Source organism: Segatella hominis, from assembly GCF_004535825.1.
GTDB classification, from domain to species: domain Bacteria; phylum Bacteroidota; class Bacteroidia; order Bacteroidales; family Bacteroidaceae; genus Prevotella; species Prevotella hominis.
Genome location: NZ_SGVY01000015.1, coordinates 1 through 57,671, shown reverse-complemented (window position 1 = coordinate 57,671; position 57,671 = coordinate 1). Strand labels below are relative to the sequence as shown.

The window sequence follows — 57,671 nt, the reverse complement described above, 5'->3', positions numbered from 1 at the left end:
GCACCAAGGCTACCGCCAAAATTCATATCAAACTCATGAAGAAGTTGCTGCATCTTACTTGTTATCGTAAAATGAAATTGCAACTTTCCAAACTTGAGATTTATAACATTCAACCGCCTCTTAAACTTTACAGCCTGCCAAAGCACTTCGGGCAGAATGCCCGAAGGAACCATATACTTCACCTTGTCCCAATAGTAGTAACCATCATCTATTTTTGCTAAAAGGTCACCATATATAGGATTAACCAACAGCTTAATGGACTCTTGTTCATTAGCTTCAGAGAATTTTGGAGGAGATTCTATCATTTTACATTATTATTTACGGATAGCATATAAATCATATCTATTTTGCCTGCAAATATAATAATAAAAAATGAAATTAGGGGAAATTTTCCTCTAATTTCCCCTAATTTCCTCTATTTTCAATCGTTTTCCTCTATTTTTCACTTCTTTTGCATACAAAACTCTCTTCATATTGTTTCTAAAATAGTCATCTGAAGGGTTTTCCGCATTATTTTCCGTAGTCACACCTTACTATATTAAGAAAAGCATCGAAAAACTTCCCAGTTTCCAACTATTTTTTGTAATTTTGCACCCAAAATAACAAAAAAATGTATATTAGCTAATATGGAACAGAAAAATTTCAAACGTACCACTGTGACGGCAGCTTTGCCATACGCCAATGGTGGTGTACATATCGGACACCTGGCAGGTGTATATGTGCCAGCCGATATCTACGTGCGCTATCTCCGACTCAAAAAACAAGACGTTGTTTTCATCGGCGGTAGTGATGAGCACGGTGTACCTGTAACCATCCGTGCCAAGAAAGAGGGCATCACCGTACAGGAGGTGGTGGACCGCTATCACAATCTGATCAAGAAAAGTTTTGAGGACTTCGGCATTTCCTTTGATATCTATAGCCGTACGACCTCAAAAGTTCACAATAAGTTTGCTTCTGATTTCTTCCGCACTCTCTATGATAAGGGCGTGCTCGAAGAGAAGGTAGAGGAGCAGTTCTGCGATGAGGTAACAGGAGAATTCCTCACAGACCGTAACATCGTGGGTACTTGTCCTCGCTGTGGTGCTGAAGGTGCCTATGGTGACCAGTGCGAGAAATGTGGTGCTACACTTTCGCCTGAGGAGTTGATCAACCCAACCAACAAGAACAATCCTGGACATGGTCTCGTGAAGAAGCCTACCAAGAACTGGTATCTGCCTTTAGGAAAGTATCAGGACTGGCTGAAGCAATGGATTCTGGAAGGTCACAAGGAGTGGAGAACTAATGTTTATGGTCAGTGCAAAAGCTGGCTTGACATGGATTTGCAGCCTCGTGCGATGACCCGCGACCTGGATTGGGGTATTCCTGTTCCTGTGGAGGGTGCTGAGGGTAAGGTGCTCTACGTATGGTTTGATGCACCTATCGGTTACATCTCAAATACCAAGGAACTCTGCGATGCACAGCCTGAGAAATGGGGCACATGGCAGAAATGGTGGCAGGATCCTGAGACTCGTCTCGTTCACTTCATCGGTAAGGACAACATCGTGTTCCACTGCATCATCTTCCCTACTATGCTGAAGGCACACGGCGACTATATCCTGCCAGACAACGTGCCTGCCAACGAATTCCTGAATCTTGAGGATGATAAGATTTCTACCTCTCGTAACTGGGCAGTCTGGTTGCACGAGTATCTCGTAGATCTCCCTGGCAAGCAGGATGTTTTGCGCTATGTATTGACAGCCAATGCTCCTGAGACCAAGGACAACAACTTCACATGGAAGGATTTCCAGGAGCGCAACAACTCTGAATTGGTTGCTGTTTATGGTAACTTCGTAAACCGTGCTCTCCAACTCACTAAGAAATATTGGGGCGGTGTAGTTCCTGCTTGCGGCGAACTGCAGGAGGTAGATGAGAAGGCTATCGCTGAGTTCAAAGACGTGAAGGAGAAGGTAGAGCAGTATCTCAACGTATTCAAATTCCGTGAGGCTCAGAAAGAGGCTATGAACCTCGCCCGCATCGGTAATAAATACATCACAGAATGTGAGCCTTGGAAGGTTTGGAAGACCGATCCTAAGCGTGTGGAGACTATCCTGAATATCTCCCTCCAGTTGGTTGCCAACCTCGCCATCGCTTTCGAACCATTCTTGCCTTTCTCTTCTGAGAAACTGCGCAAGATGATCAACATGCCAACTTTCGAATGGACCCAGTTGGGCAGCACAGACTTGCTCAAGGCGGGTACTCAGCTCGGTGAGCCAGAGTTGCTCTTCGAGAAGATTGAGGATGAGGTCATCGAGAAACAGTTGCAGAAACTCGCTGACACCAAGAAGGCTAACGAGGAGGCTGAATACAAGGCTGTACCTATCAAGCCAGAGGTTAGCTTTGATGATTTCGAGAAGCTCGACATTCGCGTGGGCCATATTCTGAACTGCGAGAAGGTAAAAAAATCCAAGAAGCTCCTAAAGTTCACCATCGATGATGGTACTGGTACTGAGCGTACTATCTGCTCAGGTATCGCAGCCTACTACGAGCCAGAGCAGCTGATCGGCAAGGACGTATTGTTCGTAGCCAACTTTGCTCCTCGCAAGATGATGGGTATCGAGAGCCAGGGTATGATTCTGAGTGCTGTCAACTTCGACGGAAGCCTCAACGTGACCTCTCTCCTTGGCAAGGTAAAGCCAGGAAGTCAGGTAGGATAAAGAATCATAGAATCATCTGATTATCAGATAAGGCAAAAGCCTCAAATCCTTTGCGGATTTGAGGCTTTTCTTATTTCTATCCAAATTATTCTTTTATAACGTAAAGCGATAACCTACGGTAAAGGTCAGCACCATCATTATTTACCCTTCTACTATCTTCCATTCACCAATGGTTCTCTTCTGGCTGTCATAGTTGATTCCTACTTTTACCAGTCGTTTGCCATCAGCAGAATAAGGAATAAGATAGCCTTTATCATCTATCTGTTGCAAAGCTTCCTCAGCCGTCTTATCAAACTTCAGTTCCATCACATAAATGGTATCTGGCATGTGAAGAACGGCATCTGCTCTGCCTATTGCACTATCCTCCTCCACCAAGATGTAAGCACCCATCAAATTAAAGATGAGATAAAAGACCGTTTGGAAATCCTTCTCGTTCTTGTTGGCAAGTCGATTGGAGATACTGGCAAGATAAGCCTGCATTTTCTGCAACGCACCGTCCATGTTATTGTCATATAGTTGCTCCAAAAAATCGAAGATGAAACTATTATTGTTCAACGATATTGGAGAGAGATAGTTAGGAGCCAAGGAGCGAATCATCCCCACACACACTTCCTTGTTTGGATAATCCAGCTGATAGCTCTGCAAGATAGGGTTATACTTCTTGATGGTGAGATACCCACTCTGATAAAGCAATGGTAAAGCTGAAGTCATCTGCTCAGGAGAGACATCGAAATCATCCACTCCTACAGATTTCTGTTCAATATCCATCACACCCACATGATGTTTGCGTAAAGTGTTGATAATGTAAGATGGAGTACCTGAACTAAACCAATAAGCAGCTATTTCCTGACTTCTCAAAGCTTTAACCAGGCTAAACGGATTGAACACATCTTCTGATTTTTTACTGAAATGATAACCATCATAATATGAACTCAACTCGGCAACCGTTTCATCAAAAGTTTTTCCCAAAGACTTGGCTAACAACTCAACATCAGGCTTCATCGCTGTCAGAAGTTCTGTCTTGCTGATACCACAGATAGCAGAATACTGGTCGAACATGCTGATATTATCCAAATTGTTGATCTCGCTAAAGATACTCAACTGAGAGAACTTGGTAATACCCGTGATAAAGATAAATTCCAGCCAAGGGTCTAAATATTTCAATGGGCTATAAAACTTCCTCATAACCAAGCGCAATGACATCAAACTTTCCTTTTCATGCACGACATCCAAGAGAGGAGCATCGTATTCATCTATCAAAACGACCACCTTTTGCCCCGTCTGCTTATAGGCACGCTTAACCAAAGACTGCAAACGCTGGCTCGGTTGCACCGCCAATTCGTCACGTCCATAGACCTGCTCGTATTCAGAAAGCATGTAGCCCAGCATCTCTTCTAACCCCTCGGGTGTCTGATTTTTGGCAGTACTCATGTCGAAGTGAAGAACAGGATGTCTCACCCATTCTTTCTCATATTCGCCAAGTGCCAAACCATCAAACAGATCCTTCCTGCCCTCATAATATGCCTGGAGCGTAGAGACAAAAAGCGACTTACCGAATCGTCTAGGACGACTCAGAAACACATATTTAGAACCATTACGCAAGAAATCGACAATATACCTTGTCTTATCAACGTACACATAATTACCCTTTCGTATATCAGAGAAGGTTTGCATTCCTACTGGGTATTTTCTTATCTCTTCCATAGCTATATTTCTTTAGACAATGCGAAGTTACGAATAAAATATTAGATACGCAAATAAAAAGACAAAAAAAGAGAGGCGAGCTTCACTGCCAGCCTCAACGTGACCTCTCTCCTTGGCAAGGTAAAGCCAGGAAGTCAGGTAGGATAAAAAGACAAGATCATCAAATAGGATAAAAAATAAGATCATCGATAAGATCTTAGATTATAATAAAAGCCCTATACCGGGATATTACTGGTATAGGACTTTTTTATGTTTATTTGAACCGGATATAAGACCGGTCGTCAAAACTGTGATTGCCCTCCAGCAGTCCCTTAGTGGCAAGGAAAGAGGAAATGTTTTGAGGATCGGCTGCGAGTTGAGCCTGTAGGGCAGCCTCGCTTTCGGCAAGAGTTGGTTTCAGGAACGGATATCCATCGCTTGCCAGAACGATTTCTCCTATGGCTGGAGAAATGACCTTTACACCCTCACGGTAGATAGGAAATCCATCGATTACCGCATAATGAATGTTCTGTCCATTGAGCATCGCCTGAATGAGCAACGGTTCGATAGCCTTGCGTGCATCTGCAGGAGGCATTCCCTGTCGAATGAGGCTTGCACGTCTGGCGGCAATCTCTTCTTCAAAAGGTTTGTTGTTTTCGTAAAGTTTGCCACCGATGAGTGCCTGACAGTCACCCACCATCCACACTTCTCTCCTGACACAGGAATAGACGATGGCAGAAGCAGTGAGTCGTTCTTCAGGATGCAGTTTCATCCGCTCTTCCATGCCTAAAGTCTTATACACCTTATTATATATATAGGAAGAAATGCCCTGGCAGAAGTCATCAACAGAAGCCTCAGCCTTGAGTCTCTCTCTGATAAATTCAGAAATGAGCACCATTGCATAGCGTCCGTTCTTCATGTCGGGAGAAAGATGCGTAGGAGTCTTGCTCGTACTTCCATCAATCACTGCGATGAAATCATCAGTCACGACGACACCATCCTCACAAGCCTCTTGGCTCTTCTTTCCTACCATATTTCTTTCTACTATTTCCATCTCTTTATGTTTTTACATGCAAAATTACAAAGAATTGCTTGAATAAGTCTAATAATTCGCAAGAAAAAGTATATAAAGCCCCATGAAAAAGTCACTAAACCCGCATGAAGTCTATGTTCAATGTCGTTGAACATACATTCAGCGACACCAAACTAAGCTTTCATGCCCGAAGAAAATTTACTTACTGGGGGCAGTATGGCATACACTCGACCTGATGAATTCAAGATTATTCTATTAGCTTGCTTAAAAGACTAATAGTGTTTTACCTTTAACAATATATGAAAAAGGAGAGGCGAGCTTCACAGCCAGCCTCTCCAGAGAGATTTATAGAAAATGCCACTCATGGCATTCCTATATCGTTGATTAAAAATATTTGTCTAAATCTATGAAACTTAGCTTGTTCCTCTGAGATTTTAATACTCAGGATTCTGCTGCAGTTCCTTATTGTAGTCGCGCTCAGCCTGAGGAATAGGCAAGATAGTACGATAATCGTTATACTTGATTTCTTCCTCATCGCCACTTATTACACTCTGGTGATTACGCCAATATGCATAAGTTATCTGGTTCTCGCAGAACAACTCAATCTCATATTGATGAAGAATATCCTGAAGAGTTACAGATGTAACATCCTCATATCCTTCAATACGTTTTTTCTGAATAGCATTGATGTATTCAGCTGCTGCAGCACTTGTTGCAGTCAAAGAGTATGAACCAGGATTGTCAATGTGCCACTGAGCCTCTGCTGCAATCAGATAAACCTCAGAAAGACGGATAATCTTTGGATTATTTACGTAGATATTAGCATTCTGACCAGGATACTTTGCTGGATAATAACCTGCTGCAGCCTCATACTCATCAGCATCTGTCTGATCTTTAATCAGACCAGAACGAACGTCCTTTGGATGAGAAGAAAGATACTTGTACAAATAGCCGTTAGTATTGAAAGCGCACTCAGGATAACCTGTTGCATCTGTATAATAGCCAGGACCATAACGTTGAGCATTATACTCAGAAGAAAGTTTCATCTCAAAAAGAGACTCTGTGGTTCCTGCACTTGCCCAAGCAGAAACATAATTGCTACGAGTATAAAGTTCATAACCTGCTTCACCAGCATGATCTATGACATCCTTAGCATCAGCAAGAGCCTTGGTGTATTCACCAGCATAAAGGTAAGCACGAGCACGAAGAGCCAAAGCTGCATAATAGTTAAAGTAACCTACATCAGAAGTTTTGCTCAGCAAAGGAAGTGCATCGGTAAACTGCTGAATAATGTAGTCGTAAGTTGTTTTCAAATCTGTACGAGTACCCTTATAATCCTGTGGGAAAGTTTTGTCTGCCAAAACCAAGCCCAAAGAGTTTGAAGGATTATCCACTGTTGTTGGAATGTAACAGAACATACGAGCCAAGTCGAAATGCAGCAAACCACGCCAAGCTATCAACTGACCTTTGAGATTGTCAATTGTAGCCTGCTTACCTTCCACATTAGGAACAGCTTCCAAAGCACTGTTTACATTTGACAATGCCTTATAGAAAATCTGATAACCTGCATCAGGATATGTTCCGTTTGGAGAATAAGCATATTGACGGATTTCATCTGTCTGTCCCTGTGAAGAAGGAGCCATGAAATCGTTGGTACGCAAATCACCAAAAAGAGTAAACTCAGAGGCGTATGACATTCTAGAACCAGAGAGGACATAGCCAATACCATTGACGGCATTCTGCAAATCAGAAGTACTCTTAATAGCAGAGTTGGTAGGTAGTTCTGTAGAAGGTTCTCTATCGAGGAAGTCGCTGCATGAAGAGAACATCATGCTTGCAGCAATACCCAATACTAAATATATCTTTTTCATATTTATAATCTTCTATTATTGTTTAAAAACTGAAGTTGAGACCGAACAGGAACTGACGTGTTGTTGGAGTATCAGTCTGACGATAACCATTGACATCTACATCTGGATCCAAATCCTTGGCTGCATTGTAAATCAAGAAAGGATTGGTTGCACGGAAATAAATGCGCAAATTGCTGATACTCTTCTTGAAATATGGCACAGTCCAACCAATTGTAATATCGCGCATACGAATATTATCTGTAGAGATAATTTCACGTGAAGAGAACTTATCAGAACGATAAGGATTACCCATAATTGGCTTAGGGAACTCTGTTACATCGCCAGGCTTTTTCCAATAATTACCTGCTACACGTTTAGACATATTGAATGTGCCCATACGAACACCATCGCTATAAGTCAAGAAGTAACCTGGATAATCGAACAAATCACCACCAAACTGATAAGAAATCATGAATGAAAGATCAAAGTCCTTGTAACGGAAAGTATTGGTCATACCACCAATCCAATCAGGAACACCCTTACCGACAATTGTCTTGCCTGCCTTTGAATAAACAGGTGTTACACCCTTAGACTCATCCTCTGGGTCAATCCAGAATTCCATCAAACCAGTTTCAGAGTTTACACCCTTAGCTTTTGGCAAATAGAATGTATGCATAGACTCACCCTCACGGAGCAAGTACATATTACCATCACCATACTGAACATCGTCACCATTAGGCAACTTGTTGACCTTGATGCTCTGCTTGGTCAAATTGAAATCTGTGGTCCAAGAGAAATCACTTGTACGAATATTCTGAGAGCTTACAGAGAATTCAAGACCCTGATTCTTCAACTCACCGATATTATTCCAATAACTGTTGAAACCAGTTGCGTATGATACTGGCATCTGGAAAAGAAGGTCTTTTGTCAACTTGTTGTAATAATCGAAAGTCAATGTCACACGATTATACAAAGTCCAATCCAAACCGATATTGAAGTTGTGAGATTTTTCCCAGCTCAACTTTTCATTAGCCATCTGACCCCAGAAAATTGCAGGTTGTGAGCCATAACCACCAGAAGTAGAATATGTACCCATATAGCCATAATAATCTGTAGGCAGGTTACCATTAGTACCATAAGAAAGACGAAGTTTCAAATCGCTGAACAAATCATTGTCCTTCAAGAATTCCTCACTGCTGATACGCCAAGCACCAGATACAGAGAAGAAATCAGACCAACGGTTGTCTGCTGCCAAACGTGAAGAACCATCACGACGATAACTTGCTGAGAAATAGTACTTATTATCATAGTTGTAGTTTAAGCTACCCAACCATGACATCATTGCAGCAGTATAACTTATGCTGGAATTGCTATTAGACTGGCCATTAGACAACTCTGGCAATGCTGCTGCATAATTCTGAGCAGAAGCATACAATATCAACAGGTCGCGCTTCTCTGTCTCAAAACCAGCCATTGCAGCAAGATTATGCTTACCAAATGAATGATTATAATTCAATGTTGTAGAAGAAGTAAGAGTCTTACTTGTATAAACGCTACGAGAACCTATACCATTCTGAGCCTTACCATTTACACTCTTTGGAGCCCAGAACTCGCGGATACTGTTGCTCATATAGTCGAAACCAAAGACTGAACGTAAAGTCAAATCGTATGGCAACTTCAATTCACCTTCAACATTAGTCAAACTACGCATCAATTCTGCATCCAATGTCTCTGAACGATCGCCCTGATCTTTTACATCACCAAACATCAAGTTTGGATTAGAGATTTGAGATGAGAAAGAAGCGCTTGCATTATATGAACCATCATCATTCTTTACCTTGGCAGTAGGGTCCATTGAGAAAAGAACAGACATTGGTGAACTTGTACCAAATCCCTGTGCCTGGTCACCCTGATCACGGAAACCAGAAGTATTGGTAAATGAAAGCATTTCCTTTGCAGAAACCTTGAACCAGTCTGTTACTTTATGATCCAAATTCAAACGACCACTATAACGGTCAAAAGAACTACCCTTTACAGTACCATTCACCTTATTATAGCCAAAGCTGGTGAAGAATTTCGTACGGTCATTACCACCATCAATAGAAATCTGATGGTCTGTGGTGAAACCTGTGCGGTAAATTTCCTTAAACCAGTCTGTTGTCTCATTAGAGTCATAATTACTAAAATAGCCAGATTGGATTTCAGCTAAAGCTGCAGCAGAAGCATCCATACCAGGATAATATGCATTCAATGCATTTGGATACATTTCAAAATAGTTCTTGACTGCATCAGTCCAATACTCCTTCAACTCTGCACTATTCATGGTCTCGAATGCACTCTTTTTGGCAATATTGCTCCAACCGATCTGCATATCATAGTTGACATGTGTCTTACCTTCCTTACCTTTCTTTGTAGTAATGATAATGACACCATTGGCTGCACGAGAACCATAGAGTGAAGATGCAGCAGCATCCTTCAATACGGTCATGCTTTCAATATCATTTGGATTGATAGAAGACAAGATAGACTGAGAACGGGTATGACCACCAGCATTTTCCATATCACTATTTGATACAGGAACACCATCAATGACAAACAAAGGCTGAGTAGAGCCACTGATAGAACCAATACCACGAATCAAAATACTCTGGTCTGAACCAGGGTCACCTGTAGAAGCACCAAGATTGACACCAGCCATTTTACCTTCGAGTGACTTAACAAGTGAAGACTTTGCTGCAGACATGTCCTTATCCTTCATTACTGCAGCAGAACCAGTAAAGGATGCCTTAGTTGTCGTACCATAAGCAACAACTACGACTTCATCAAGTGATTTGTTATCAGAAGTCAAAACAATCTTCATATTAGAACTTGCTTTGACAGTTTGTGGATTCATACCGATGTATGAAATCTCCAACTTAGCATCAGCAGGAACATTCAAAGAGAAGTTTCCATCGATGTCGGTTACTGTACCAGTCTTAGAACCTATTATCCTGACTGATGCGCCAACTACAGGCTCACCATCATCTGAAGAGGTAACTTTACCAGTAACGGATGTTTGAGCAAAGGCTACTCCACAACTGAGAATTGCCCCCCCCATCAACATTGCGATTCTTTTCATCATAATCTCTCTCGTTTTGATAAAATTTATAAATTTACTATAATCGGCTGCAAAATTACAATTTATTTCGGATATTTGCAAATATTTTGTTATAAAAATGCAATTACTTGGCAAAAATATATGTTTTTAGTAAGGAATAGCACATTTCTGCTTACTATTTGTTACGTTTTTCTCCTTATACATACCAAAGTTGTATAAGGAGAAAATGAATCTCATTCGAACAAATCATCCAGCAAAACTTCATCATTTACAATGCCTGAATGTTTGTTCTGCAATACTCCATAGGTGGTAACCATGGTGATGCGGGTGCTGCATCTGGTCATGGTTTCTGCCAGGAAAATAGACATGCGTTCTCTCAATTTCTGTTCATAACCTTTATCAATAGCATACATGCCTGAAGAAAACTTCATTTCACAAAGGTTGATATTATGGTCGGCACGCTCTATCACCAAGTCGATTTGCGTATTCTGTTCGGGTTGCCTGCTACGCCAAGCACTTGCATCATTGAGAATTCTATCTATCCCTAAAGCCTTCTTGATTTCATCCAAATGCAGTAGGCAGAGAAGTTCAAAACTGAAGCCTTGCCAACTTGACACCTGAGGCGTAGATGAAAGATGAGTCCAACGAAGACTGTCTTTCGTATCTATTCCATTCACATATTTATAATAAAATAAGGTATAAAAATCCTTGATGCGATAGATTGCATTGTTCTTGGCATTGCCGTAACGGGCATAAGAAAAGATGAAATCACACTGTTCCAAATCAGACAGAATCTTAGAAAGTGCAGCTCCACCCAATTTAGTTTTCTCGCTGATTTCCTTTCTGGTAAATCCCTCTTTCCGTTCGGTCAGCATCCTGATGACTGCAAGATAGTTGTCTGGACGTTTAAACAAGGTGGAATACAATTCATTATATTCGGTTCGCAGCATGGCATGAGCATCTGCAAAGAAAAGTTCGTCAATATTGCTCAATAGGGAGAGTTTGGGATTGAGCAATGTCAGATAAAAGGGAATACCGCCCAATATCATGTAGCATTGGGCTATCTGATAACGGTTCCATCCAAAATGCTTTTCATCCAGATATTGCTCCATCTCACTCAGTTTAAAAGGACGAAGATAAATTTTTTGGGTAATGCGGTTGAAAAGTCCACCCTGATTATGCAGGAGTTTGTCCACCATCCATGATGTGGCAGATCCGCAAGCCACCAATACAATATCATCACGCATGTTGGCCCATCCATTCCAGAAGTTTTCCAATGCCGATACGAAATCTGATTTAGGTGTATCCATCCAAGGCATTTCGTCAAAAAAAACAACTTTTTTTCCTGGAATGTTGTAAGTTTCTAATAATCTTTGCAAAGCATCAAACGCTTCTGTCCAGTTTTTCAGCTGTGGAACAAAAGTTGAATGAGAATAGCACATCAGTTCTTTAGCAAACTCGGCCAATTGTTGTTCACGTCTCATTTCATGTTTTCCTACAAATGAGAAAGCATAGTTGTCCTTGAAAAAACGTCTTACCAAAAACGTTTTTCCTATACGCCTACGACCATAGACGACTACAAATTCAGAGCGTTCAGACTCCATACAAGCCTGAAGTTTAGCCTGTTCAAGCTTTCTTCCTATCAGTTTATCCATAAGCTAAAAATCTAATAACTTGCCAAAATTACAAAAAATAATCGATTTTGGCAAGTTATCCAATCTAACAACTTGCCAAAATTGAGTTTTTTTAAAGGTTTTGGCAAATTATCGGAGAAAAAGAAAACGTTTACATCACTTTTTATCGAAAAAGCTTGCTTATATTGCACATTTTTCGTAATTTTGCGCACGATTTCAACGGCAAGGTAAGACAGACGGTCTTATACCTTATTATATATAAGAAGGAAAGCCGTTATTATTAAACAAAAGTATTAAGATAACAATGACTCACAATTTGTTAAAAGGCAAGCGTGGCATCATCTTTGGTGCACTCAATGAGGAATCTATCGCTTGGAAAGTAGCCGAAAAGGCTGCTGAGGAAGGTGCAACTATCGCACTCAGTAACACAGCTATGGCCCTTCGCATGGGTACTCTCGACAAGCTCGCTGAACAAATCAACGCCCCTATCATCGCAGCTGATGCGACCAGCGTTGAAGATTTGGAAAAGGTATTCATTGAGGCTCAGGAGAAACTCGGTGGCAAAATCGACTTCGTGCTCCACTCTGTTGCTATGAGCCCTAACGTACGCAAGCACCGTACTTACGATGATCTCGATTACAATTTCCTGAATAAGACTCTGGATATTTCTGCTATCTCTTTCCACAAGATGTTGCAGGTAGCCAAGAAGCTCGACGCCATCAACGAGTGGGGTTCTGTAGTAGCCCTTACCTACGTGGCTTCTCAGCGTACCTTCTTCGGTTACAACGATATGGCTGACGCTAAGAGCATGCTCGAAAGCATCGCCCGCAGTTTCGGTTACATCTACGGACGCGAGAAGCACGTACGTATCAATACCATCTCTCAGAGCCCTACTGCTACTACAGCTGGTAAGGGAATCAAGGACATCGAGAACATGATGGACTTCGCTGATAAGATGTCTCCTCTCGGAAACGCCGTAGCTGAGGATTGCGCTAACTACTGCGTGATGATGTTCTCTGACTTCACCCGCAAGGTAACCATGCAGAACCTCTTCCACGATGGTGGTTTCTCATCAATGGGTATGAGCCTCCGTGCCATGAACCAGTATGCCAAGGATCTGGCTCCTTATGAGGACGAGAACGGTAAGGTTATCTACGGATAATCCAGACCTTTCAGACCCAAGACTCATCCTGCACGATAGACATTAGTATATGAATATCAAGGAAAAATATAACCAGATAGACCTCGCCAAGCGTCAGAAACTTGGCGAGGTCGTCCGTTTTGCAATCGTGGGCGGTATTGCTACCGTCCTGCAATACGTCATTTATCTTGCAGCCATGCCGCTGCTGGCAAACCTTATCCCTGCATTGGGAAACAGCGACCACACACTGGCTACTGTTGCCAACACACTGGCTTATATTCTCAGTTTCATCTTCAACTTCATTGCAAGCACCCGCTACACCTTCAAAGTGAAAGCCAATGCCAAGCGAGGGGCTGGTTTCACTTTCTCACATATCGTGAACTACAGTATGCAGACACTCTTCCTCAACCTCTTTGTTGGTTTGGGATTAGCCAAACAGATGGCCATGATTCCTACGCTCTGCATCTGCATACCGGTAAACTTCCTACTGGTAAGATTCTTTCTCAAGAAATAATAGCTATTCATGAAAAAAGTATTCGATATTTTCCGCATCAAGGGAGAGGAAAAATGGTCGGCCATTATAGCGCTGTTCGTTTCCATCGTCCTCAATGCGCTGACCATCATCAAGTACAACAACCAGTTTTCCCAACTCTCGGAAAACTACCATAAGCTCTTTGTCAAGGCCTTCCATGTAGCTGGTTTTGACCCACTTACCTATGCGGCTGTTTCGCAGTGGAACACGGAATATAATGTCTATCGCCATCCACTGCTGGCATTTTACATGTACATTCCCAACCAGATCAACCAGGGACTGATGATGCTGACGGGCTATAACTGCGTGCAATACATCGTGGGAGCTATTCTCGTATTCTGCGCTTTCTACTCCTTCATCTTCCTCTACAGAATATTCAGGGAAGTGATTGGTACAGAGCGCTGGGATGCCAATCTGCTTTCAGCATTCTACTTCTCGTTTGCATACGTCATGGTGTCGGCGATGGTGCCCGACCATTTCATCATGTCGATGATGATATTGCTCACCACGCTCTACATCACGGGTGTCTGCATCAAAAAGGGAAGAAAGCTCACCATTTGGCAAACGGTTCTCCTCTTCCTCTTTACGGCAGGAGTTTCGCTCAACAACGGACTGAAGACATACCTCGCCGCCCTCTTTACCAATGGCAAGCACTTCTTCCGCATCAAATACTTCCTCTTAGGAGTCATTCTGCCTTCGGCTGTCATCTGGGGATTTGCACGTTGGGAATACCGCACCTTCGTATGGCCTAAGGAAATGGCACGCAAGGAAATCAAGATGAAGAAAGACAAGGAAGCCCGAGAAAAGCTCATGCAGCAATACAAGGATACTGCCCAGGTAAAAGATTCAGCTGACGTGGCTATTGCCGTGAAGAAAATCGTGAAACAGAAAGCACGCGACAAATATGTAAGAGACCATAAGCAGATATGGAACAAGAACAAGGGAAAACCGATTGCCAAGGGAGAATTCAGCAGTTGGACAGACATCTCGACTTCAAGGAGTGAGACCATGGTGGAAAACTTCTTCGGAGAAGCCATCATGCTGCATCCGGATCATCTGCTGGGCGATGTTCTCCGTGACCGACCAGTCATCGTAAAATACAAATCGCCAGTCAACTACGTCGTGGAAGGAATCATCGTTATTCTGTTCATCCTCGGACTCATTGCTGGCAGGAAGTCACGTTTTCTGTGGCTCACGATGATGTTCTTCCTCTTCGATTTTGCTCTACACATCGGTTTGGGATTCGGCATCAATGAGGTTTACATCATGACAGCCCATTATATGTATGCTCTCCCTATCGCCATCGGCTTCCTGGTGGAAAAAGCAGGAACCCGATATCAGGCAGAAGTGGAAAAAGATGGAAACCTGTCTGGAAAAAGGCGTTCCGGGAATTGGCAAACATGGGGACTCCGAGGATTGCTCCTCGCCCTCACACTCTATCTATGGATAAGCAACGGCTATCTGCTGGTTAATTATATGATAGGTTAAGGCTGGGAAACGAAAAATAAAGGGGCAAATAAGAATCGCTCCAAGAATGCCCTAAGAAAAAAGGAAAGAATAAGAAGAAAAAGGAAAACGGGACGAGGAATCCCCAAAAAGAAAATAAAGATGGGTAAAGGAAACTCTCAACTGAAAGTTTCCTTTACCCATTTTATGATTTCCCGATCTTTCAAGTCAAACTTGCGGGCGAAAAGGCGATTGGAATGCAGAAGTTCTTCTTTATCTGCCGATGTCCAGACATAAGGATTGCCCCGTTTCCAGTCTATCAGTCGCATACACCCCTCATATTCATCTGTTTCAGAATACAATGCCTGTCGGAATTCCGGATGATTCCATACTAAGGTCTGCAGGAAGAACTCATCGGGACAGAAAGTGAAATTGAATCGGCTGAGTACAAACGCCTTCTGGCTGACCACATACTCAGCACACTTCTGTGTGATACTTACCCAGTTGGCTCCCTTGGCAAAATCCATTTTCGAGCGGTGAACAAAAGGCATCAGGCAGAGCGAAAGATACTTATTGATGCGCCTGATAATTCCATTGAACCAGCCCCATCTGGTGCGTGTATAGCGAGTAAGAAACCAGCATCTCATCATCTTGCGGCGGCAATCCCACTCAAATTCTTCACCACGATTGATGCCCACAAACTCCTTGCCTCTGTGTTCATGGAAGAACTGGTGGATTTCATCCTGCGTCTTGATAGGCAAATCCTGTCCGCTAAGAATATGATAATACTCGTATGATCCATGCTTCAAAGCCTCTTCAAGCAAAGCATATTCAGTTCGAATTTGACTGAGATTACCCCAACGCACATCCACCCGATGTTCCAAAACAAAAAGGCGAGCCTTGGAGGTGGACATAGGATGGTTTGCGAGCATATTCGACTTGAGATCAATATGCAGGAAAATATCGTTGCGCTCATCATCCAACATGGAAACTAACGTCTGCAGAATTTCCAGGTTATTGTGAGCCATTATCAAAAAAGCATGTTTCATCATATTCTATATTATTATTCAGAAATATATTCAATATTATTCAGAAAAACACACGGTATCAACCAGAAATAAATTCTAACTATACGGTTAAAAATGTTCCCATATGCTACTGCATCAGCAAAGTAAGTACTACTGCATCGGCAAAGTAAGTACTACTATCCGCGATGACATAACAACCAGTCTTGACAGTGCGCCTGATACCAATACAATCGCAAAGATACATTAAATCAGAGAGAACACAAAACAAAAACATGTTTTTTACATAAAATCACACAAAATAAAACCTATCATTTTGAATATTCAAAAAAAACAATTACTTTTGCAAGATAAAGAAATCGTTTCAACAAAAAACATATTCAAGAATAAACAATAATATTCAAGGATGAACAATATATTCAAGATTAAGAAAGAAGAAAGGCTCTTTGCGCTCGTAGCCTTCCTGCTCATTGTTGCCTTCAACGTGCTGATGGTAACCTACCACTATGCAGATTTCAGCAAGAATGGAAATGTAGGTTACTGGACCATCTTTACCAAAAATTTCCAGGTATCGGGGTTCGACCCATATACTTATCTCACACTCTCCAAATGGAAAGTGTATTATACGGAATACAGGCATCCGATGCTTCCCTTCTTTCTCTATCCTTTGACGATGCTCAATGAATGGCTGATGGAACTGACTTCCAGGAATTGCGCCACTACCATCGTGGCTGTGATGATGACTTTCCTGGGCACCTATTCCACGATTTTCATACGAAGGATTTTCAGGGAGATCATGCAACTGAAGGCTGCCGACAGTAATCTACTCACATTCCTGCTCTTTTCCTTCGCCTACGTTCTGCTGGTTACTTTCGTAGATGATCACTTCGGAATGTCACTCTTTTTCCTGTCGATGACGCTTTATCTGGCAGGTCGCCAGCAACAGCAGCACCGAGGAATGCCCTGGTGGCAATGCGCCCTTCTTTTCTTCTTTACGGCAGGAATCACACTCAGCAATGGAGCCAAAACCTTCCTTGCCGCCCTTTTCACCAACGGCAAGAAACTCTTCCGTCCGAAATATCTGGCGTTAGGAATTATCCTGCCTACACTGCTGATAGGAGCTGCAGGAATTTATCAGAACCGCGCCTTCATTATTCCCAACCGTCAGGAAGGTTTGCGCCTGGTACAGAAAAAGGCTGCCAAGGACAGTACTTTCAGAGCAAAAATGGCACAGAAAGAGGCTCATGATAAGGAAATTGCCGGCAAGAACATTCAGCAGAAAGGCATGCTGAAATGGGCAGACATGTCGGTTTCCCGCTCTGAATCACTGATAGAAAATGTATTCGGCGAATCGCTGATGCTGCACAAGGAACATCTGCTGGAGGATATTCATAGTCATAGACCGATATTCGTTAAATACCAGACTCCTATACCTTATATAATAGAACTGGTAATCGTAGCCCTACTGATTACGGGGCTATGGTTGGGCAGACGTTCCCCATTCCTGTGGCTCACTGGTTCTTGGGTGCTCTGCGATGCTTTCATCCATCTGGTAATGGGATTCGGACTGAATGAAGTTTACATCATGGCAGCCCACTGGGCTTTCATCATCCCTATTGCCATCGGATATATTCTCAAGCAAGGCAAGGAGAAATATACCAAGTTCTTGCGCCCGGCATTGGCAATCTTAGCCATCTTCCTATTCTTCTACAACAGTACACTGATTTTCGACTATCTTACAAGATAGAAAGTAGAAGTGAATCAGGAAAAAAAGAAGATAATATCAATATTCAAAAAGAAGAAAAGCGTATGCTAACGGTCAGTATCCTGACTCCTGTCTATGGAGTAGAAAAATATATCGAACAATGTGCCCGCTCATTGTTCGGGCAGTCGTATGCACAAATCGAATACATATTTGTGGACGACTGTACGCCCGACCGCAGTATCTCCATTCTGGAATCTCTCATCCAGGAATATCCGGAAAGGGCTTCGCAGATACGCATCATCCATCATGAGAAAAATAGGGGCGTGGGAGCGGCAAGACAAAACGCACTCATGGCTGCACACGGCGACTACATCATGTTTGTAGATAGTGACGACTTCCTGCCTGAAAATGCAGTGGAAAAACTGATAGAAAATACAAAGGGACAGACAGGGCTGACGGAAAATACGCAAGGACAGGCTGACCTGATAGACGGAAGCTACTGTGAATGGAACAGCGGAAAGGCCTCAGAACCTCAAAGACCCTTCACTGAAAATGGAGAGGTGTTCCTCAAAATGCTCATCTGCCAGAACATCATCACAAACCGGTTATGGGGAAGACTCTACAGACGACAGATGATTATGGAACATGAAATCTTCTTTGAAGAAGGAATCAACTATGCTGAAGATCTCTTCTGGAATGCCCAATTTCTCTATCATTCCATTCAGGACAAGAGGACTGCAAACAACGCAAGCCCACAGACAAGAGAAGTTAGAAATCATAAAGTTGGAAGCAAAAGAAATGGAAATCACAAGGTCTGCATCAATGATGTAGTCTATTATTATCGTACAGATAATATCAATTCCTACAATCACAACATATCCGAGAAGAATCTTCTTTCGTATTTCAAATCCACCAGACATCTGATAGATTTCTTTGAGAAATATGACACGGCAAACACTTACCGGAGAGCCATTGACATCGGTGTAGTAAATGCTTACCGCTGGGCAAGAAATGCCAAGATCAGTCTGGCTCAAGTAGATAAAAGCTTGAACTATATCCCCCACAGTCACATTATCCGGCTCGTCATCCAACTCATCAAATGGGGTATTCCGGCAAACTGCGTCAATCTCCTCTATCTCTCATACAGAAGATTGTTGGGAACGAAATAGGATTTACAGAAATACCAGACAATCAGGAAATAGATTCCGCAGGAAATTCAAATTACGATTTCTTGCGGAATTTACCTTTCGCAAATGCCAGACATTCTTCTAAAATCTGCACTTTCAGCAACTTCATGATGCAGAAATAGATGGCAGCAGAAATTACCAGACGAACCAGAAGCAGGAGATAGATGTTCTCCAGCCAACGAGTAAGCAGGTAGGTTACTCCCATAGTGAATGCCGCACAAAGCATAAAAGGTAAAATATCCTTGGCAACATCCAGAAATCTCAAACCCGTAATGCGCTTAATCATTGCCTGCCACACTACTAGCCAGCCTATAATAAATAAGGTATAGGCAACAACCATCATCTGAATGCCATACTGATGGCAGAAAAGCACCAAAGCTAACAAACCGATGACCTGCCCCAGATTGCACCACATATAGACATCCGACCTGCCACGGCTGATGGCAAGATTCTGGTAAAGCGTATAAACAGGCATAAAAGCTCCGCTTATGCAGAGAATCTGCAGCAGAGGCACGCTGGCTACCCATTTCTCATGAATCGTGATGAGGATGAATTCCCGAGAAACCAAAGTAAGACCAAACATCAACGGGAAAGAAAGGAATGCAGTAAAACGTAGCATCTTGCGAAACACCATCATTTCTCTGTTCTGATCATCACGAATAGAAGAAAGTACAGGTTGTGCAATCTGTCCCACCGTATTGGCCACAAACGAGTTGGCCTTCGTATCCCAATTGTAGGCCTGAGAATAGTTGCCTACATCATTGATAGGATAAAAACGGCCGAAGACAAAAGTAAGCACATTGGTACTCACCGTATTGATGATATTGGTAACCAGAAGTTTGATACTGAATCCGAACATCTTCCTGACAGGTCCGAAATCTATCTGGAAATTAGGTCGCCAGCCCGTATAATAATATCTTCCGATATTCAGCACAAGGATAAAAATTACCTGTTGCCAGGCAAGACTCCAATAAGCCATTTGATTGAAAGCCAGCACCAGACCTACAATATTAGAACAGATCAGTGCCATGAAATTCACAATGGTAATTTCCTTGTTCATCATGTTTTTCATCATATAACCATTCTGGGCAATACCGAAGGAGGAGATGAAGAAACTTAAAAAGACAAAACGGGACAGGGAGGTAAGACAAGGCTGATGAAAGAAATCAGCAATCAATGGCGCACAGAAAAACAACACCACATACATGGTGAGACTTACGAGCACATTAAACCAGAATACAGAATTGTAGTCATTGTGGGTAGGTTGCTTGATATTGACAAGGGCTTGCGTAAAGCCACTGCTCTGCAAATTACCTGCAATGAGAGTAAAGATAGTAAGAATGCCGATGATTCCATAATCAGCAGGAGTGAGCAATCGGGCCAGGAATATTCCGAAAAGAATATTCAGTATCTGCGTGGAACCACTGTTCATAGCTCCCCAAAACAATCCCTTGGCTGTCTTTTCCTTCAATGTTTCTGCCATTTTTTCTTTTTTATTGCAAAAGTAGCACAAATAGTTTGAAGTTCAAAACTTTTTGCTTACTTTTGCAACCATAAATACAAAAAACATGGAGATAAAAAGCATCAAAAAGGAATGGAATGCCACGATTCTTGACATATTGAAGGCATTCATGGAAATCTGCAAGACTCACAACCTCAGATATTATTGCTGCGCTGGTACTGCCATCGGAGCTGCACGCCATCATGGAATGATTCCGTGGGACGATGACATTGATGTACTGATGCCGCGCCCGGATTACGACCGATTATTAGAGATTGCCAAGAAAGAAGATTTTGGCAAATATGAGGTTGTGACTCCTTATAATAATGAATCCTACCCGCTCTACTTCTCCAAACTTGTCAATCGGGAAACCACTCTCATCGAGGAGAAAGAACGTCCTTGCATCATCGGACTCTATGTGGATATTTTCCCATTGGATGCTACGGATGATGATCTGGAGACAGCAAAAGCCTTGTATCGCAAGTACTCCAAAACCATCAACCGCCTGAACGCAGTCACTACCCACAACACTTTCGGAGAATACCTTTCCCTGCTCCTTCACAAGGAAACCTGGGGACGTTTTGCCATCAAGACCTTAGCGTTTTTCTTCAGAAGCCGATTGCGCCACCGTCTGATCAGCCAAATGGACGAGATGAGTCATCGCTATGATTTCGAAACGGCAAAAAATGTACTGGTCAACACCGGTTCGTATCATTATAAGGAAATCTTCCCGAAAGCCTGGCTTGGCAAGGGTAAGGAGTTTCCTTTCGAGGACACCACCGTACTGTTACCAGAGGAAGCCGATAGATACCTGCGCCATTTCTTTGGAGACTACATGCAGTTCCCTCCTGTAGAACAGCGAGTGGAAAAACACCTGCGCTATTATCTCAATATGGAAAAGAGAGAAAGCTGGGACGAAATCAAAAAGAAACTTTCCTCAAAAGAGTAAGGGGGCTTGGACTTATGACACCATCTCACTGCTTAGAAGAAGAATGGCTGCCAGCAGAACACTCCGCCAAAGTATGCTCAAAACCCTGTTCTACATCAAACAAGGGTTTCCAACCCAAAGCTTTCAGTTTATCTGTATTAAACGTAGCCTTGGTAATAGGAGTCGTATTGCCCTGCAAAGCATCCTCGGGAATATCAAATACGACCTTACGATGCGCCTTTCCAGCAATCAACTCTGCCAATTGACGAATGGAGATATTGGACTCCGAGTGTGCCACATTGTAGGCATTTCCTTTCTCTCCATCCATCAGAAGACGCAAAATAGCATGAGCTGCATCCACAACATAGAGCCAGGAGCGGAATGCCTCACCCTTACTTTTCAGAACAATATCCTCTCCTCTCAATACATTTCTGATGAATTGAGCAAATACACGGTTGTCACTTTCGGTAAATCCAGGACCATAGGTATGGCTCAAACGGGCAATAACCACATCTGCATGATATTCTTCGACATAAGACATGCACAGAGTTTCAGCCGCACGTTTGGATGAAGGGTAACAGGCACGAACAGAGGCGCAATCCACATATCCGCTGCTCATCTCTGTAAATTCAGAGCCATCACCCTCACCGTAAATTTCGCCAGAAGAAACATACACCATCCTACGCATACCATGTTCCAGTCCATATTCCATCAGATGAGAAACTCCATTGATATTGGCCTTCATGACCTCCACAGGTTTCAGTTTGAAAAAATTAGGGCTGGCATTACTGGCAGCATCAATGATATAATCCACCCTTTCCAATAAGTAACTGCAAGCTTTTTCATTGGTCTGTCCTTCCAGGTTTTCCTGCACCGTCTGCGTCACATCCATCTCAATGAAGGAGAAAATATCATCCTCCCAATAGGCAGCAAACTTCTGTTTTGCCCGATTGCGATTACGTCCTGAAGCAATAACCTGATAGCATTTATCCGGATTTTGCATCAGAACATCCACAATGCAACTTCCTATCAATCCCGTAGCTCCAACAACCAAAATACGGGAACCACGAAGGCGCTCCAGATTCAATTCGTCAGAAAAGAGTCTCCTTATATCATGATTATAAGGAGAATAATCTGAATTAGGAGAATGACCAGAAAAAGATGAATGTTCTACCATAAACTATTTGTTTACATTTTTAAATCTATTAAATCTACTGACATTAAATCCGTAGCAACCCATTGAATCTACAACATCCCATAAAATCTACTTCAACCAAGATTCAGGCTGAACCTTCATCAAAGCCTTCAAGATTTCGAGGTCTTCTATGGTTGTAATCTTGATATTCTTCTCTGAACCAGGAACAACATGCATTTGTCTGCCACCAAGTTCTGCCATCAAGGTGCAGGAAGCCACAGAATTGGTAATGCCTTTCGCCATTGCCTCCTCATGTGCAGCAATCAGATTGCCCAAGCGGAAGGTTTGAGGAGTCTGAGTACGGATCAACTTGTCACGTGGAATACTTGTAGTCGATGTAAATCCATCCTCACTCTCCAAGATAGCCTCACGACACTTGATGCCGGTTATTGCATATCCATATTTCTGACAAATAGCGATATTGGAAGAGATAATATCCTGTGAAAGTAGCGGACGAACCGCATCATGTACCAATATCAGGTCATCATCACTGCATCCAGCCTCTTTCAGACCATAAATACCATTATGAATGGATTCCTGACCATTATTACCACCAGGGAAAATCCATTTCAGCTTGGTAATATTAAACTGGTTGGCATAAGACTGCAAAACCGTTTCCCAACCTGCCAGACATACCACGGCAATACCCTGAATATCAGGATGTTTTTGGAAAGCCATCAGCGTATGGATAATAATCGGACAATTATCCACATGCATAAACTGCTTAGGAATGTCCTGACCCATTCTGTTACCAGAACCTCCTGCTATGATAAGTGCATAATTCATAACTTCTATATTTTTATATTATTTTTCAACTATTCTTGCTGGATTTCCCACAACCGTACAACCATCAGGCACATCCTGGAAAACTACGGCTCCAGCTCCAATAGTCACCTGATTACCAATACGAATGCCTCCAAAAACCGTTGCCCCCGTATAAATTTTCACATCATCTCCAATGGTAGGTCTTCCGCCTTTCCCATTGCCCAACGTCACCATCTGCAGACAATAGAAATTTTTGCCGATAGCCTCTGCATTGAGATACGTAGCATAAGCATGTTCCAGATGAGCACCCTCTCCGATGCGAGGACACCAGATATTCAAAGTTCGCTCTGGAGGCAAGAGCCAAGAGATAAATACCGAGCGGTATTCGCCCATGCGGTAGTAAAAAAGATTGCGAAAAGAGCGTTCACGTGTACACGCCTTGATAAAATTCAAGACAGAAGGCTTCTTGTCCTGCACTTGGCACAAATCGGCATCTATCTCCTTCTTATGAAGCAGATACAAGGCAATGTGCGGAAGCATTCTCACCGCAGATGCCGACAGGATGATGGTTTGCGTTATTGGATTCATTTCTAATCTAAACTTAAGCGCAAAGGTAACATAATTCTTGTAAAATGCAAAATTATTAACTGCAAAATATGCATTTACAAGCACAAAATGGGGAGAGTTCTTGATAGAAGTGCACAAAATGGAGCAAGTTCTTGGTAGAAATACAAAAATATGTGACAAGTTCAGACTTTATTTTCTAAAAAATGTGAACAGAAGATACAATTATCAAAGAAATAGCTTACCTTTACCCTCGATATTTCAACTAAAAACAGAATTCAGATGAAAAAGCAACATTTATCACTCATAACACTTGCCTTAGTAGCCAGCATCATGATGGGCTGCAAAGCCAGTTCGACAAAGGCACAGGCTGCTAACGACATCAAGGAAGCGCAGGCTGCAGACACGCTCGTAGTCAACACAGACAGTTGCATCCTGCAAGAAGGCAAAATAGTACAATGCACCATCAGCGTGGATTACCCAACTGAACCCAATGAACTTTCAAAGAATATCAGAGCTATCCTCAATGAGGAATTAGCCAATCTGTATCTTGGAAACATAAATGGAGATGAGATAGAAAAGCAGGAAAGCTACAAGGGCGATCTTGCCAACGGGAATTTGGTGATTGAAAAATACTGCAAGGATAATTTTGCCTATCTGAAAAGTCAGATGAAAGACCTCAAGGAAGCCGACCCACGTGCCAATGCAAATATGAGCTACGACATCAGGCTGAATAAGGAAGCAGAAACGGACAGTTATGTTACTTATCATTGCCTTTCGTATGCCTATCTTGCCGGTGCTCACGGCTCTACCTTCGAACGCTCATTCAATATTGTAAAGGCTACGGGAAAGAAACTGAGTCAGGTGGTAGATACGGCCAGGGTAAAGGACTTACAGCCGATTTTGCGCAAGGGGGTATTAAGTTACTTGAACCAACAGAGTGGGAATGAAAGTCAAACAGCAAATGAAGAAAAGACAGGAAACGAAGGACAGAATGAAAATGAAGAACAAATAACAGATGCTCAGCTCAACGACTATCTGTTTATAGAAAACGGAATCATTCCTTTGCCTTCTTCCTCCCCATATCTGGCAAAAGACGGAGTACATTTTATCTATCAGCAATATGAAATAGGACCTTATGCTATGGGATTAGTCTCCTTTACAGTTCCTTTAGATAAAATCAAGCCGTATCTGACAGCAGAAGCCCTGAAATTACTCAAATAGAGTTAGATAAAGAAAAAAATCGAGGGGAACAACCATCATCATGACGGTCGTGCCCCTCTTCCTTTCCTCATACACAATATATAAAATATCATCAGTTATTGTTTTCCGCCGTCATCGACTTGCGGGAACAATAATCAAAATCTACAGTCTTATCGCCCACAGTAGATTTCCACTTGACAGTAAGTTTCACCTTTTTACCTTGAGTGTCCGGCAAAACGTCATTCAAATCGAAAGCTACCAAAGCATCTCCCCAGCGCAACTGAGGGTCACCATTCGTATGATGACGAAGCTCTACCTCGTATGGATTCTGAGGATTTACATGAGCTATCAGATTGATAGAGTGCGGTTTTACATTCCCCCAAAGGGCGCGAAAACGCAGCGTCAGATAGCCATCCTCTACAATCGTCACCCAATCACGCACAATATCTACTGCATCATGCCCATACTTGGCATCATTCTCCTCTGGAGTAGCCAGACAAGGTACAGGTTTCTTCGTCAGAATACTGTCTATCCAGTTGACGTTGACCACTGCCCCATACTTATCATCTTTACGGTCGGTCATCGTATAGTTGACCAGTGCACGAACCTCTTTATCTCCAAAAGGTTTCTTACTGATATTGCCAGGAGCCAATGTTGTCTGATCATCCAATTGAAAATAACATCTATCTCCAGTCACCTTCACCGTAACAAGAGCATTCGGAACGGTTCTCAAATAGTAATCATTATCATCGTCCGAGCAGGAACCCAAAGAGACGGCAAGCGTCATCATTCCTATTGCTACAAGAGCCCATTTCTTAAACTTTTTCATATTACTTTTATTTCATTTATTTTTCTCGTATCTGTCTTATAAACCAAATGTTTGGTAAATCTTGCGTCATAATACGCAAAAGAAAGTTAAAAGGGTAGTCAGATACATTTTATTTCTGTATATTTGCAATTCAAAACAGTACCAATATAATAAGGAATAGCACTCCAACATCATAAGGAGCTGCCCTCCGGAAGAGAAAAAGATTGTAACAGCATGGCTAAAATATTGATAGTAGAAGACGATTTAGCTTTCGGAACCATGATACAGACATGGCTCAGAAAAAAGGGATTCGAAGTTGAAAGAGCGACTTCGGTGAAATCGGCATTGCATTTTTTTGAAGACAACAGTCACTGGGACTTGGTCTTGTCCGACCTCAGACTCCCGGATCATGATGGACTCACTCTCCTGCAATGGCTCAAAAAACACGATTACACCATTCCTTTCATCGTCATGACCAGTTATGCAGAAGTTCAGAATGCTGTTCTCGCCATGAAATCGGGCGCTACTGATTATGTTGCCAAACCTTTCCATCCAGACATCTTGTTAGAAAAAATTCAAGAGGCATTGAAAGCTGGAAGACAAGTACAAAATGATGGTAAGAGCGAAGAACGAAGAGTCAGACGCCAAGATTCTTCATCTGCTGAAGATGAAAGCGCTTCTTCTGTTTCACAAAGAACAAAGAGCCAGACTAACCGTGCTTCAGCTGGGATATCCTCAGAGAGCTCTAATAATCAGGATGTTCCGAAATATCTGGAAGGAGAAAGCGAAGCCTCCAAGAAACTGTACGATTTTGTTTCGCTTGTTGCCCCTACTCCTATGTCTGTCCTCATCCTCGGAGCCAGCGGAACAGGAAAGGAATATGTGGCTCACCGCATCCACGATCTGAGCCAACGGGCAGGAAAACCATTCTTTGCGCTCGACTGTGGAGCCATTCCGAAAGACGTAGCTGCATCAGAATTTTTCGGATACACAAAGGGAGCCTTTACCGGTGCTGATCAAGACAAGAAGGGCGCTTTTGAAATGGCTAATGGCGGTACACTCTTCCTGGATGAAATGGGAAACCTGAACTACGAGGTGCAGGTACAGTTGCTCCGTGCTCTTCAGGAACGGAAGATCCGTCCTTTGGGAAGCACCAAGGAAATAGACATCGACATCCGACTCGTATGTGCAACCAATGAAAATCTTGCCCAACGAGTGGCTGAAGGCAATTTCCGAGAAGACCTGTATCATCGCGTCAATGAGTTCACGATTTATATGCCTGAGCTGAAAGACCGCGGAACAGACCTCTTCCTCTTTGCAGACCTCTTTATTAAAAAGGCCAACAAAGAGTTGGGACGCCAGATATTGGGACTGGACGGGAAAGCCAAAGAAAGAATTGCATCCTACAACTGGCCTGGTAACCTGCGAGAACTCAACAACGTGATGAAACGTGCCACCCTGCTTGCCAAGGGTGACTATATCAGCGTGAATGAACTCGAACAATGCATGAGCCAGATTCAGCCACAAGCCCCTATCACCTTGCATGATGAACAGACAGAACTGCAACGTATAGAAGCGGCCATCAAAGCAGCAGGAGGCAATAAGAGCAAAGCTGCGCAGCTGCTTGCTATAGATAGGAAAACTCTCTATAACAAACTCAAGAAATACGGGGCAAATTCTCAATAGCGTGAATAGTGGTTTCGGGAAATGATTTTGACCCAAAATGACCATGACCAAATGACCGCTTTTCATTTCCTCGAAAAAATTGTTTCCTCTAAAGAAAAATGTTGGTCTTAATAGACTACCCATCTTGGTCTTAATAGACGAACCACCTTGGTCTTAATAGACGACCCAAATAAAGGTCCCCGGTCATTTGGTCATGGTCATTTTGGGTCAAAATCATTTCGGGTTTTAGCTATTCCACACCTTCTTGGGGAAATATTCCACACTTTTTCCACACTTTCCCCACACTTCCACACATCTATTTTTTGGAGTAAAAACGCATAACACACTATCTATCAATTACTTACAATTTTCTTCATATTTTTGGCACGGCTATTGTGATATATTTAAGCGAAGACGCAAACGAACTGAATGTTCCTCAAAAAGACAGGAAATTCCACAAAGAGAAAGGAAAATTCCACAAAAAAGGGGACGAAAAGTACATAAGGCGCTTCACAAAAGAGAAATAAATAAAATAATATATTCACAAATTAAAAACATAACAATTATGAAGAAATTAGTATTTGCAGCTATCGCAGCATTGGTAATGGTATCAGTTAGCAACGTGTTCGCCTCTAACAAGATGGCAAGTGTATCATGCGCAGCTCCAGTTGACACAGTCGCTCCAGCCGACACAACTGCAACTCCAGCTGAGAATGAAGTTACTCCAGCAGAGAATGCTGCTCAGGATTCTACAGCAGCTACACCAGTTGAATCTACAGACTCAGCAGCTACTGCAGAATAACATCACCTTCAAAAAACAGTAAATAATTACACGTCGCTTTCAATCGGGCAGGAGATAAAAGGCTATCATGGCTTTGTTCTCCTGTTTTTTTGTATTTGGGGGTATCGATGTGGCCTCTATTTCTCAATTTTCTTGTTTTTCCTTCACTTTTAGATGGTAAATCAGATTTTTTAAGCTAACTTTGCATCTAAGAAAAGATTTTTTATCATGCAAAAAAATAATGTCCCTTTAAAAGTTGCTATCGGCTATACAGCTACTGCCATTGTCCTCATCTTGGCAATGGTGCTCGTATATAGCAATACCAAGTCTATCTACGACATCAACCAGGCTTCCCGCGAATATATTCAGAAGCAGGATGTGGCTGATAGTACGATGACTCGACTGCTCAAGGAAGAACAGAATAATCTCAAGCAACTCTCGGAGGCATTGGCAGGTAAGTCAAGCAAAGGCTATCTGCGCGCCAAGGTGGACAGTCTCAGCAAGGGCAAAGACTCCATTGTGGTAGAGAAGAAAGCCCCGCAGACTCACGAGGCTAAACACACTACGGTAGAAGTGCTGAAAACCCGAAGAGGATTCTTCCGACGCCTTGCCGATGCTTTCAAGAAAGAACATGCTGAAACCATCAGCGTAAAGAGAGATACGAATCTGGCGGTAGTGGATTCTGTAGCCACACCTATCAATGTGGCAGAGAATGTGGCCAACATTCTGGAAGATATTGAGAAAAAAGAGAAGAAAGTCTCAACTCACCATAGTGAAGCCGTGAACAAGGAGATGGAGGATCTGCAGCTTGTCAATGCGCAACTTGCCCTGCGTTCTGCCAAGAAGTTGAATGAGGCACACCAGAAAGAGCGCACATCCATGCAACATGCCATCAACAAGGCGATGGAAGCACGCCAGCAGTTGATATGGCAGATTGCCTTCCTTGCCATCATCGCCATCATTGCTGCCATCATCCTACTCTGGTACATCTACCAGGACACTAAGAAAGAGCGTGTCTATAGGGAAAACCTGGAGAATGCCAACGAGGAAATCCAGCGCATTATGCGACAGAGGGAAAGACTCCTCCTTACCATCACCCACGACATCAAGGCACCTGCTGCCTCCATCTCCGGGTTTATCGATCTGATGAAAGAGTATGTGAGCGATCCTAAGGGAACTTCATGTCTTAGCAATATCAAAAACTCAGCCAGCCATCTTTCCCAACTGGTGGCTTCCCTTCTCGATTATCATCAGTTGGAAAACGGGCTCATGCAACTGAACCCTGTCAATTTCTCGCCAGAACAGTTGGTGAAACTAAGTGTGGAAGGGCTCAGACTACAGGCAGAAAAGAAGGGGTTAGCAATCTCCTGCGAGTTCCAAAATGCAGATAAGGACAATATCTGGGGAAAAATATTCAGAGGTGATGACTTCCGCATCCGACAGGTGCTGGACAATCTGGTGAGCAATGCCATCAAATATACAGACCAGGGAAGCGTACATATCATGGCTTCTATCCAACAGGCAAGAAATGAATACAACATCATCATCGACGAGCATACTTATGAACTCACTCTACAGGTGAAAGATACGGGAAAGGGAATGACCTCGGAGGAAAAACAGAAGGTTTTCCAGGCATTCACCAGACTCAAAGGCGCACAGGGCATTGAGGGCACAGGACTGGGCCTGTCTATCACCCGCGAACTGGTAGCCTTGCTCGGCGGAAAGATTCAGCTCGAATCTGCAGTGGGCAAAGGTTCTACCTTCACCGTTTCCTTCCCTATCCTATTGCAGCAACAGGCTGACGCAGAAGAAGGAACTGAAAGAGGAATAGAAGATGATGGAATAAGTGGAACAGAAAGAATAGGAGAAATTGAAGGAGAAACAAGATTATCTAAAGGAAAAGACAGGCAGAAAACGAAGCGGAATTTCGCCAACCACAAGATTCTCATTCTGGACGACGATGCTCTGCAGCTGCAACTGCTGCAGGAGATGTTGCGCCGTCTGGTAGGTGATACGTGGAAGGTAATCACTTGCCATCATGTGACGGAAGCCCTTACGGCACTTCACAATGAGCAACCTGCAGTGATGATGATGGACATCGAAATGCCAGAAATGAATGGTATGGAGATGATTAAGCACATCAATCACAGTCAGATGCTGGTGATTGCCATGACGGCTCATGATACAAGTATCAAATCGAAATTGCATGAAGCAGGTTTTGACGATTGTCTCTTCAAGCCTTTCTCTATGGAGAAACTGGAAGAAATCTTGGGAGTAGAAAAAGTTGATTCTCAAAAGGAACAGATAATAGAAAAAGGAAAAACTACGTTCCCTATCCGTTTCAAGCCACTATTGGCTTTCGCTGAAGATGACGAAGACGCTGCTGCTGAAATCATCAGCACCGTAAAGCAGGAACTGGAAGGACATTTTAGAAAAATGCAGGATGCACTTTCTCAAGAAACTCTACCTTGCGAAGACATCGGAAAGGCGGCTCATAAGTTGCTGCCTATCGCTTCCATGATACAGATGGAGAACCTGGAACTGGTGCAGGCTTTGGCTCCTGAATATATCAACGAGGTAGAGACAGAAAAAATCCGAGAATATCTCGCAACCATCGTCGAAGAACTGCGAAATATCCTCGGAGAACTATCATCAGGGGCTATTTCTTGAATACGCCTCTGATGAGAAACCAGGCATGAGCCAACAAGGTGGGCAGCAGACCATAATGGTGTTTCATCACCTGAAAGCGTTCTTTCAGGGAATCCTTATGGTTCTGCACCGACATTCCACCATCCAGATAATTGGTGATGACTGCCCCTACATTGCGCAAAGGCAACTTATGGGCTTTGGATGCTTTCATCATGCGGATGCACCAATCAACATCGGCAGAAAAGCGGTAATCCAAATCATAGTGCTCACTCTTGGCAATATCCGTGCGGGCATAAAAAGACTGATGGCAGACTAACATTCCCCAAATGAAAGAACGCCAAGTCAACTTCTTGGGTGGAGAAAGACGGCGATGGCGCAGAAAGCGACCATCCATATTCACAATGTCCGTATCTCCATAAAGGACGCCCGGCAGTACTTCTCCCTCACCTACACAACCTTCCACGTATTCCAACGTATCGGCGGAAGGAAAAACATCTCCTGCATTCAGAAACACGAGATAGTCGCCAGTAGCACGGTCAATGCCCTTATTCATGGCATCGTAAAGTCCCTTGTCCGGTTCTGAGAAAACCCGGATTTCATGGGCACTTTCACCCACATCATTCTTATGTTTGTAAGCCTTGACCATTGCCAAGGTTTTATCCTTCGACTTACCATCTATAATCAGGTGTTCTACATTGCAGCAGGTCTGCTTCATCACCGAATCCAACGTGCGCTGCAAGACAGACTCTGCATTGTAAGTACAGGTAATTATCGAAAATTTGATCATAACGTCTCTACTTTTATCAACGGCTGTTGCCTACAAACTGTAATTTTTGTAAGCCATTGCCTGATTATACACCTCAATATAATTCATTGCCACGGCATGCTGCGAATAGTTGTGGGCCACTTTCTGCAGACAGTTGCTCTTGAGCACCTCTGCATCAGCCTCCTCCAAAACCCAATACATGCCCTGTGCCAGATCGTCTGCATCCCGATAGTTGGCCACATAACCATTTTTCTGATGATCAATCATCTCAGGAATGCCACCCACCTTGAATCCAACACTTGGCACTCCACAAGCCATCGCCTCCATAATCGTATTCGGAAGATTATCCTCCAATGAAGGGAGCACAAATACATCAGCCGAACTGTAAATCTGAACGATGGTCTTCTCGTCACTCACATAGCCTAAAGGGAATGCTGGCAAGGACAGTTTCTCTGCCACATCTTCCGAATGACCGCCCAAGATAGCCACTACCGTATTTTCCTTCATTTCAGGATGCTGGGCTACCAACTTGTCTATGGCTTCTACGAAGAAACTCATGCCTTTACGCTCGTCAGTTACTTTCTGTGAAACGAAGAGGATGATCTTCTTATCATCCGGGAGTCCGGCACGCAGACGAGCCTCAGCCTTGTCATGAGGATAAAAGACCCGCGTATCTATCGGATTGGGAATATTGGTGAGATGAAGTCCTGTAAAGAGGGCACTCTTCTTAGCCTGCCGCTCCAGCCACTTGCTGCAAGTGACGAAGTAGATATTACTATGCTGATAAAGTTCCTTCTTGCGCCTGAACACCTTGTTGGAAATGTCATGCTTGCTGCCCTTATGAGGCAGGAGCGGACAGTTGCCACACGCAGAAGCATAGCGATTGCAGCCTCTTGCATAATGACAGATGCCCGTAGCAGGCCAGATATCGTGCATAGTCCAGACAATAGGTTTGCCGCTTTTAATAATTTTGCGAATACTTTTCAGTGAAAGCATTCCCTGATTGATCCAGGACAGATGAATGACGTCAGCCTCCTTAAACTCACGCAACTTGGTAATATCAGAGCCGGCACAAGCCAAATCTATTTCCCAAAGATGGACGGAAGAGAAGTGAAGATGCCAGAAAGCACGCCAGCGTTCCCACAGAAAATGCCATTGCAGCAAAGGAGAATGCGGCAAACTGGCTATCGTGATATTCTCTGTTGCCTTATCACGCACCAACATCTTAGCCTTAACACCATTATTGTTAAGGGCTTCCATCAAACGGTTGGCTGCAACTGCAGCACCTCCCGTTTTCTCGCTTGTATTTACTATGAGTACTCTCATGCCTATTATCTTTTATTATTACGCCTATTGCAAAGGGTTTTGCTGCAAATGCAGATTAAGATAATGCAAAGATAATGCAAATTACTTGAAGGACAAAAAGAAAAAGCTACTTTTTCAAAAATAAAAGAAAGATTGTCGGGAAAGAAAGAGATGAAAAGGGTGAGAGGGAAAGAATGAGAATGGGAAAAAATGAGAATGGGAAAAATAAAATATGCCGCAACTCACCTCGAGCTGCGGCATACAATATGTTTAACTTAAAAAAAATTCTTAACCAAAGGTAATCTCACGATCTCCTTAGCTATCTGTTAAACAATCTACCTTAAAACCTAATAACTAAAAACCTAAATCTATTACTACTAACCTAAACAATCTATTAACCTTTTGACGAATGCAAAGGTACGACGATTTTCTGATTCCTCCAAATATTTTTGAAAGAAAATTCTGCACCTTTGCGTTTTTTTGATTTACATCAACCAAATGTGCCCGAACACAACAGATTTTAAGAAACCATTAACGCTCATTAAGCTTTCAACTTGTAAAGCCTAATGAGCGTTTTGTTTTCATTTTTCTATTTTGACTGTCTGATTTCAAGGAGAGAAAAACAGAAAGACAGCTTTCTGTAGAGGGAAAAAACAGAAAGCAGTCTTTCTATCAAGAGAAGAAACGGAATGTATCTATTAGAAGAAAGGACTAAACTTTCTCGATCAAAACCGTAGCATAGGCGGAAATACCTTCCATTCTTCCAGTAAAACCCAATTTCTCTGTGGTCGTTGCCTTGATGGAAATATTTTCCTCATCCGTATTCATCACCTGGGCAAGGCAGGCCTTCATCGCAGGCACATGCGGATTGAGCTTAGGACGCTCAGCACAGATGGTTGCATCGATATTGCCCAACACATACCCCTTGGTGGCTATCAGATCGATGGTCTTCTTCAACAGAATCTTGGAATCCATATTCAGCGTCTCTGCTGCCGTATCTGGGAAATGATAGCCGATATCGCGCATATTGGCTGCTCCCAACAAGGCATCACAAATAGCATGAATCAACACATCTGCATCACTGTGGCCCAATAATCCGAGTTCGTAATCTATCTTAATGCCACCCAACCACAAGTCACGATTTTCTACCAACTTGTGCACATCATATCCGAATCCTACACGTATATTCATAGTCTATTTATATTGCTAATTTATCTTCTTCTGAACAAATCCTTGATTCCGTCCATATCAAATCCCAAGGTGAAACGCAAGGTCTGGTCAAGCGGATTGCTCTTTGCCGTTGCCACTACGTAGGAAGCATCCAGAGAGAAAACATTCATCTTGAAACCACCACCTACAGTGAAATACTTACGGTTACCCTTGCTGGCACTCTCATGATGATAACCGGCACGGATAGAGAACTTGTCATTATATACGTATTCCGCACCTACACCATAGTTGATTTCCTTCAACTCCTCCTTGAATCCGCCTGGAGCGTCGCTGAAACTCTTGAAAATACCGCTGATGGAAGATACGTCGCTATATTCTCTATGTACGCGGTCTTCATAGTCGGCATTGTCTTCACCTTCCTCCTGCTGCGGAACGGTTGGCACAAGATATTTATTGGCATCTGCAGCAATCGTCAGTCGATTGTACTCGTCAAGCGGAATCATCAGGGAAGCACCCAAACGCAGGTTGGCTGGCAAGAACTGACTATACTCCTCTCCGCTGAATGTGATTTTACTACCGATGTTGGAAATATTCAAACCAATACCCAACTGACATTCGCGCTGACCTATATTGACGTAATTCTGATAATAGGCAGCAATATCTGCGGCAAAAGCGGAAGCTGGGGAGTTATCCTCAGTCTCATTGAAGCGCATATCTGAATAAATCCATCTCACTGCCGCTGCCAGAGAGAACTTCTCACTGAGCATCAGGGAGTAAGCCACATCGAGCGACATTTCATAAGGGTTGATAGTAGTGGCATTTTCATCTGTACTCGTATAAACCTCACCCAAATTAAAATAGCGCAAGGAACCGGAAACGGCACTGTAGTCACCTATACGGTAATAACCTGCCAGATAGGCTAAGTTCATATCGTTGACTAAGGAGCGCAACCATGGTGTGAAGTTGAGTGCCACGCCTGCTCTCGAAATATTGAAAGGATACTTGGCAGGGTTCCAGTACTGGGAATTGACATCTGGGTCTGTAGCTGCACCCACATCACCCAAACCGCCACCTCGTGCATCCGGAGCGATGGTCTGCGAGATCACAGCGAAGTTGACTGGATTGAAGAGATCTTTCTCGTTCTCCTGTGCATTCGCCTGCACGGAAAAGACTGCCAAGAGGCAAGTTGCCCATATCTTAACTGTTCTGTTCTTGATATTCATACCTTATTATATATATGTTAATATGTTATTTCTATTTTGATCAATGGTTGAGTACAATCAGTTTCTTGGTTTTTGACTCATACCCACTGCCATCTGAAGCCACTTTGATGCGATAGAGATAGATGCCCGTACGCAAGGTTCCACTACCTGTGGATAAATCCCACTTCACAGTATAAGAACCCGAATTGGAAACGCCCGTCTCTGTATGCTGCCAGAGTTTTCTTCCGGAAGTATCAAACACTTCGATGACGATGTCCAAGCTGCTCGCTATTCTATCATGAGTGACAATGAATGTGGTAGAATTCCGGGCTGGATTCTCGGTCACACCTGTATCAAACGATGGTTTCAGACTCCTCACCACATTGAAAGTCAACGTAGCGGTAGAACTGTTGTTCAGTATGTCCCAGGCACGGAATTGGAGTTTATGCGGACCGGCTGCCAACTCAGGAATACTGTAATAGGTAGAGCCGCTCGTATAAGTTCCGAAATCGTAGGTGAAATTGTTATTCAGATTATACGTCTTGTTTGCATCACCGTCGATGATGAGCTGCAAATCATGCCCGATACCACTTCCTGCAGCATTGATTCCGTCCTTATCTTTCACCTCAGCCACAAAGAAAGGCGTAGGGTTCACGTTTCCACCATCCACGAAGGAAGGCGAATTGAGATAACAGTAGATAGACGGACCGATGGAGTCATTCTTTGCCAACGCACTTCCACCCACATTGAATGCGTCGCTCGAACCATGAGCACGGATGGTCCTGTCATTGTTGATGGCATAGAGATTGACCAGTCCAGATTCATCCGTATAGTTGATGTCCTTAGGCACGGCAAACTGGAAAGAGAACTTGCCTCCCACCACGCTGTCTGAACCATTATAGAGGGTCTTGGTGCGGTCGTAGAAAGTGAAAGCATCACTTGTGCCATCGTTCTGTCGGCAGGTTATCAGTTCCTTGGAATCTCTTACCGTAGCCGTCACCACACCGTTGAAAGCTTCATTTCCCTCAATATGTCCGTCGATTCTTGCCACCATTCCTGCTTTCAGCATAGCCTTGGCAGAAGCATCCGAAGTAGAAATGCCATTCACAGAATCTACCACTACTTTCAGTGTTGGCACATTCAGCGGCATTGCCGGGTCGCCTAAGAGCGCATACTGCAAGCGGTTAGAAGTCAGGTCGCTCTCCTTGATTGGCTTACCTTCCACATCATAACCGATTACATTTCCCTTAACCAGGTCGTTCTGTGCCTGGCGATGCGCCTCACCGATAGTCAGCGGTTTTCCGTCCTTCGTACTCAGCACGCGGTAGAGAAAGGCACGGTTCATATATTTATTACGATTGGCATAAACCGTTCGGGTTGTTCCATAGAAAGCAACAGCTCCTCCATTCGGATTGAGCACAGCTGCTTCACCGATATTGTCTTCCACTCCATCATAAGGCATGACATCACAGGCAGCAGTCACCCAGAGAGGGAGGTTGGTATTCTTGAAATTGTTGAAATCCATCAGTTTCACCACCTGCTCGTGCGACAACTGACCTGCACTGGCGTGACCGGCATAGTCCATAATCAGGGCACCATTGGCCTGCTGCTCCTTGATGATACGTGTAACTTCAGGATAGGAATTGCCCACAGAAGAAGTGGTGCGCTGGTAAGCATCCCACATCACCTTCTTGATTTGAAAATCAGGATATTTGTCGGCAATGTAGTTGGCCACTTCGTCGGCATCCTTCATGTGGAGGTTGTCATTACCGTCATCTGCCATAAACATCAAAGTGTTCTGCCATGATCCCGCATTGGCATTTTCCATATAGTTGATGGTCTTATCCACCATAATCTTGGCTTCTTCAGGTGTTGATACCGGGAATCTTCCTACCGCTACGTCCTGCTGTTGAGTGGTCGGAGAACCGCCGGCTCCCTCAGAGAGAATTCCCATCCAGCTGTCACTCACATAACAATAAATTTTGTTGAGAGAGTTCTCGCTCTCAAAACAGAGAAGATAATCATCTGGATTCAGTCGCTTGCAGTCGGCAGTCAGCATACGGTTGTCCCATACGCAATCTCCGAAAAGCAGGAGATATTTCGGCATATTTGCCTCATTTCCTTCGGCTCTGTCTTGGAGCATGCGCAGATAACGTCGGTAAGCTCCAGCATCAGGTGTTCCGCTGGAGAATTCATTATACAGTTCGTCTGCAGGCACCAAGTTGACTCTCAAGTCATTATGGGTTTCATGATAAGTCTTGAGCCTCTTTGCCTGCTTGAGCAGTTTCTGGGAAGTAGGGATGATGATCACCATGTCGGCCTGTGCATCGGCATGATGATCCTGATTGGTAATATTATAAACAAACTGCGCTGCTGGAATCTTTCCAGAGAATTCCGGCAATGCCTTCGGTGCATTCCACACCATGGCCACATAGTCGAGGCGCATGGTTCCGCCCGAAACGTTCGTAATCGTAATCGTATCATTGCCGCCGATAGTCAGGTTCTTGAGGGTGAAAATAGTCGAACCTTCCGCTCCAAAATCGTATTCCGAACCGGAAACTTGGGCATAAACCTTGCCTAAGATCCTGCCGTTCAAAGCCACATCAGCCGTAGCAGAAGTACCCGTAGAGATGTTGACGGCCAATTTTCCGCCTGCATTTCCAGTAGTATTGGTAAAGACAATCTGCTCGCTGGCTCCCTGATTGAGCGCTTTGGAATCATAGAGATTTCTTCCACCAGAAAACCAAGCATAGCCATCTACCTCATAGAGAGAATGATAGAAATCGCTGGAAGGATAAAATGAGTTCACAAAGGTGGCGGAATCCACGGTCTGCGGAGCCTCGTCGCTCTGTGTGATAAAATAATATCCGTAGTCGGAATAAGGATTACGTGTACGACGGGTGGCTGCATTGCTGCTCCAGCTCACCGGACCTTTGGCATAGAAGTAATGCTTGCCATCTCTCACATACTGTGGCACTTCCTTCAGATCGTCATTGGCTAAGATTTCTGACGCATAGAGTGCCTCGTTCTGAAGATTACCTCCATAACCATACACTTTCACCTTATTAATATTGGAAAAACCAGCCTGTCGGATAACTTGGTCAGTAAGCTGATAAACACCACTCTCGCCTACTCTGATTTTCGCCCATCTGCCCGTAGCCAAAAGAGAATGAGCCGCATAATCCTTTTCTGTTTCAGAAGCACGGGTCAAAGCTCTTGCCTTCGCCATTGAACGACTGATCGGCTTGGCCTTGATGTCGAGCATGAAACTAACCAATATCTGATATTTGTTGTTGCGGAATACCAACGGACAAAAATTGACGAGGAGCGTTGCCTCGTTGCGACAAAGCGAAACCTGAGTCTCTACAGAAACCTGCGATGGAAGTGCCGCACCCGAGAGACGATTGTAGTTGGCAATATCAGCAACGGTCATATCTACATACTCTGCATATTTGACCGTTGCTGTATAAATAGAATCCTGGTAATGATTGGATAAAGGTTTGGAATACACAAATCTCGGCAACACGGAATCTACCCTGACCTCATCTGCGGTCAGGTTAAAGAACTGCTGCGCCTGCATAGGTAAGACAAGCATCAGCAATAGAGTTGCAATAAAATATCTCCAAACCTTTGTAACCATATTTTTCAAATCACTTCTTACACAATTACTTACACATAAAGTCGAGCACCTTCCTGTCCTCTAAATAACCTTCCAGATGGTCATCTATCTTAACAGGTCCGCAACCCGTAGGGCAACCCGTATAGAGCAAGTCACCCGTCTTCAGCGTGAAATACTGACTGATGTACGAGATAATTTCGTCCACCTTGTAGAGCATATCACTGGAACAACCTTCCTGCACATTTTTTCCGTTCAAGTCGAGATGGAAATGAATAGCCTGTATGTCTCTGAATTTCTGTACATCTACCCATTCACCGATAACGGCAGAACCGTCGAATCCTTTCGCTAACTCCCAAGGCTGTCCTGCCTCTCTCAGTTTCTTCTGCATTTCTCTGGCTGTGAAGTCAATACCCACAGTCACAGCATCATAATAGCGGTGAGCGAAACGCTGCGGAATCGTCTTTCCCAACTTGCAGATGCGCACCACCAATTCGGTTTCATACTCGATGCGTCCCAGATGGTCTGGGATGAAGAAAGGCTTGCCATTATTGAGTAAGGCAGAGTCAGCCTTCGTGAAAATGACAGGACGCTCTGGTTTAGATAACGTACCATGGAGCGATTTATTGTGTTCGGCATAGTTCATGCCTATGGCAAATATCTTCATAATATCAATATTTTAAGAAAGAATAACCCAAAAAGTAAAATTTTGAGGAAATTCCGAGAAATTCCTTGAATGAAATTCTGAGAAAACCTGCTATAAGACTCCGAGAAATTCAGCTATGAGATTCCGAGAAATTCAGCTATGAGATTCCCTCAAAACTTCCGATAAAAAGAAAGGGAGTTAGAAGTAAAGCTGAGCTTTATCTCCATAACTCCCGGATATTCTAATTTAACTATAAGTCAAATTATAGTTGTTGTTGTTGAGTCATCTTGTGATGATCCCATCCAGCTAAAAGCGTGGATTACTCAGCAACGAGTGTGAAACGCTTGTAAGCAGTGATCTTGAGATCCTTGCTCTGAGAAGCGAGGTACTGAGCAACAGTCTGCTTGTCGCCATCACCGAACTGGAACTCCTGGTCAACGAGGCAGTTCTCCTTGAAGAACTTAGCCAAACGACCGTTAGCGATGTTCTGGATCATAGTTGGGTTCAAAGAAGCAGCCTTCTCCTCACCTACAGTCTTCTTGATGTTGCGAGCCTCTTCAGCCTGCTCAGGTGTCAACCAACCCTTCTTAGTGTTGCTCTCGATGTGATCCTCAGAGTCAACGTGAGCTGGGTTGATGCCAGCCTTCTTCAAAGCTGCGTTAACAGCCTTCTCTACGAGCTCTTCCTTAGTCTTAGCTACAGCTACCTCAAGCTCAGTCTTCTTAGTCTCCTCAGAAACAGAAGACTCGTCGAGAGCTACAGGGCGCATAGCAGCTACCTGCATAGCTACCTTGTGACCAGCCTCCTCGTTGTTCTCGTTGAGCTGAACCATAGTACACAAAGTGTGCTTGTTCATGTGGTCGTAAACCTCGATGTTCTCACCCTCGAGTACATTGTAGCCATCGAGCTCCATCTTCTCGCCAGTGATACCAGAGCGCTGAGTAACAGCAGCCTGAACATCAGACTCGCCGAGAGCCAAAGCCTTTACCTCATCGAGAGTCTGGCACTTAGCAGCGATAGCAGCGTCGAGGATATCAGATGTCAACTTGATGAAGTCAGCACCATTAGCAACGAAGTCAGTCTCACACTTGAGAGCGATGATAGCAGCGAAATCGTTAACCTTCTTAACGAGAACACAACCATTAGAAGTCTCACGGTCAGAACGCTTAGCAGCGATAGCGAGACCACGCTCACGGAGCAACTCCTTTGCCTTATCGAAATCACCTTCAGCCTCTGTAAGTGCCTTCTTAACGTCTGCAAGACCAGCACCAGTCATAGCGCGAAGTTTCTTGATATCTTCAATTGAAACAGCCATAATATTTTTTTATATTAAAAAGTTAATAAAAATCTTGCTTTAAAAGCTACTAAAGCCATCGAATCATAAACAGAATCAATGGCTCCAGTATATATTCTTCTACCTAATTACTCAGCAGCAGCCTCTTCCTTGCGTGCAGCCTTCTTCTTAGGCTGATCTTTCTGCTCTGCTGCAGCTTTCTCATCAGCCTTCTCAGCCTTACGCTCCTCAAGACCCTCAGCGATAGCACCGCAAACTGCAGAGAGGATTACCTCTACAGAATCCTTAGCATCGTCGTTAGCTGGGATGATGTAATCGATATTCTTAGGATCAGAGTTTGTATCTACGATACCGAATACTGGAATACCGAGACGGTTAGCCTCTTTCACTGCGATGTGCTCCTTCATTACGTCGATAACGAAGAGTGCGCTTGGAAGGCGAGTCAAGTCAGCGATAGAACCGAGGTTCTTCTCCAACTTAGCACGCTGGCGGCTTACCTGAAGCAACTCACGCTTTGAGAGGTTAGAGAATGTACCATCGTTCATCAACTTGTCGATGTTTGCCATTTTCTTCACAGCCTTACGAATTGTAGGGAAGTTAGTGAGCATACCACCTGGCCAACGCTCAATAACGTAAGGCATGTTAACTGAAGCAGCCTTCTCGGCTACTACATCCTTAGCTTGTTTTTTAGTAGCGACAAACAAAATCTTCTTGCCTGACTTGGCAATAGCCTTGAGAGCCTCTGCAGCATCGTCGATCTTAGCTACAGTCTTGTTGAGGTCGATAATATGAATACCGTTACGCTCCATGAAGATGTAAGGAGCCATTGCTGGATTCCACTTGCGACGGAGGTGTCCGAAGTGGCAACCTGCCTGAAGTAACTGGTCAAAATTTGTTCTTGACATTGTCTTTTCTTGTTTAATTGTTGTTTACTTTCTTTTTGAATTCTAATCTAGAATCAGTCGATGAGTAGTCCCCGATTAATGGAATCTCACCGATTTAGATACTAAACTTAGTTCAGCTATATATAACCAATATATATAATAATGTATAGTATTGATTAACGCTTGCTGAACTGGAAGCGACGACGAGCCTTTGGCTGACCTGGCTTCTTACGCTCTACAGCACGTGAGTCACGTGTCATGAAGCCTGCATCCTTCAAAGCCTTCTTATCCTCTGCGTCGATCTTAACGAGTGCGCGAGCGATAGCGAGGCGGAGTGCCTGGCTCTGACCGGTGAAACCACCACCGTCGAGGTTTGCCTTAATATCATACTTACCCTCAGCCTCGAGCAACTGCAATGGCTGCTTTACTACATAGCGAAGGATTGCTGATGGGAAATATGTCTCAATATCTTTCTTGTTGATTGTGATCTTACCGGTACCCTCTGTGAGGTAAACACGAGCTACAGCGCTCTTGCGGCGACCAATTGCATTAATTACTTCCATTCTACCTTAATTATTTATACTGGTTAATATCAATTGCCTTTGGCTGCTGAGCCTCATGCTTGTGCTCTGTGCCATCGTAAATGAAGAGGTTGTCCATCAAAGAACGGCCGAGAGGACCCTTTGGCAACATACCCTTGATAGCGTGACGAAGGATCTTATCCATACCGTCTGGACGCTTGCGCAACTCAGCTGGAGTGTTGAAGCGCTGACCACCAGGATAACCAGTGTAACGTGTGTAAATCTTATCAGTCTCTTTCTTACCAGAGAATACAGCCTTTGCTGCATTGATAATGATTACGTTGTCACCACAATCTACGTGTGGAGTGAAAGTTGGCTTGTACTTACCGCGGAGCAACTTTGCTACCTTTGAGCAAAGACGACCAACTACCTGGTCTGTTGCGTCGATTACAACCCACTCTTTCTTAGCTGTCTCCTTGTTTACGGAGATAGTCTTGAAACTTAATGTGTCCATTTTAAAATTTAAATTACTACTAAAAAACGTTTTTAATCTTTTTACTCACTATTTCGGACAGGTGATTCTCTAACCGCAAATCCCGGCCACAGGACATTGCTATTAACACACCAGTCCAGGGGACTCTAAGTGTATCCCCGAAATAATCGGACTGCAAAATTACACATTTTTATTTAATTATGTGTAAGTTACGAGTTTTAACCCCAAACTTTTATGAATGTTTAACTTAGTTTACGCTTTTCTGCTCAGGATAAGCAAAAAAAACATCTTTTCACGCCACATAGCAAGGCTACTGCACATATCCTATCAGCTGCTCAGTTCTATCCGCCAGGAAAAGAGGGATATTGACAAAAGTATCATCCTTTTTGAGATTAAGCATAGAATATCTGATGCGCAGACGGGGAGAATACTTCTTGTTATACTCTATCAAACTACGCCCGGTAACACTTGTTCCCGATTTCACCTCCATAGGAATCACATCCAAACCACGCTGAACGATGAATTCTACTTCCGCCGTATTTCCTGATGCCCAATAATGAGAACATTTGATGCCATTAGCCACCAGACTCTGAAGAATATAGTTCTCTGCCAAAGCACCCTTGTATTCCTTAAAGATTGGATTATCACTCAAGTATGTCTCAGGACTCAACTCTGCAAGAACCCGCAACAAGCCCACATCAAGACTGTAAATCTTGAAGATGCTTAAATCTTCATAAGATTTCAATGGTACCTGCGGAGTAGAACACAAACTTACCTTGTATATCAATCCTGCATTCTGAAGCCAGGTAAGAGCATCCTCATATTCACGGGCTCTCGCACCAGGACGGACCAGCTGATAAACAAATTTTCTGTTCTCCTTAGCCAACTGTGACGGTAATGACCGCCAAACATGCGAAATTCTATTGGCAAGCAAAGGCGTGGCATGCTTCACAAAGTCCAAGGAGTAATCCTGCAGTATATTACGAAGCGTAGTTTCCACACCTTCCAAATCTTTCTCTATCATCTTCATAGCCACTGCCGGCATTCCACCAGAAATGCGATAGGCGGTAAAAGCTTGCGAGAGACGGTCGAAAAACACATCAGGAAGCGGTTCCAGACTATCTATCGACATATAATATTGATAGAGTCCGGCATCACGCTGTTCCAAAAATTCAGAAAAAGTAACGGGATACATGTTCATGTGATCCACCTTTCCCACTGGAAACGAAAATCCCTGATGCCCAAAAGCCAACCCCAGGAGCGAACCGGCACAAGCCACAGCATACTCGGGGGTCTTTTCGCAGAAATATTTCATGGCACTTATGGCTTCCGGACAATCCTGTATCTCATCAAGGACAAGCAAAGTCTTATGAGGTAAGATTGGCTCGGATGTAAGATACGACAGCTGCTCGATGATTTGCTGCGGGTTCTTGGTCTTGCGAAAGATGTCACAAACACCCTCTTCTTCATCAAGACTGAAATAAGCACAATGTTCAAAGCTGTCTTCTCCAAATTTCTTCAGCACCGATGTCTTGCCTACTTGGCGAGCTCCCAGCATCATCAATGGCTTGCGGTCTCTGCGCTCTTTCCATTGCTCCAATTCGTGAATAATCGTTCTGTTAAACATATCCCCTTATTTTTATTGAAGTGGGGAAAATGTGGAATTTTACACATTTTTGATACCTTTTTTGTGTAATTCTCCACATTTTCCACACTTGAATCCATAATTATGGGGCAAAAGTACTAAAAAACAAGTAACGAAACAAACTTCCTCACGTTCTTTATATTACTTTTAACCTACTTTACCATATTCACGGAACAAAAAAAAGTGCACTGTAACAAACAATGCACTCTTTTTTTATTATCTTTATTCCTTATTCAGGAAATATTATCTGATGAACAGCAGCTCACGATACTTTGGCAAAGTCCAAAGTTCATCGGCAACGAGGAGTTCAAGCTTGTCTATCTGATAACGGATTTCCTCCATCTTTGGAGCTACCGTGTCGTGATATGCTACTGCCTTCTCGCGCTCGCTCTCTATCTTGTTAGCTACCTTGCGGGCATCCACCAATGCCTCCACACCACGCTCTATTGCCTCGGTGCGCTCAGCAATCTCACGGATAATCTTCACGTTGCGGGCTGTCAGTTTCTTACCTTCCTCGCCACCGAAGATGTGAATCATGCCCTCTACATTCTTTGCCAGACGGCTCTGATAGTGGGTAGCCACAGGGATGATGTGGTTCATGCTCAGGTCGCCCATCACACGAGCCTCAATCTGAATTTTCTTGGTATAAGTCTCCCACTTCACCTCGTTGCGCGCCTTCAACTCGCTCTCGCTCATCACGTTGGTCTTGGCGAACATCTCGATGCTTTCCTTATCCAGATAGCGGTCGAAGACTACCGGACAGGAAGCCTCGCAGTCGAGTCCACGCTTCTGGGCCTCTTCCTTCCACTCATCAGAATAGCCGTTGCCATCAAAGCGGATAGGCTTGCAAGTCTTGATATCCTCGCGTACAATATCTATAATAGCAGAAGTCTGATCCTCACCCTTGGCAATAAGTGCATCCACACGGGTCTTGAATTCTTCGAGAGCCTCAGCCACAGCTGCATTCAGCACGATAAGAGATGATGCACAGTTGGCCTCACTACCCACAGCACGGAACTCAAAGCGATTGCCGGTAAAAGCAAAAGGTGAAGTACGGTTGCGGTCGGTATTATCAATCATCAGCTCTGGAATCTCAGGAATATCCAGTTCCATTCCCTTCTTGCCTGCCAATGCAAAGAGTTCCTCCTTATCTGCCTTTTCTATATGGTCTAAGAGATCAGTGAGCTGCTTGCCCAAGAAAGAGGAGATGATGGCAGGTGGAGCTTCGTTGGCACCCAGTCGATGGGCATTGGTTGCGCTCATGATAGAAGCCTTCAGCAGACCGTTGTGCTTATACACACCCATCAGGGTTTCCACGATGAACACTACAAATCGGAGGTTATCCTCAGGAGTTTTGCCTGCCGCATGAAGCAGAACACCAGTATCAGTGCAGAGGCTCCAGTTGTTGTGCTTACCCGAACCGTTGACGCCTGCGAATGGCTTCTCGTGAAGGAGCACGCGGAAACTGTGCTTATGGGCCACACGCTTCATCAAACTCATCAGGAGCATGTTATGGTCAACGGCAAGATTGCACTCCTCGAAGATAGGCGCCAACTCAAACTGGTTAGGAGCCACCTCATTATGGCGGGTCTTACAAGGAATACCGAGTTCGAGAGCCTGTATTTCCAAATCTTTCATGAATGCCTGCACGCGCTCAGGAATAGTTCCGAAATAGTGGTCGTCCATCTGCTGGTTCTTCGCAGAGTCGTGTCCCATCAGCGTACGTCCGGTAAGCATCAGGTCAGGGCGGGCAGAATAGAGACTTTCATCCACGAGGAAATATTCCTGTTCCCATCCCAAGTTGGTCTGCACCTTCTTCACCTGAGGATAGAAGTAATGACACACTTCGGTAGCTGCCTCACTCAGTGTATGGAGCGAGCGGAGCAGTGGAGCCTTATAATCGAGGGCCTCACCTGTATAAGAAATAAAAATGGTAGGGATACAGAGCGTATCATCGATGATAAAGACTGGCGAAGTTGGGTCCCAGGCAGAATAACCTCTGGCCTCGAAAGTGTTGCGGATTCCGCCATTAGGGAACGAACTGGCATCAGGCTCCTGCTGAACAAGCAACTTGCCTGAAAATTCCTCTATCATACCACCCTTGCCGTCGTGCTCCACAAAAGCATCATGCTTCTCTGCAGTACCCTCGGTAAGAGGCTGAAACCAGTGCGTATAATGAGTTACCCCGTTTTCTTCTGCCCAAAGCTTCATGCCCGCAGCCACAGCATCAGCGATGGAACGATCCAGACGATTACCATTATCAATCACATCAATGAGTTTCTCGTAAACATCAGATGGGAGATACTTGTACATCTTCTGGCGGTTGAATACATACTTGGCGAAGTATTCCGAAGGGCGAACCTTGGGAGCTTCCACCTCTACAGGTCTTTTCTTAAAGGCCTCGGCTACAACCTCAAATCTCAAATTAGCCATTCTTTTATCGTATTTATAAGTTTGCGGGTGCAAAGTTAGTAATTTTTTGGCAAAACACTAACATTTTGCTCACATTTTATGCAAATTTCAAACTTATATCAAATAAAATCACATCTTTATATATATTAGACAACCTTATCTGAATAAAATGAGACGATGAAACTATATATAATAAGGTAATGATACACTATATATTATAAGGTGACAAATTTGAATAGGAAAATAAGCATTTTAGAGTTACATATTTTTCCCCATTTTCTTCTTTTTTTCTCCTAAAAAAGAATTAAAAAACGCCTTTTTACTCAATATTGCGGTATAAGGTAGAATAATGGGGAAAAATATGTAATGGAATTCCCTCTTTTTTTATTAACTTTGCACCGACAATAAAAGAATGATGAACAACAGACTAACAAGTTATCAGCTGCAAGACTTTGCAGAAGAAGACGGCAATTCGGTTTTTTCCGACCCGGATTATGTAGTAGCATCTCCCCTGCTGCTATTTCCCGACGAAGAAGAAAGCATCAAGGTCAATTTCCTGATGATGCTCTTCTGTCTGGACGGCAATCTGTGCCTGAATTTCGACGACCGCAAGATAGAACTCTTTGCCGGCGACCTGCTGCTTGTTCCTCCCAACGTCATCGTTCATAGCATCCGCAAGAGCGAGAGGTGCCTCATCACAATGGTAGGCTATTCCCTCTCGGCAGTACGCCGTCTGCTGACGAGCAACCGAGATGCATGGATTATGTTCAATGCTCTCAACCAGAAACCGTTGATATCTTACAACCAGAAGATCATCCACAATTTCATCAGTACGTTCGTCAACATTCTGCGTTTCCGCAGCAATCGGCACGACCACTACTGCAACGAGCTAAAGGAAAGTCTGATGGCGAGTATCTTCTTCTATGTAATCAACGACATTCATGTGCCTGCCTACGACAACGTGATTACCACGCAGCACAGGCACAGTGCCGACAGGATTTTTCTGGAGTTCTCCAATGCCCTGGCAGTTGACAACGGTTGCCATCGCACCGTGGCCTATTATGCTGATAAGCAATGCGTGAGTCCGAAATATCTCTCGAAGATTGTCAAGCAGTACACAGGAAAGCCTGCCATCGGCATCATCCTGGAACATGCAGTAGATAAGATCAGGGCTGAGTTGAAATACACCGATATTCCCATCAAGGAAGTAGCCGAAAGGTTCGGGTTCGACGACTATGCCTCGTTCTGCAAATTCGTGAAGACCCACATCGGATGCAGTCCGCAGAACTGCCGGAACAGTTGACAGAGTCTTACAGGAAAACTGAAAGGGAACTATCAGAAAGGCTGAAAAGGTCTGACAGAAAGACTATCGGTTTCATTGCTGCGACAAAATTAGAATTGATTCAACAAAAATAAATCAGTTAAATAAATACATTATTTATAGTTAAGAAACAAATCATTAATACTAACGACTATGCGCGTAATTATTGAAAAAAATTATGATGAGCTGTCACGTTGGGCAGCCAATCACGTAGTAGAGACAATCAACAAGTTCGCTCCAACAGCAGAGCGTCCATTCGTACTTGGTTTGCCAACTGGTTCATCCCCAATGGGTATGTATGCAGCGCTCGTAGAGGCTGTCAAGGAAGGCAAGGTATCATTCAAGCACGTCATTACTTTCAACATGGATGAATACGTAGGTTTACCAGAGTCTCATCCAGAGAGCTACCACTCATTCATGGCAAAGAATCTGTTCGATCACATTGATTGCCCTAAGGAGAACATCAACATTCTCAATGGTAATGCAGAAGACCTCGAAGCTGAGTGCGAGCGCTACGAGCAGAAGATCAAGGCTGCAGGCGGTATCGACCTCTTCATTGGCGGCATTGGTCCTGACGGTCACATCGCCTTCAATGAGCCTTACTCTGCCCTCACCTCACGCACCCGTGTGAAGACTCTCACCACCGACACCCGCATCGCCAACTCACGCTTCTTCGGCAACGATCCTGAGGCTGTTCCTGCTTTGGCTCTTACCGTAGGTGTAGGCACCGTGATGGACGCAAGAGAGGTGATGATTCTCTGCAATGGGCACAACAAGGCACAGGCTCTCCACGCTGCCATCGAAGGTCCTGTTACACAGGCTTGGACCATCAGCGCACTCCAGCTCCACAAGCACGGCATCATCATCTGTGATGAAATGGCTACAGACGAGTTGAAAGTGGGAACCTACCGCTACTTCAAGGATATCGAGAAGAACAATATCTAAAAGACCCCTCGACCGAGAAAATTCCAACAGACCGAGAGAAAATTCCAACATTATCAATATATTACATTACATAAATATATTACGTTATGAGATTAAATCTTAGTTCACAAATCGTACTCAACAAGGTACCTGTGGAATTCTACAAGCCTAAGACGACCGTGGAATACTCCGAAATATCCCGCATGGAGAAAATTCATACCGATATCTTCGCATCTGTAAGCGAAGGCTGTAGTCATATTGCCGACTGCATTGAGAAGGGCATTAAGGCTGCCCAGCACGAAGGCAAGTATTATGTGATGGCATTGGGCACAGGCCTCTCTGTCAATCCTGTATATGATGAATTGGTAAGCCGCTACGAGAAGAAGAAACTGAGTTTCCGCAATGTAGTAGTATTCAATGCCTATGAGTATTACCCACTCCGCAAGGACAGTTCTATCCGCAGCATCAACCAGCTCAAGGAGCATTTCCTTGACCGCGTGGATATTGCAGAACAGAATATCTTCACCCTCGATGGCAGCATCGCACAGGAGGCTGTACAAGACACCTGCCGCCTCTATGAGCAGCGCATCAAGACCTTCGGCGGTCTCGACGTTACTATCCTCGGCATCGGCCGCATGGGTAATATCGCAGCCAACGAACCGGGTTCAAGCATCCAGTCGCTCACCCGTATCATCCTCATCGGCAACATGTCACGCGAGGAGATGGAAAACAGCTTCAAGACCAAGGAGCAGGTTCCTCCATGTTCACTCACTATGGGTGTTGGCACTCTCCTGACAGCCAAGACTGTATTCCTGACAGCATGGGGCGACGAAAAGTCTGAGATTATGCAGAAGGTGATAGAGGGCAACATCACAGATACCCTGCCTGCTACTTTCCTGCAGACTCACCCAAACGCACAGGTGGTATTGGATTTGAGTGCAGCTGCCCATCTTACCCGCATTGAGCACCCTTGGTTGGTTTCATCATGCGAATGGACAGACAAGTTGGTACGTTCTGCACTGGTTTGGCTCTGCCAGAAGATTAACAAGCCAATCCTGAAGTTGACCAACAAGGACTACAATGAGAATGGTCTGAGCGAACTGTTGGCTCTCTATGGTTCTGCATACAATGCTAATATCAAGATTTTCAACGACTTGCAGCATACCATCACCGGTTGGCCTGGTGGTAAACCTGACGCAGACGATACCTATCGTCCAGAGCGTGCCAAACCATATCCAAAGCGTGTCGTAGTGTTCTCTCCACACCCAGACGATGACGTTATCTCTATGGGCGGAACCATCCGCCGTCTGGTTCAGCAGCACCACGACGTGCATCTGGCTTACGAGACATCCGGCAACATCGCAGTAGGTGATGAGGAAGTAACACGCTTCATGCACTTCATCAATGGTTTCAACCAGCTCTTTGCAGAATCCAAGGACAGCATCATCGCCAACAAGTACAAGGAGATCAAGAAATTCTTTGCCAACAAGAAGGAGGGCGACTTCGATACAAGAGACATTCTTACTATCAAGGGTCTTATCCGTCGTGGCGAGGCACGTATTGCTTGTACCTATAATGAGATCCCGCTGGATCATGTCCACTTCCTCGACCTTCCATTCTATGAAAGCGGTAAGATAGAAAAACTCCCTATGACCGAGAAGGACGTAGCAGTAGTAAGACAGTTGCTGCAGGAGGTGAAGCCTCATCAGATCTATGTAGCCGGCGACTTGGCAGACCCTCACGGCACACACCGCAAGTGTACTGACGCCGTATTGGCAGCCATCGACCTTGAGAAGGAGGCAGGCGCAGAGTGGCTGAAGGATTGCCGCATCTGGATGTATCGTGGAGCATGGGCAGAATGGGAGATTGAGAACATCGAGATGTGTGTTCCATTGAGTCCAGAGGAATTGCGCGCTAAGCGTAATTCTATCCTGAAGCACCAGTCTCAGATGGAAAGTGCTCCTTTCCTCGGCAATGACGACCGTCTCTTCTGGCAGCGTGCGGAAGACAGAAACCGCGCTACAGCCCAGTTGTATGATAACTTGGGTCTTGCTTGCTATGAGGCGATGGAGGCATTCGTAGAATATAAACCTTTATAATCTGATTCAGATTCCATAACTGAATATATCTTAAGAGCCCTCAGCTGAATTTCAGCTGGGGGCTCTATTTTTAGGCACTGATTACGCGGTTCTTTTGGGATTATCTCCTCGTCGATCCTGGTTGTCACGAGGCTATAAAACTGGTTATGCCATGCGTTGGGGTCAGAATACTTCTTGGAAGCATGACTTCCTAACTGCATTGAGGGAGCCGTGAATATATCTAACTGAGGATTCGGATCTGTCTTTTTAAACATAATATTTCTGATTTATTGATGTAAAGATACGAAAAACACTCCAGATAACGGCATAAATCAGAGATTATTTTCGTGAAATATAAACATTTTAAACAGCCTTACTTTTTAAAATGGGCTCAGTTTATTATCAGTTCTAAGGGATAGTTGAAAGGATGAAATAGAAAGGTAACTACAAGGCGTTCTATAGCCAAATCGAAGGAAAATTGCTCGATTTGGCTAAAGAATAATCTATTCTATAGCCAAATCGAGTTAAAATTCATCGATTTGGCTATAGAATTCTTGTTTTCCTCGGATAATTATCTTATATTTGCACCATCATTAAAGTTAGATTAAAAAGGTATGGAGCAAATTATCGGACGAAAGAAAGAAATCGAGCTGTTGACAGAATATTATCATTCTGGCAAAGCTGAGTTTGTGGCTGTATATGGCAGGCGTCGTATCGGCAAGACTTATCTTGTGAGAAATCTCTTCCGTGATAAGTTTGCCTTTGATATGTCTGGGTCTATAGAGGCACCAGCTGAGGCGCAACTCTCTAATTTCGGGTTTGCGCTGAGGGAATATGGAGATTCCAAACAGCCTATTCCTACGAATTGGACAGAGGCTTTTGAGGCATTAAAACAGTTGTTAAAGGCAAAAATGAAAGGAGAACGACTCGTTGTTTTTATCGATGAACTACCATGCTTGGATACGCCGAAATCTGGTTTCCAACAGGCTTTTGAGCACTTTTGGAACGGATGGGCAGCTTACCAAAGTGAAATCATGCTTATCGTTTGTGGCAGTGCCACGTCGTGGATGATAGCTAATCTGATAGATAGTCATGGTGGGCTTCATAATAGGATAACGCACGAGATGTATCTTGCTCCTTTTACTCTTCGTGAGACGGAACTGCTGCTGCAAGCTTATGGATTCTCATGGACTCGCATTTCTATCCTTCAGATATATAGCATCCTTGGTGGGGTGCCTTATTATCTCAGTTTGTTGGATAAAAAGCAAGGTGTGGAAGGGAATGTCGACAGATTGTTTTTCTCATCCCACGCTGAACTGAAGCGAGAATATGGAAGACTATATTCGTCCTTGTTTAGAAATTCTGAGGCCTACATGCGTGTCATAGAGGTACTTGCCTCATGCCGACAAGGTATGACCCGAAAGGAAATCATGGAGAAATTGAAGCTGAAATCGGGTGGAACTTTGACAAAGGTTCTTAGTGAATTGATAAATTGCGATTTCGTAAGAGGGTATAATACCAGGGATAAGAAGATAAAGCAGAAAGATCAAATCTTTCAGCTCACCGACCTCTATACATTATTTTATATGACGTTTTGCCATCCTGGTACGACGGACACGGGATATTGGACTCACTTGATGGGAAAACCTCGTCAAAATACTTGGTATGGCTTGGCTTTTGAGCGAGTTTGTATGTTGCATATTCCTCAAATCAAGCATTTCTTGGGGATAGACCAAATCCATACCGAGTATTATTCTTGGCGAAGTAAGGTTTCAAAGCCAGCTGCGCAAATCGACTTACTGATAGAACGTGCCGATAATCTCGTGAATCTATGCGAAATCAAGTATTCGCAGATGCCTTACACGATCACTAAGGAGGAGGATATGCGCATTCGTAATCGTATGGCTGACTTCGTGGCAGAAACAGGGATAAAAAGTGGTATTATCACAACGATGATTACTACTTTTGGCGTGCGCCTTACACAGTATGCAGCCTTGGCTCAAGTACAAATTACAATGGACGACCTGTTCGGATAAAGTCGTATAAACAAATGAGGGTGCGTCACAGACTTATGACACACCCTCTTTCAAATTGCTTTTTCTTATTCCTTGGGACCACCATCGTCGTATCATAGATAAGTGCAAGGGCAATATGGATAAGGCTTTGTTCTTTGTAAGAATATGACGAGCATGACATTGAGGAAGAATTGGTGAACAATGTAACACGTTTTCTTTTGGAACTAGGAAAGGGATTCTCCTATATGGGCAGACAGTTTCGTTTGAAGGTAGGTCAGCAGGAGTTCTTCCCAGACTTGCTGTTTTACAATGCCCACCTCCATGCCTATGTGGTCATTGAGCTAAAAGCCCAGTCGTTCCATCCATCATTCTTGGGCTATGCCGACTATCGAGGAATTGGAAAAGGGGTTGAAAGATAACCAAAAGTAGCGGAACTGTTTTTGCATGAACAAAGAAGAAATAAAACAAGAACCTAATGATGGACTGATAGCTCGCATATTAGGATGCTTCAACTGCTTGGATTGCCATAGACTAAAATATCGCCTTTTGGATGGAAACTTTTTATAGTATAAGTCATTTTCCTCTTCCCTATTTTTGAATCTTCAAATTTAGGGAAATAAAAGAGTGAGCAAGTTACATATCTGATACTAACAAGTAGTGAGAGTGTTAAAAGTGGGGCTGATAGAGATGAAAAACCGAATTTTGTATCGTTGTTTGGAAACAAATCATTATCTTTGTACCATAATTCAAAACAAAATGGGCATCAACAAGCTAAAAGTGGTGTTGACAGAAGAAGCACAAGCCTTTTTGGATGCGCAGCCATTCAAAGCTCAGCAGAAGATATACTACAACATCTTCAAGGTTGAGGAAGGAGTGATGAAAGTTGACATCTTCAAGAAACTGGAGAATACCGAGATATGGGAATTTCGAACTCTCTACAATGGTATATGCTATAGGCTTTTCTCCTTTTGGGATACTGAGGAAGAGACTTTGGTTATTGCCACACATGGCATAGTCAAGAAAACTCAAAAAACACCTTTAAAGGAGATTGCCAAAGCAGAAGAGATAAGAAAAGAGTATTTTAACAATAAAAAGAAATAGCATTATGGCACAGATGAAATTGATACCAGCAGACAATATGAAAGATAAACTTTGGGGTAAAAGAGGTACACCAGAGCGCGAAGCCATGGAAGCCAAGCTCAAAGAAGATGTGAACGCCTATATTGTAGGCGAAGCCATACGCAAGGCTCGATTGGCACAAAACCTCACACAAGAACAGCTTGGTGAGCGTATCGGGGTGCAGCGTGCTCAGATTTCAAAGTTGGAGAAAGGTACAAGTGTTATCACATTACCAACCATGAGCCGTGTGTTTCAAGCATTGGGTATTGCAACAGCAACTCTTGATTTGGGTATTGCAGGCAAGATTGCGTTGTGGTAAGATGACGGTTAGATTGTGTAATCTTGGTAGGATTATATAAGAGTGATACTATTGCGTTGATACCCAACAACGGAACTTTTTGCTGACTTTGCAAGGCAATGGTGAAAGTTCGGAAACGAATAGCAACAGTTCGAAACATATTCCTTGCACAACAGAAATGTTGCAGACATAAAATCCCCTTACCCCACAAAGCGACTTGAGGTAATACGCCGGTTTAACCAGAAAAGCATTTTTTTAACCAAAGTCAGTCTGGAACAGGTTGGCATAAGCATAGTTATCTGAGTAAATGTTCAATACGTGCCTACGTGACGTCTTAATCCATTTTGGAAGTTTCGTTCATGTCATCGTAGATGCGTTCCTTGCCACTACAAAGATATACGCACATCAGAGAGCGTAGGATTTTACTATATTGATAACCAAACATTGTGCATCTCAATCCCAAGGTGGCATCTATGGTTTGAACTAAAAGAGCATCAAATGTTCCGCAAGTTGCGGAACAATCTAAAAATCGTCCGCAGTTTGCGGACGGTTTCAAATTGCTTTTTCTTATTCCTTGGACCCATCATCGCCGTATCATTGACAAATGTAAGGATGATATGGACAAAGCCCTGTTCTTTGCAAGAAAGACATGGGAAAATAACTCTTTTTATCGTTCAAGATTTCCACAAAGGTTGTTCTTTCCAATTCTCAGGAAATCCCATAGCAACAATATCAATATTTGGATATTCTTCCAACAGAACATTTATCTTATTGCGGAAAGTATTCGATGGATTGATAATGTTCAAGAGATACTGAATCATACAAAGAACAAAATATACGTGCTGAGTTCCTTTAGTTGGCAATGTAACAAAAGGAAAAGTCGTCCTCCTTGGCATCATTGGGGTTATACCAAACGTCTTGTTCCATAATCGGCTATGATGAGCACAGATATTCCGCACATACGTGATAGTATGCAACCATGACACCATAATCGTATCTGCTACCCCAAAATATTTGGCTATCTGTCTTCTGCATCTTCCGCCTTTTAGATTGGAATACAATATAGACATTGTCCCCAAAGATGTAATTTCTAAAGTTATCCAACTTGGAGGAAAACGATTGCAATATTTAGCCTTAAAAGAGACTATAAAATCTTCATCGCTTCTATTATACTCATCTTCAACTTTAGCCAAAGTCTTCGCATGTTTTGCTGGAGTTGAGAACAAAGAAGAATCAGTAAACCACCATCCATCATATTCTTGTGACATGATATAAGAAAATTGTGTTCTTACAGCAATCTCAATTTTCTCTATTTCAGAAAGAACCAACTTACGCAATGCCGAATCAAACTTATATATGGAATAAGCATTATCAAAAGAAGCCCCATCCTTGAATATGTGCCTTTGCTTATCTTTCAGTAAAGGATACCAATAGCCACTCAACCTATAATAACTGACATTTTGCAAAATGCAGTTAGCCCGTACTTCATCCTCGAAATACATACCTCTTTGTTTCAACAGAGCAATTTGCTCATCAAAACTTTTTTGCTCCTTTGGATATGCAATCTTATTCATAAGCATACAAAAAAAAAGACTCACCCTGAGCGCGCTGTTCTAAAGGGAAGCGGGGTGAGTATGTTGCTGCAAAGGTATAAATTTTATTCGAAACAACAAAACTTTTTCGCAAAAAGTTTCTCAAAAGTTATGTAAAGGGGCACAATTAGAAGGAAGAAGTTTATGTTTGCAGCCATGATTATGGCTTCAGAAAGCAACTAGCATGTAAAGCCACTACTCTTTATGAAATTTTGAATTTAAACGGCTATGATTATAAAAAGAGATTATTATTTACAGCAACTCATATCGAGTAAGTCTAACAATCTCATAAAGATTGTAACCGGAATTAGAAGAAGCGGCAAATCGTTTCTTCTCTTCAACTTGTTTCACAATCATTTGATAGAAACAGGAATAAGGGAAGACCACATAATAGAAATTGCATTAGATAATCGCCTCAACAAGAATGCGCTTCATTAAAAAGAATCGACGATTCCTTTAAGAAGATAATCATAATGCGCAATGACATAAAACCATATCATGACAACAATGGATTTTATATTGTCGGGTTAATGGATTTCTTGCTAAGTCGGATTTGATGGAACCATTATAGAAATCGGAGATCAAAGATTTCGATGACGCAGTATCGAACGCATATTGCAGACGGGATTCTGCGCTTTTTGAAACAAAAACAAATCTATATAACAGAAGTGTTCTATATGCATATTCTCCGCGTTCTACTGCAAAAACAGTCGCAATTGCGACAAAAGTTGCAGTAAGATTTGGGAATTTTAATATAAACCTCAAATCCGCAACCAATAGGGTTTAGTGGAAGTTTCGTTCATGTCATCGTAGATGCGTTCCTTGCCACCAATGGCTACTTGTTGGACTTCTATTAGAAGTTGGGACGAGACATTGAAGCTAAGCAATATACTAATACTTATGGCTCTGGATTTTACAAAAATCTCAGTCAGGATTTGAAGAACAAAATGCCAGGGGTGAAGGGATTCTCACCAACTAACTTGAAGTACATAAGCTACTTTTATAAGCTCTATGCACCATTGCGGACAATTTTATAGAGGACTTGTATATTGCAGATATTCAACGAGTTGTAGCACAATCGGGTAGGAGGTAAATGCTAATCATAAAAGGCATTTGCCTCCTATTTTCACATTTACCGACCTCCCACACCACCGTACGTGCGGTTCCGCATACGGCGGTTTCGTGCTTTCTCATCTTGCGATGTGTGGCAAGTTGATTTCAGTTATCCCTATGAGTAGCGTCACTTCTATCCTATTGTCGGATTCCGTCCTATCGTCTTGGATAG

The 57,671-nt window shown here is 43.4% G+C and carries 45 protein-coding genes and 1 pseudogene (1 of these 46 running past the window's edge); 21 read left to right on the top strand and 25 right to left on the bottom strand.

The genetic code is table 11. From position 1 onward, the window contains the following. Positions 1-305, bottom strand: the 5' end (the start) of a protein-coding gene (locus tag EXN75_RS07475) for a Fic family protein (RefSeq protein ID WP_118117040.1). Its footprint begins 1,009 nt before the window's first position; 305 of the gene's 1,314 nt are visible here — the first part of the coding sequence; its start codon is at positions 303-305; the stop codon falls past the left edge of the window. A gap of 321 nt (positions 306-626) precedes the next feature. Between EXN75_RS07475 and metG the strand changes: the two genes are divergently transcribed. Beyond that, on the top strand, positions 627-2,693 hold the full coding sequence (metG, locus tag EXN75_RS07470; protein WP_134843315.1) for a methionine--tRNA ligase: 2,067 nt from the start codon (positions 627-629) through the stop codon (positions 2,691-2,693). Between the two features lie 141 nt (positions 2,694-2,834). Here the strand turns inward: metG and EXN75_RS07465 are convergent, their stop codons facing one another. From EXN75_RS07465 to EXN75_RS07445, 5 genes are all read right to left on the bottom strand, one after another. Then, entirely contained in the window at positions 2,835-4,397 is a 1,563-nt protein-coding gene (locus EXN75_RS07465; RefSeq protein ID WP_134843314.1) for an ATP-binding protein, read from the bottom strand. A gap of 253 nt (positions 4,398-4,650) precedes the next feature. After that, positions 4,651-5,430 (bottom strand): hypothetical protein, encoded by a 780-nt coding sequence (locus EXN75_RS07460; RefSeq protein ID WP_134843313.1) that lies wholly within the window; start codon positions 5,428-5,430, stop codon positions 4,651-4,653. Positions 5,431-5,843: 413 nt separating this feature from the next. Further along, positions 5,844-7,280, bottom strand: coding sequence for a RagB/SusD family nutrient uptake outer membrane protein (locus tag EXN75_RS07455; RefSeq protein WP_134843312.1), 1,437 nt, complete (start codon positions 7,278-7,280; stop codon positions 5,844-5,846). 22 nt (positions 7,281-7,302) lie between these two features. After that, complete coding sequence (locus EXN75_RS07450; protein WP_134843330.1) at positions 7,303-10,377, bottom strand: SusC/RagA family TonB-linked outer membrane protein; 3,075 nt, start codon at positions 10,375-10,377, stop codon at positions 7,303-7,305. A 212-nt stretch (positions 10,378-10,589) separates the two neighbouring features. Further along, positions 10,590-12,011 (bottom strand): AAA family ATPase, encoded by a 1,422-nt coding sequence (locus EXN75_RS07445; protein ID WP_134843311.1) that lies wholly within the window; start codon positions 12,009-12,011, stop codon positions 10,590-10,592. Between the two features lie 283 nt (positions 12,012-12,294). On the opposite strand from EXN75_RS07445, the gene EXN75_RS07440 reads away from it, so the two are divergent. From EXN75_RS07440 to EXN75_RS07430, 3 genes are read left to right on the top strand one after another with little or no spacing between them, the layout of a single operon-like run. Beyond that, a complete protein-coding gene (locus EXN75_RS07440) occupies positions 12,295-13,152 on the top strand; it encodes an enoyl-ACP reductase FabI (RefSeq protein ID WP_118117032.1) in 858 nt (285 codons plus the stop codon). Positions 13,153-13,201: 49 nt separating this feature from the next. After that, positions 13,202-13,645 (top strand): GtrA family protein, encoded by a 444-nt coding sequence (locus EXN75_RS07435; protein ID WP_022110344.1) that lies wholly within the window; start codon positions 13,202-13,204, stop codon positions 13,643-13,645. Between the two features lie 9 nt (positions 13,646-13,654). Further along, the gene (locus tag EXN75_RS07430) at positions 13,655-15,151 is read left to right on the top strand and encodes a DUF6080 domain-containing protein (RefSeq protein WP_134843310.1); all 1,497 of its coding nucleotides are present in this window, start codon (positions 13,655-13,657) and stop codon (positions 15,149-15,151) included. Positions 15,152-15,288: 137 nt separating this feature from the next. Here the strand turns inward: EXN75_RS07430 and EXN75_RS07425 are convergent, their stop codons facing one another. Continuing rightward, positions 15,289-16,161 (bottom strand): beta-1,6-N-acetylglucosaminyltransferase, encoded by an 873-nt coding sequence (locus EXN75_RS07425; protein WP_233524642.1) that lies wholly within the window; start codon positions 16,159-16,161, stop codon positions 15,289-15,291. A gap of 100 nt (positions 16,162-16,261) precedes the next feature. Between EXN75_RS07425 and EXN75_RS18485 the strand changes: the two genes are divergently transcribed. From EXN75_RS18485 to EXN75_RS07415, 3 genes are all read left to right on the top strand, one after another. Further along, complete coding sequence (locus EXN75_RS18485; RefSeq protein ID WP_281279462.1) at positions 16,262-16,384, top strand: hypothetical protein; 123 nt, start codon at positions 16,262-16,264, stop codon at positions 16,382-16,384. Between the two features lie 156 nt (positions 16,385-16,540). Further along, positions 16,541-17,881 (top strand): DUF6080 domain-containing protein, encoded by a 1,341-nt coding sequence (locus EXN75_RS07420; RefSeq protein ID WP_134843309.1) that lies wholly within the window; start codon positions 16,541-16,543, stop codon positions 17,879-17,881. Between the two features lie 62 nt (positions 17,882-17,943). Then, positions 17,944-19,008, top strand: coding sequence for a glycosyltransferase family 2 protein (locus tag EXN75_RS07415; protein WP_134843308.1), 1,065 nt, complete (start codon positions 17,944-17,946; stop codon positions 19,006-19,008). Positions 19,009-19,060: 52 nt separating this feature from the next. Here the strand turns inward: EXN75_RS07415 and EXN75_RS07410 are convergent, their stop codons facing one another. Beyond that, positions 19,061-20,509, bottom strand: a complete 1,449-nt coding sequence (locus EXN75_RS07410) for a lipopolysaccharide biosynthesis protein (protein WP_134843307.1) — start codon at positions 20,507-20,509, stop codon at positions 19,061-19,063. A gap of 85 nt (positions 20,510-20,594) precedes the next feature. Here EXN75_RS07410 and EXN75_RS07405 point away from each other — a divergent pair, with 85 nt between their 5' ends. Further along, positions 20,595-21,476 carry a LicD family protein gene (locus EXN75_RS07405; protein WP_118117027.1) on the top strand — a complete coding sequence of 294 codons (882 nt, stop codon included), beginning with the start codon at positions 20,595-20,597 and terminating at the stop codon, positions 21,474-21,476. 25 nt (positions 21,477-21,501) lie between these two features. Here EXN75_RS07405 and EXN75_RS07400 read toward each other — a convergent pair whose 3' ends face one another. The 3 genes from EXN75_RS07400 to EXN75_RS07390 all read right to left on the bottom strand — a co-directional run bounded on the left by EXN75_RS07400 (position 21,502) and on the right by EXN75_RS07390 (position 24,003). Further along, a complete protein-coding gene (locus EXN75_RS07400) occupies positions 21,502-22,632 on the bottom strand; it encodes an NAD-dependent epimerase/dehydratase family protein (RefSeq protein ID WP_134843306.1) in 1,131 nt (376 codons plus the stop codon). 87 nt (positions 22,633-22,719) lie between these two features. Next, complete coding sequence (locus EXN75_RS07395; RefSeq protein ID WP_118117025.1) at positions 22,720-23,436, bottom strand: IspD/TarI family cytidylyltransferase; 717 nt, start codon at positions 23,434-23,436, stop codon at positions 22,720-22,722. A gap of 18 nt (positions 23,437-23,454) precedes the next feature. Next, entirely contained in the window at positions 23,455-24,003 is a 549-nt protein-coding gene (locus EXN75_RS07390) for a serine O-acetyltransferase (RefSeq protein ID WP_167639470.1), read from the bottom strand. A 258-nt stretch (positions 24,004-24,261) separates the two neighbouring features. Between EXN75_RS07390 and EXN75_RS07385 the strand changes: the two genes are divergently transcribed. Then, a complete protein-coding gene (locus EXN75_RS07385) occupies positions 24,262-25,203 on the top strand; it encodes an RsiV family protein (protein ID WP_118117024.1) in 942 nt (313 codons plus the stop codon). A 91-nt stretch (positions 25,204-25,294) separates the two neighbouring features. Here EXN75_RS07385 and EXN75_RS07380 read toward each other — a convergent pair whose 3' ends face one another. Continuing rightward, positions 25,295-26,011, bottom strand: a complete 717-nt coding sequence (locus tag EXN75_RS07380; RefSeq protein ID WP_134843305.1) for a NigD1/NigD2 family lipoprotein — start codon at positions 26,009-26,011, stop codon at positions 25,295-25,297. A 213-nt stretch (positions 26,012-26,224) separates the two neighbouring features. Here EXN75_RS07380 and EXN75_RS07375 point away from each other — a divergent pair, with 213 nt between their 5' ends. The 3 genes from EXN75_RS07375 to EXN75_RS07365 all read left to right on the top strand — a co-directional run bounded on the left by EXN75_RS07375 (position 26,225) and on the right by EXN75_RS07365 (position 31,106). Further along, complete coding sequence (locus tag EXN75_RS07375) at positions 26,225-27,676, top strand: sigma-54-dependent transcriptional regulator (protein ID WP_134843304.1); 1,452 nt, start codon at positions 26,225-26,227, stop codon at positions 27,674-27,676. 544 nt (positions 27,677-28,220) lie between these two features. Beyond that, positions 28,221-28,457: a hypothetical protein gene (locus EXN75_RS07370; RefSeq protein WP_118117020.1), complete on the top strand. Its 237-nt coding sequence runs from the start codon at positions 28,221-28,223 to the stop codon at positions 28,455-28,457. A gap of 207 nt (positions 28,458-28,664) precedes the next feature. Further along, positions 28,665-31,106, top strand: a complete 2,442-nt coding sequence (locus EXN75_RS07365; RefSeq protein WP_134843303.1) for a hybrid sensor histidine kinase/response regulator — start codon at positions 28,665-28,667, stop codon at positions 31,104-31,106. On the opposite strand, the gene EXN75_RS07360 is transcribed toward EXN75_RS07365, so the two are convergent. The 12 genes from EXN75_RS07360 to EXN75_RS07305 all read right to left on the bottom strand — a co-directional run bounded on the left by EXN75_RS07360 (position 31,096) and on the right by EXN75_RS07305 (position 47,060). After that, positions 31,096-31,872 carry a glycosyltransferase family 2 protein gene (locus tag EXN75_RS07360; RefSeq protein ID WP_118117018.1) on the bottom strand — a complete coding sequence of 259 codons (777 nt, stop codon included), beginning with the start codon at positions 31,870-31,872 and terminating at the stop codon, positions 31,096-31,098. The genes EXN75_RS07365 and EXN75_RS07360 overlap by 11 nt on opposite strands. 30 nt (positions 31,873-31,902) lie before the next feature. Beyond that, positions 31,903-33,177 (bottom strand): glycosyltransferase family 4 protein, encoded by a 1,275-nt coding sequence (locus EXN75_RS07355; RefSeq protein ID WP_118117017.1) that lies wholly within the window; start codon positions 33,175-33,177, stop codon positions 31,903-31,905. A gap of 690 nt (positions 33,178-33,867) precedes the next feature. Further along, entirely contained in the window at positions 33,868-34,347 is a 480-nt protein-coding gene (ispF, locus tag EXN75_RS07350) for a 2-C-methyl-D-erythritol 2,4-cyclodiphosphate synthase (protein ID WP_134843302.1), read from the bottom strand. A 20-nt stretch (positions 34,348-34,367) separates the two neighbouring features. Then, complete coding sequence (gene porV / locus EXN75_RS07345) at positions 34,368-35,549, bottom strand: type IX secretion system outer membrane channel protein PorV (RefSeq protein WP_134843301.1); 1,182 nt, start codon at positions 35,547-35,549, stop codon at positions 34,368-34,370. Positions 35,550-35,589: 40 nt separating this feature from the next. Continuing rightward, complete coding sequence (gene porU / locus EXN75_RS07340; protein ID WP_134843300.1) at positions 35,590-39,168, bottom strand: type IX secretion system sortase PorU; 3,579 nt, start codon at positions 39,166-39,168, stop codon at positions 35,590-35,592. A 25-nt stretch (positions 39,169-39,193) separates the two neighbouring features. Next, the gene (locus EXN75_RS07335) at positions 39,194-39,811 is read right to left on the bottom strand and encodes a fumarylacetoacetate hydrolase family protein (protein ID WP_118117014.1); all 618 of its coding nucleotides are present in this window, start codon (positions 39,809-39,811) and stop codon (positions 39,194-39,196) included. Between the two features lie 298 nt (positions 39,812-40,109). Then, the gene (gene tsf / locus EXN75_RS07330; protein WP_134843299.1) at positions 40,110-41,105 is read right to left on the bottom strand and encodes a translation elongation factor Ts; all 996 of its coding nucleotides are present in this window, start codon (positions 41,103-41,105) and stop codon (positions 40,110-40,112) included. 107 nt (positions 41,106-41,212) lie between these two features. Continuing rightward, the gene (gene rpsB, locus EXN75_RS07325; protein ID WP_134843298.1) at positions 41,213-41,989 is read right to left on the bottom strand and encodes a 30S ribosomal protein S2; all 777 of its coding nucleotides are present in this window, start codon (positions 41,987-41,989) and stop codon (positions 41,213-41,215) included. Between the two features lie 155 nt (positions 41,990-42,144). After that, the gene (gene rpsI, locus EXN75_RS07320) at positions 42,145-42,531 is read right to left on the bottom strand and encodes a 30S ribosomal protein S9 (protein ID WP_118117011.1); all 387 of its coding nucleotides are present in this window, start codon (positions 42,529-42,531) and stop codon (positions 42,145-42,147) included. Between the two features lie 10 nt (positions 42,532-42,541). Continuing rightward, positions 42,542-43,003, bottom strand: coding sequence for a 50S ribosomal protein L13 (gene rplM, locus EXN75_RS07315; protein WP_118117010.1), 462 nt, complete (start codon positions 43,001-43,003; stop codon positions 42,542-42,544). A gap of 289 nt (positions 43,004-43,292) precedes the next feature. Next, a complete protein-coding gene (locus tag EXN75_RS07310) occupies positions 43,293-44,609 on the bottom strand; it encodes an ATP-binding protein (protein ID WP_134843297.1) in 1,317 nt (438 codons plus the stop codon). 261 nt (positions 44,610-44,870) lie between these two features. Next, the gene (locus tag EXN75_RS07305; protein WP_118117006.1) at positions 44,871-47,060 is read right to left on the bottom strand and encodes a glutamine synthetase III family protein; all 2,190 of its coding nucleotides are present in this window, start codon (positions 47,058-47,060) and stop codon (positions 44,871-44,873) included. 391 nt (positions 47,061-47,451) lie between these two features. On the opposite strand from EXN75_RS07305, the gene EXN75_RS07300 reads away from it, so the two are divergent. The 7 genes and pseudogenes from EXN75_RS07300 to EXN75_RS07265 all read left to right on the top strand — a co-directional run bounded on the left by EXN75_RS07300 (position 47,452) and on the right by EXN75_RS07265 (position 54,815). Further along, positions 47,452-48,342: a helix-turn-helix domain-containing protein gene (locus EXN75_RS07300; protein WP_022111103.1), complete on the top strand. Its 891-nt coding sequence runs from the start codon at positions 47,452-47,454 to the stop codon at positions 48,340-48,342. 171 nt (positions 48,343-48,513) lie between these two features. Continuing rightward, positions 48,514-49,305, top strand: coding sequence for a glucosamine-6-phosphate deaminase (gene nagB, locus EXN75_RS07295; protein ID WP_118117004.1), 792 nt, complete (start codon positions 48,514-48,516; stop codon positions 49,303-49,305). Between the two features lie 86 nt (positions 49,306-49,391). Then, positions 49,392-51,383: a glucosamine-6-phosphate deaminase gene (locus tag EXN75_RS07290; RefSeq protein WP_134843296.1), complete on the top strand. Its 1,992-nt coding sequence runs from the start codon at positions 49,392-49,394 to the stop codon at positions 51,381-51,383. Positions 51,384-51,976: 593 nt separating this feature from the next. Beyond that, a complete protein-coding gene (locus EXN75_RS07280) occupies positions 51,977-53,398 on the top strand; it encodes an ATP-binding protein (RefSeq protein ID WP_118116994.1) in 1,422 nt (473 codons plus the stop codon). Positions 53,399-53,550: 152 nt separating this feature from the next. After that, positions 53,551-53,796, top strand: a pseudogene (locus EXN75_RS07275) (PDDEXK nuclease domain-containing protein); the annotation flags it as partial. 337 nt (positions 53,797-54,133) lie between these two features. Then, the gene (locus tag EXN75_RS07270; protein WP_134843294.1) at positions 54,134-54,478 is read left to right on the top strand and encodes a type II toxin-antitoxin system RelE/ParE family toxin; all 345 of its coding nucleotides are present in this window, start codon (positions 54,134-54,136) and stop codon (positions 54,476-54,478) included. Positions 54,479-54,482: 4 nt separating this feature from the next. Then, positions 54,483-54,815: a helix-turn-helix domain-containing protein gene (locus tag EXN75_RS07265; RefSeq protein ID WP_106813168.1), complete on the top strand. Its 333-nt coding sequence runs from the start codon at positions 54,483-54,485 to the stop codon at positions 54,813-54,815. Between the two features lie 653 nt (positions 54,816-55,468). Here EXN75_RS07265 and EXN75_RS07255 read toward each other — a convergent pair. Continuing rightward, positions 55,469-56,368: an Abi family protein gene (locus EXN75_RS07255; RefSeq protein ID WP_134843292.1), complete on the bottom strand. Its 900-nt coding sequence runs from the start codon at positions 56,366-56,368 to the stop codon at positions 55,469-55,471. A gap of 360 nt (positions 56,369-56,728) precedes the next feature. Here EXN75_RS07255 and EXN75_RS18735 point away from each other — a divergent pair, with 360 nt between their 5' ends. Both EXN75_RS18735 and EXN75_RS18630 read left to right on the top strand, forming a co-directional pair. Then, positions 56,729-56,824, top strand: a complete 96-nt coding sequence (locus EXN75_RS18735) for a hypothetical protein (RefSeq protein ID WP_246031323.1) — start codon at positions 56,729-56,731, stop codon at positions 56,822-56,824. Between the two features lie 422 nt (positions 56,825-57,246). Then, positions 57,247-57,423, top strand: a complete 177-nt coding sequence (locus tag EXN75_RS18630) for a DUF1016 N-terminal domain-containing protein (protein WP_134843290.1) — start codon at positions 57,247-57,249, stop codon at positions 57,421-57,423. The last annotated feature ends 248 nt before the right edge of the window (positions 57,424-57,671 follow it).

Coding starts and splice junctions, on each gene's coding strand:
- metG (WP_134843315.1), top strand. CDS start 627: ATGGAACAGAAAAATTTCAAACGTACCACTGTGACGGCAGCTTTGCCA.
- EXN75_RS07465 (WP_134843314.1), bottom strand. CDS start 4,397: ATGGAAGAGATAAGAAAATACCCAGTAGGAATGCAAACCTTCTCTGAT.
- EXN75_RS07460 (WP_134843313.1), bottom strand. CDS start 5,430: ATGGAAATAGTAGAAAGAAATATGGTAGGAAAGAAGAGCCAAGAGGCT.
- EXN75_RS07455 (WP_134843312.1), bottom strand. CDS start 7,280: ATGAAAAAGATATATTTAGTATTGGGTATTGCTGCAAGCATGATGTTC.
- EXN75_RS07450 (WP_134843330.1), bottom strand. CDS start 10,377: ATGAAAAGAATCGCAATGTTGATGGGGGGGGCAATTCTCAGTTGTGGA.
- EXN75_RS07445 (WP_134843311.1), bottom strand. CDS start 12,011: ATGGATAAACTGATAGGAAGAAAGCTTGAACAGGCTAAACTTCAGGCT.
- EXN75_RS07440 (WP_118117032.1), top strand. CDS start 12,295: ATGACTCACAATTTGTTAAAAGGCAAGCGTGGCATCATCTTTGGTGCA.
- EXN75_RS07435 (WP_022110344.1), top strand. CDS start 13,202: ATGAATATCAAGGAAAAATATAACCAGATAGACCTCGCCAAGCGTCAG.
- EXN75_RS07430 (WP_134843310.1), top strand. CDS start 13,655: ATGAAAAAAGTATTCGATATTTTCCGCATCAAGGGAGAGGAAAAATGG.
- EXN75_RS07425 (WP_233524642.1), bottom strand. CDS start 16,161: ATGATGAAACATGCTTTTTTGATAATGGCTCACAATAACCTGGAAATT.
- EXN75_RS18485 (WP_281279462.1), top strand. CDS start 16,262: ATGCTACTGCATCAGCAAAGTAAGTACTACTGCATCGGCAAAGTAAGT.
- EXN75_RS07420 (WP_134843309.1), top strand. CDS start 16,541: ATGAACAATATATTCAAGATTAAGAAAGAAGAAAGGCTCTTTGCGCTC.
- EXN75_RS07415 (WP_134843308.1), top strand. CDS start 17,944: ATGCTAACGGTCAGTATCCTGACTCCTGTCTATGGAGTAGAAAAATAT.
- EXN75_RS07410 (WP_134843307.1), bottom strand. CDS start 20,509: ATGGCAGAAACATTGAAGGAAAAGACAGCCAAGGGATTGTTTTGGGGA.
- EXN75_RS07405 (WP_118117027.1), top strand. CDS start 20,595: ATGGAGATAAAAAGCATCAAAAAGGAATGGAATGCCACGATTCTTGAC.
- EXN75_RS07400 (WP_134843306.1), bottom strand. CDS start 22,632: ATGGTAGAACATTCATCTTTTTCTGGTCATTCTCCTAATTCAGATTAT.
- EXN75_RS07395 (WP_118117025.1), bottom strand. CDS start 23,436: ATGAATTATGCACTTATCATAGCAGGAGGTTCTGGTAACAGAATGGGT.
- EXN75_RS07390 (WP_167639470.1), bottom strand. CDS start 24,003: ATGAATCCAATAACGCAAACCATCATCCTGTCGGCATCTGCGGTGAGA.
- EXN75_RS07385 (WP_118117024.1), top strand. CDS start 24,262: ATGAAAAAGCAACATTTATCACTCATAACACTTGCCTTAGTAGCCAGC.
- EXN75_RS07380 (WP_134843305.1), bottom strand. CDS start 26,011: ATGAAAAAGTTTAAGAAATGGGCTCTTGTAGCAATAGGAATGATGACG.
- EXN75_RS07375 (WP_134843304.1), top strand. CDS start 26,225: ATGGCTAAAATATTGATAGTAGAAGACGATTTAGCTTTCGGAACCATG.
- EXN75_RS07370 (WP_118117020.1), top strand. CDS start 28,221: ATGAAGAAATTAGTATTTGCAGCTATCGCAGCATTGGTAATGGTATCA.
- EXN75_RS07365 (WP_134843303.1), top strand. CDS start 28,665: ATGCAAAAAAATAATGTCCCTTTAAAAGTTGCTATCGGCTATACAGCT.
- EXN75_RS07360 (WP_118117018.1), bottom strand. CDS start 31,872: ATGATCAAATTTTCGATAATTACCTGTACTTACAATGCAGAGTCTGTC.
- EXN75_RS07355 (WP_118117017.1), bottom strand. CDS start 33,177: ATGAGAGTACTCATAGTAAATACAAGCGAGAAAACGGGAGGTGCTGCA.
- ispF (WP_134843302.1), bottom strand. CDS start 34,347: ATGAATATACGTGTAGGATTCGGATATGATGTGCACAAGTTGGTAGAA.
- porV (WP_134843301.1), bottom strand. CDS start 35,549: ATGAATATCAAGAACAGAACAGTTAAGATATGGGCAACTTGCCTCTTG.
- porU (WP_134843300.1), bottom strand. CDS start 39,168: ATGGTTACAAAGGTTTGGAGATATTTTATTGCAACTCTATTGCTGATG.
- EXN75_RS07335 (WP_118117014.1), bottom strand. CDS start 39,811: ATGAAGATATTTGCCATAGGCATGAACTATGCCGAACACAATAAATCG.
- tsf (WP_134843299.1), bottom strand. CDS start 41,105: ATGGCTGTTTCAATTGAAGATATCAAGAAACTTCGCGCTATGACTGGT.
- rpsB (WP_134843298.1), bottom strand. CDS start 41,989: ATGTCAAGAACAAATTTTGACCAGTTACTTCAGGCAGGTTGCCACTTC.
- rpsI (WP_118117011.1), bottom strand. CDS start 42,531: ATGGAAGTAATTAATGCAATTGGTCGCCGCAAGAGCGCTGTAGCTCGT.
- rplM (WP_118117010.1), bottom strand. CDS start 43,003: ATGGACACATTAAGTTTCAAGACTATCTCCGTAAACAAGGAGACAGCT.
- EXN75_RS07310 (WP_134843297.1), bottom strand. CDS start 44,609: ATGTTTAACAGAACGATTATTCACGAATTGGAGCAATGGAAAGAGCGC.
- EXN75_RS07305 (WP_118117006.1), bottom strand. CDS start 47,060: ATGGCTAATTTGAGATTTGAGGTTGTAGCCGAGGCCTTTAAGAAAAGA.
- EXN75_RS07300 (WP_022111103.1), top strand. CDS start 47,452: ATGATGAACAACAGACTAACAAGTTATCAGCTGCAAGACTTTGCAGAA.
- nagB (WP_118117004.1), top strand. CDS start 48,514: ATGCGCGTAATTATTGAAAAAAATTATGATGAGCTGTCACGTTGGGCA.
- EXN75_RS07290 (WP_134843296.1), top strand. CDS start 49,392: ATGAGATTAAATCTTAGTTCACAAATCGTACTCAACAAGGTACCTGTG.
- EXN75_RS07280 (WP_118116994.1), top strand. CDS start 51,977: ATGGAGCAAATTATCGGACGAAAGAAAGAAATCGAGCTGTTGACAGAA.
- EXN75_RS07270 (WP_134843294.1), top strand. CDS start 54,134: ATGGGCATCAACAAGCTAAAAGTGGTGTTGACAGAAGAAGCACAAGCC.
- EXN75_RS07265 (WP_106813168.1), top strand. CDS start 54,483: ATGGCACAGATGAAATTGATACCAGCAGACAATATGAAAGATAAACTT.
- EXN75_RS07255 (WP_134843292.1), bottom strand. CDS start 56,368: ATGAATAAGATTGCATATCCAAAGGAGCAAAAAAGTTTTGATGAGCAA.